We start from the raw sequence: 57,671 nt of genomic DNA on the forward strand, positions 1-57,671 counted from the left end.
GCGGTCATGCTGATCTCGACTTTCAGTGATCCCTCATTTTAAGAGGGCCCACTGTCCGAGATATCCGCGGCAGGTCAAGCGACGCATTGGAATGATGGAAGGTCCCGGGAGGCACACCACACGTCGGTTTACATGATCGCGCCGCCACGAGACTGTCTCGAGGCCCGCGGGGATTCTTGACCAGGTAGTCGAGCGCCTCCCGCTCCCCGCTCCCCGCTCCGATGCGCGAACTTACCGGACAGCGAAAGGCGATCCTGCAAAGCATCGTCCGCTGAGCGTCGCGAAATCCCAATACATGAGAACTGTTGGGAGATAAGAAGCGCAGACTCACCCGGGAGCGACGAAAACGCCCAGCGACCGCTGCAGCGAGCGATCACGAAAGATAAGTAGCGCCAAACGCCACACGGTAACTTCCACCGGCCCGGATCGGGGTATCGACCGTGCAACCCCGTCTCGGTGGTACGAGCGGAGCACAAAGCGTGGACTATGTCAGAGAGGCCTTGGCGCCTGCTTGAGCGACGGCCTGGTCTTGTTCGCCTGAGCCACCACTAACGCCGATGGCGCCGACCACTTCACCGTTGCGGGTGAGTGGGATTCCGCCGGCAAAGATCACGATCCGGCCGTTGTTGCTGGCTTGGATACCGTAGTACTGCTGGTTGGGCTGGGAGTTATCCCCCAGGTCCTTGGTCTGAATATTGAAGGCCCGGGCAGTGAAGGCTTTGTTTATGGAGATGTCGATTCCGCCCAGCCAGGCGCCGTCCATCCGTACGTGAGAGATGAGATTGCCGCCAGCGTCGACGACGGCGATGTTCATGGGCTGTCCGACCTCCGAGACCTTGGCCTCGGCTGCGCTGATGATGATGCGGGCGTCCGCAAGGGTCAGTGTCATGCTGGTTCTCCTCGATCAGGTGGGGCCGCGGATGTCGTCCACGGCCGGTGGTTGGACGGTAAGGCAGACGGGCTCCTTCGAGCTCGCGATCTTCGGCAATACAGTCATTCGCATTTCGTGGTGAATACCAGCCCGCTGAGATGAATTCATTGCCCTATCCCGGCGGAGCTTCCTAGGATGATAGTTGATTTGTAGGGTGAGCTGCAGAACCCGCGAACATTTTTCATATTTTTTTCTCACGGTAGCGGCTGCCTCGATTTCTGCCCTTGTGAACCCGATAGATGATGGAAAGTTTTTTAATCGACGGTCAACAACGAACGTTTTTATCGCACTGCCTATGCCACGAAATCACAAGCTCGGAGCTACGCCATCCGGCATATCGAAGGATATACAACAGTCGACGCAGGCATTCCGAACTCGGTTATCGCCGGCTTAATGACGTCCACCACGGTTATTGACAGCCAACATTGGCAGCGTAGAAAAACCCGCGCATTCCGTCATCCGAAGTACCCGAAGCAGGTTAAGACAGGGACACCGCTGCGTGGTGGTCAATGGCGAGCTCATCGACGCTGAACCCCTCCGATGTATCACGTCCATCAAAACCGGCACCGCGACCGCATCCTTGATGATGAACGGCGCAGCCCGTCGGCGACAGGATAACGGGGACTGCTCGTATCGAGCGGCACGTTGATGCGGGTGAGCGGCATGGTGTGGGAGTCTTGCGGTCGTGTCTGGTCGTCAAGGTTTGAGTGGCATACGGTTGCTTCTCAACTGGAGAGCGCACTCTTGGTACGCCTACTGCGCAAGGACCTCGATAACCACGTACGTAATTTCAATGAAGAAATGAGGAGGTGACGTCCAGTGACGACTACTGAAGAACGATCCGATCTTCTCCGCGGCACTCGTCGTTGCTTGTCGCGTGCCGTCCGCGCGCTCAGTCGCCTCAGCGATGGAGCGAGTCGTCAACATTCGTCCCACGGACGAAACGTCTTGTCTGTCCAAGCCGAGCCCGGCCGGGGCGGGGAATCTCCAGAACTTCGACTGGATCGTCCCGATCCGCTTCCAGTTGTCCATCGCGGTGGGCGCTGACCACCCACCGCGACCGCCGCCAATCGGCTGCGGCGTAGTAAAAAAAACATCAGATCGTCTCAAAGACTTGACGGGCACAGAGGCTCGCCTGAAGGAGTGGCCATGTCTGGAAGCCCTGACGCCTACGTCGACCGTACGTATAACCAGACCGTGAATGCACGTCAGCCACCCAAGCTGCGAAATCATCCCGCAGAAGTCAGGAGTCCACATGACTGGTGGCCCCAGAGGCTCGACCTAAGGTGCTTGGCTCGACCGAGCCGCACCGCCAATCCGCTGGGCGAAGACTTTGATTACGCCAAAGAATTCCTCTCCCTGAACCTGGAGGATCTGGCACGCGATGTGGACGAGGTGCTCACGACTTCGCAGGGCTGGTGGCCCGCCGACTTCGGACACTACGGACCGCTTGTGCTGCGGATGGCGTGGCACAGTGCTGGCACCTACCGCGTCGGTGACGGTCGGGGAGGTGCCGGTGCGGGTATGCAACGCTTCTCCCCGTTGAACGGTTGGCCTGATAACCGCAATCTGGACAAGGCGCGCCGACTGCTGTGGCCGGTGAAACAGAAGTACGGCTGCAAAATCTCCTGGGCCGATCTGATGATCTTCGCAGGTAACCGTGCCCTGGAATCGATGGGCTTCACGACGTTCGGGTTCGGCGGTGGCCGGGAGGATGTCTGGGAGGCCGACGAGACCTACTGGGGGCCAGAAGACAAGTGGTTCGCCGACGAGCGTCACAGTGGGATCCGGGATCTCGACCAGCCCCTGGCGGCCAGCGATATGGGACTGATCTACGTCGATCCGCAGGGTCCAAACACGGTGCCCAATCCGGTAGCCGCCGCACGCGACATTCGTCAGACGTTCGGTCGCATGGGGTTAGACGATCAGGAGACCGTCGCGCTGATTGCGGGAGGGCATACGTTCGGCAAGACCCACGGAGCGGCCGACCCCGGCACCTGCCTCGGGCCCGAACCCGAAGCCGCACCGCTCGAGCAACAAGGCCTGGGCTGGGCCTGCCACTTTGGAACGGGCAATGGTGCCGACACCGTCAGCAGTGGGCTCGAAGGGATCTGGACACCTACCCCGACCACATGGGACAACAGTTTCCTAGAGACACTGTTCGCCTACGAGTGGGTGGTGACGCTCAGCCCTGCCGGACTATGGCAATGGATCCCAAGCAACGGTGACGGTGCCGGCACAGTCCCGGACGCCCACGACCCGTCCAAGACCCATGTCCCGACGGTACTCACCACGGACCTCGCATTCCGGGAGGATGCAGAATACGAGGCGATCGCGCGGCGATTCCTCGAGAATCCAGACCAGATGGCGGATGCGTTCGCACGGGCCTGGTTCAAACTCACGCACATCGACATGGGCCCAACCCAGCGCTACCTGGGGCCACTCGTCCCGTCCGAACGACTGATCTGGCAGGACCCACTGCCCGACGTCGACCACGAACTCGTCGATGCCGACGACATCACTGCGTTCAAGCGCCAGCTGCTCGAGTCGGGCCTGACGGTGGGGCAACTAGTCTCCACCGCGTGGGCATCCGCTTCCACGTTTCGAAACAGCGACAAGCGCGGTGGCGCGAATGGTGCCCGCCTCCGTCTCGAACCGCAACGAAGCTGGGATGTCAACGAGCCTGAAGTGCTAGCTACGGTGCTCGGCACACTCGAGCAGATCCGCAAGCAGTTCAACGATTCCCCGCGTGGAGGCAAGAAGATCTCACTTGCCGACCTGATCGTGCTTGGCGGGTGCGCCGCGGTCGAACATGCTGCCGCCAAGGCCGGTCACGACATCGAGATCCCGTTCCAGCCGGGTCGTATGGATGCGACGCAGGAGTGGACCGACCCTGAACGGTTCGCCGCGCTCGAACCGACAGCTGACGCATTTCGCAGCTACCTCAGCAAGGGCAACCGGCTGCCGTCGGAAGTTCTACTCATCGAGCGCGCGGGCCAACTGACCCTGAGTGCCCCCGAGATGACCGTGTTGCTCGGCGGCTTGCGCGTGATCGGCGCAAACCACGGCCGATCCTCCCTGGGCGTGCTGACCTCAACACCGGGCTCGCTGACCAACGACTTCTTCATCAACCTGCTCGACATGGACACCGTGTGGGCGCCAAAGCTAGGCGACCCCACGACGGAGACGACCTACGAAGGCCGCGACCGTCACACCGACGAGCTCAAGTGGGTCGCAAGTCGCACTGATCTCATTTTTTCGACCAACTCAGAGCTGCGTGCGCTGTCGGAGGTCTACGCGAGCCAGCACACTGAAAAGAAGTTCATCAGCGACTTCGCATCCGCATGGCACAAGGTCATGAATCTTGACCGCTTCGGTCGGTGATGATCCCCTCTGCCGGATGATGCCGGTCAGACACCTACTATGCCAACTAGCCCCAACAGGGGCTTCTGACTGGGCATCTAGATGAGAAAGTCCGCGTCGGGTCGGGAAAGTCGTATCTGGACCGGCCCACGGAATCAACGCGCGGCATGCTGCTGAGCTGATGAAGCGCCGCTACGGCGAACGTAAACCGCGTTCTGCACCCCGTATTCGCACGGGCTCCCCCAGCCAGACCGAGTATTCGTCCACGTCCAGGCGGCGTGTCGTGCGTAATCGAGTCAGTGCTGCGGCACTGGTGCTTGTGGTCGCGGGGTTGTCCGGCTGCTCCGGCGTCAGTGCTCCGCGCATACCCCCGACGGAGCTGGGATCGAAAAACCTCGGCTTGAACGCGGAGGTGGGTCCTGTCGAAGTCAGGAACCTGCTCCTGGTCACACACGGCGAAGCCGAGCCCGCGGATGTCACCGTCACTGCCGGAACGAACACCGAGGCGCTCGAATCACCCCGCGCCACGTCGCGGGCGCCACTCGGTTGCGCGGTCCATGGTCAGCGCCGTTCACGACGCACCAATCCACCGTTCCAGATTCTCGTCGTCCTCGCCAGCCATGGGCCCTCAAGCCCGATCTCACTTTGAATGAAAGGTTTTGTCCGAGAGCGAGTTGATTAATTCCGCGAGGACGCCACAGGCTAACTGAAGGAACCGCCCCGCACGGGATCGCCATTACGAACGCTCTTTTGACTGCCGTCGTCGGTATTCACCCTGGCTCGTTGGCGGACCCGTGGACCTGTCGGCACGGGAGTTTGCTCTGGCCCCGGGGCTGACTGCACTTTTCTTCGAGTGGCCCTGCGGAATCTAGATTATTTCCTGAGATTCAGATTCGTCGAAGTCAGTCTGCGTTCGGGTGATTGCCCCGTGGCGTCGAAGTTCTTATTGGGTGCCAACACGCCATAAATGTATGCTTGCAATTGTTGTGTGTTTGCAACTATTGCATGAGATGAGGGTGTAAGTGATTCCGGACGAAGATTTCGACGCTCGCGCGGCGGACGCCGCGTTGACAGCTTCTCGTGCGCTGATGGGTGTGGTGGCTCGATCTGTCGCAGGTGTCCTGGAGATCGTGACGTTGCCCCAGTTTCGTGTCCTCGTGCTGTTAGACACCTCGGGGCCCCTGCGCATGGGCGTCCTGGGCGAAGCCATCGGCGTCCTTCCCTCCACGTTGAGCCGGGCAATCGATCGCATTGTCGAAGCTGGTTGGGTGAGGCGCACGACGAGGCCAGCTAGTCGACGTGAGGTACTCATTGAACTCACGCCAGCAGGACAAAACCTTGTCACTCATGCCCTGGAGCAGCGCCGCGACAACATCGCCGAAATCCTGTCCGTCTTGTCGCCCGACCAAAAGTCCGCAATTGTTTCTGCATTTGAACTCTTTGCCGGGGCCGCCGGGGAAACCTCGTCGAAAGAATTGTTGATCCTTGGCATCTAGCGCGATAAAGGCTCTCCCAAGACTCCAACCCTCACAGGTTGGACCGTGACCCCGCGTTGCGCGTGCGAGCGCTTGAAGCGCACTCATCCCGTTTTGTCTACTAGTGGATCCAGAAGGTAGCGATAATTTTAGACATCCATGTCACTGTCCCGACGAAAACAAGAGGCACGGCCCTCGGCGCGTTCATGAGGCTTGTCGGGATGAGTGTCGTCGCCGGTGTCCTCGTGACGGCGGGGATGACGCCGGTGGCCGCGTTGGCCGGTGTGAATGCGACGCACACCATCACGGTCCTTGACAGCCTGCCGGGCTATCTGGGAATCGAGCAGCTCTCGCAAAAGAGCAACATTTATGCCGCCCAGGACGATGGCACCCCCGTACTGCTTGCGTCGTTCTACGACCAGAATCGGGTCGAGGTTGAATCGGATGCCATCAGTCAATTTGTGAAGGACGCCGCGGTCTCGGGTGAGGATCCTCGTTTCTTTGAGCACAACGGTATCGATATTCAGGGTACGCTACGCGCTGTTGTGAGCAACACATTTAGCGACTCGCTGCAGGGAGGATCCTCGATCACTCAGCAGTATGTGAAGAACGTTCTCGTGCAAAAATGCGAAGTCATCGCCGAGCAGGAGCAGAGCGACCTGTGCTACACGGCGGCCACGGAGATCACCGCCGAGCGCAAACTTCGCGAAATGCGCTTCGCGATCGCCGTGGAGAAGAAGTACGACAAGGCGAACATTCTTCGCCAGTACCTGAACATCACGGGCTTCGGCGGGACGGTCTACGGTATTGAGGCAGCGGCCAATCATTACTTCGACACGACAGCGGCAGCAGTGACGTTACCGCAGGCCGCAAGCCTCGTGGCGATCGTGAACAACCCACGAAAGTTTCAGCTTGATATACCGAACAGTTTCACCAATGGCGCCGCCAACGACTATGCCGCCAATAAGATGCGCCGCGATTATATTCTCGGGGAAATGCTTGCCGAGGAGAAGATCTCTGCCGCCCAGTACGAGACCGCGGTCGCCACGGTGATCGCCCCGGTCATCACGGCGCCCAGTACCGGCTGCGCTACAGCCGGCGCCAACGCTTACTTCTGCGACTACGTCGTACACGCACTCCAGACCGACCCCACTTTTGGTGAAGACGAAGAAACGCGGCTGCTCAATTTTCGCCGTGGTGGGTACGACGTGTACACCACGCTGGACCTGGACCTGCAGGGTGCGGCCGTGACAACCATGAACGAAAACGTTCCCAAGATCTCCAACGCGGGAGACGTGGGCGCCGTCATTTCCAGCGTTCAGGTCGGCACCGGCAGGGTGCTCACCATGACCCAGAACAAGGACTACAGCCAGGATCCGGCCGTGCTGAATTCCGGGACCAACTACGCTGCCATCAACTACAACACCGACCGTGCCGCCGGTGGCTCGAGCGGTTTTCGGCCCGGTTCCACCTACAAAGTATTCACGCTGGCTGAATGGCTAAGCGAGGGGCATTCCCTCAACGAACGCGTTGATTCTGGGCGAACGTCGCACTGGGGCGCTTTCCAAGACAGTTGCCGGGGTACACAGCGTTACCCCGGGTGGAACCCCCGCAATGACTCATTGAGTCAAAATAGATCCAATTACAGCGCTCTCGAATCGACCATCAATTCCTACAACACCGGGTACCTGGGCATGGCAAAAGAGCTAGACCTGTGCGGTATCCGCAAGACCGCGGAGGCCTTCGACGTGCACCGTGCCGACGGCGACCCGCTTCGCCAGGGCGCCAGTTCCGTGCTCGGCACCAACGAAATCGCGCCCCTGACCATGGCCGTTGCCTTCGCCGGTATCGCCAACGACGGGGTGACCTGCACACCTGTCGTCATCGATCGAATCGTGGCCGCCGATGGCAGCGAACTGCCCGTTCCGGAATCCGAGTGCAGCGCCTCGGTTGAGCCCGCCGTAGCGGGTGCCATGGCCTACGCCATGCAGCGCGTGATGAGCGAGGGCACCGCCAGCTCGTCGTATTACCGGACCAGTCCCCGCGTCCCCATGATCGGCAAAACCGGAACCACGGGTGGCGCAGCGGATACCTGGATGAGTGGCGCCAGCACCGAGGTGGCAACCGTGGCCGGTGTCGTGAGCGTCACGAGCTCCCTCGACCAACGCTCCATGTACTTCGACAGCGGATACGCCGCTGCGGCCCGCCATCGACTGTGGCCCGACGTCATGTCCGTCGCCAATGCGAAGTATGGCGGAGACGACTTCGCTGACGTATCCCCCAGTGCTCTCCGCACGCGTCGCACCTCGAACTAAGTCCGCGAGGCTCGGCAGCAGCTCCATCGTCTGGTATCCCCTGGCAGATGAGGCACTTGGGTTTCGAGACACTACATTTCGCTTTTATCGAGTCGCCGCCTCAGCGCAGAGGGTGGTCGGCTCGTTAACCTCAGCGTGCGACACTCTGCCTGTGGCCAGAAAAGTAAGTGACGAACGAACTATTAGCCAGACCGAGCGGGAAGTGGGCAAAGCAATACCCTCGGACGGCGGCACTGCTGACCATCGCGTACGCGGGAGCGTCTTAGAGGTCTTTTGGGTATTTCTGAGAATGGGACTGACGTCCTTCGGCGGCCCAGCGGCACATCTCGGATATTTTCGTGGGGAATTAGTTCAACGCCGCAGGTGGCTGAGCGACAGCGATTACGCAGACCTAGTCGCGCTCGGCCAATTCCTACCAGGCCCCGCGTCGAGCCAGGTCGGATTCGGCTTGGGACTCTTCCGAGCGGGGCCGTTTGGCGCTATCGCCGCATTCCTCGCTTTCACTCTGCCCTCCGCCGTCTTGATGGTGGCTTTCGCGTACGGCGCGAGCGCATTCCATGGCGTAGTCGGTTCCGGAATTATCCACGGGCTCACGATCGTCGCCGTCGCGATTGTCGCTCAGGCTGTCTGGGGAATGGCACGAACTCTCACACCCGATCCCGCCCGCGCATTTATCGCAGTGATTGCCGCTCTGGGCGTACTTCTGCTTGCGGGCTCGATGGGGCAGATCATCGCTCTGATGGTGGGCGCGTGTGCTGGCCTGATTTTTTGCCGTGCCGGCGCCGGCGCCGTGACAGAAATGATCCGATTCCCGGTCTCCCGCCTCACCGGATGGATCTGCCTCTCACTCTTCGTGATCCTGCTCGTCGTATTGCCACCCTGGGCTGCCGCGACGGAATGGGGGGCTATCGATATGTTTGACGCGTTCTACCGGGCCGGAGCGTTGGTGTTTGGCGGTGGTCATGTCGTGCTGCCGCTGTTGCAAGCCGGAGTCATGGATCCCGGGTGGGTTTCGCCGGATCAATTCCTCACTGGATACAGTGCGGCGCAGGCATTGCCCGGCCCTGTGTTCACATTCGCGGCGTATCTGGGAACCCTCTCAACCGCGGGTTCTGGCGGTATCGCGGGTGCTGCTCTCGCTCTTACCGGTGTGTTCCTCCCCGGGCTGCTTCTCCTGATCGGGGTACTCCCGTTCTGGAATGCGTTTCGATTGCGAGCGTGGGCCCAAGCGCTCATGCGCGGCGCGAACGCGGCTGTTGTCGGCGTCCTCGCCGCGGCGCTGTACGACCCCGTCTTCACCACCGCCATTACTGGTCCTGCCCCGTTCGTCCTGGCTCTTGTATGTTTCGTGCTCCTCATCGCCTGGCGCACACCGGCCTGGGCTGTCGTAGCCGTCGGCGCTGCCGGTGGGATAGCGCTTACTTTCCTGCCCGGAGGCATACTCTAAGGCGGCGACGATCCCTGCTGCAATAGGGTCGTTTTGCCCGGTGCCGATATCAGGACTGCCGTCGCCTCGGACACCCCCGCCGAACGCTTCAATGAGCTGCCGATCACTGAATAGATCACTAAGCCTTGCAACGACCCCTAGAAACCATCGCGGTCTGGCCTGCCTCGTGCATATGTTCGCACAGGTATGGGCGCCGTGGGGCTCTATCTTTGAGAACCTGAGCCAACCCCTAACGTCATCCGGGCGATGTTGGCGTATCGAACGGCCAGCTCTTCGGGCGAAAGCTCACCGTCACGGCGGTACCACTGCGCAATACCAGTACACATAGTCACGATGGCTCGACTGGTGTCTTTGGGGTGCTCAGCGTCAAAGATCCTCTCGCGCATACCCTGATTGATAACGTCGTCCACCATCTGCTGCTGCTTATCGCGGGATGCGATGTGCGCCGTTCGCGACTCGCCTTCCAGACTTCGGATCTCACTAGCAGCAATGAAGGCGAGCTCACTGCGATGAGCGTGAAAGAGCGCCAGACATTCGATCAGAAGTCGAAACTGTTCCTCCACTGAGGAACCTGCCTCCGCTACGGCGTCTTCGCTCCTGACCAGTAAGTCCTGCATCGCGAACTGCACGATCGCCACCAGCAGCGCCTGCTTGGAGGCGTAGTGGTGATAGAGGCCCGGTACGGAGAGCTTGGCCCGAGCGGCCACAGTGCGAATCGTCGTGCCGTGATAGCCGTGCTCCACAAAGCTATCCAAAGCCGCTTGTAGCAGGGGTGGCAGAGTATTGTCGGAGTATTTGCGCCATACGGCTTCATCCCCGACTCTCTTCGCAGTCTCAACTTTCACGAATACTCCTTCACCTGTTGACGCCTGATTGCCATTGTCTGTCTTGACAGATGATGACGTCTACTCCAGACTAACTCCTACCGAGCGATCGCTCGGTAGGAGTTAGTAAAGTCAATTCCGGCGACGATGCCGGAGAAGGGCGGCTGTCGTGACTCGTTCATCTGTGACCAATCGTTGTGAAATCGGCTCTTTCGTCCAGGGTCGTCCTGGGATCAACGCCGTAGAAGATTCTCAGACCGCACGAGACGTGCTCAGCCGGGAAGTACGTGCAGGGATGCGGTACGAGTCCACCGTAGAGGCGTGGAAGGCCCGGGTCGCCGGCAACCCTGAGCGCGTCGCCCTTCGCTACTTCGATGGCTGGATGACGGCCGCCCAGGTCGACCGCGCCTCCGACGCTCTCGCCGTAGCGCTCGTGGCCCGCGGCACAATTCGCGGTGCCCGGGTCGGCATCTACCTCCAGAACACCCCGCACTACGCGCTCGCCCTGCTGGCCCTCTGGAAATTGGGAGCGACAGCACTGTTGCTGAACCCCATGTACAAACGTCGCGAGCTGCGTCGCCTCGTTGACGACTCGGGTGCCATCGGTGTTATTTGTGCCGATACGGCTGAGTTGGAAACTCGTCAAACGCTGGCTGGAAGCACGGTTTGCTGGCTCATCACTACCTCTGCACGTGACTTCCAGACGCGAAACGATCCGCGCAGTTGTGACATGACAGCACGCCCGGCGGCTTCAACTGACGGGGATGTCGCCGCTCTGATTCGCGAATTCGACGGCTTGCGACCCGCTGACATTGCGCTGACCCGCGACGACGTAGCGCTCTTGACCTATACTTCGGGCACGACCGGCCCGCCAAAGGGCGCCATGAACACCCACGAAAACGTCCTGGCCGTCGCCACGACGTTTGGCCGCTTTGCACGGCTGGCCCCCGGTGACATCGTCATGGCCGTGGCCCCACTATTTCATATCACTGGCGCCGTGATTAACGCTGCGATCTCGCTGTTCACCGACACAACCCTGGTTTTCACGGGCCGCTTCGACCCCGATATCGTATTGGAGGCCTTTGCCGAGCATCGGGTCAGCTTTACCATCGGCTCGATTACCGTGTTCAACGCGATTTTGGCGCTTCCGCATGCCAGTGCCAGCCATTTTGCCGCCGTCAAGACTCTGTACTCCGGTGGGGCCCCAATCCCGCCGGCTACCGTGGAGCGCTTCCAAAAGCGCTTCGGCGTCTACATCCACAATGCCTATGGATTAACCGAAAGCACGTCCGGTGTGATTGCCGTTCCGCCCTATGCCACAGCGCCCGTCGACGCCTCCAGCGGCACCCTGTCCATCGGCATTCCGTTACCGCACGTTGTAGCCAGAGTCATCGATCCGAACGGTCGTCCCGTTCCACCGGGTACTCAGGGCGAGCTGGAATTATCTGGCCCCCAGATCATCCCGGGTTACTGGAATAATCCGGATGCCACCGCCCACGCAATGCCCGAAGGTAGGTTCCGCACCGGCGACGTGGCCATCATCGACGCACAAGGCTGGATTTATCTGGTGGACCGGCTGAAAGACCAGATCAACGTCTCCGGGTACAAGGTCTGGCCGCGCGAAGTCGAGGACACGCTGTATGAACATGCCGCAGTCCATGAGGCCGCCGTGATCGGCCAGTCGGATGAGTACCGCGGCGAAACAGTCGTCGCTTTCGTCTCCCTGAAATCAGGTGTATCGGTCACTCCAGCCGAACTCATCGCATTCACCAAAGAGCGCCTCGCAGCTTACAAATACCCCCGCATCGTGCACATCGTCGACGACCTACCTAAGACACAGACCGGAAAAATTCGCCGCCAGGAGCTCCGTGATGCAAACACGGAAGCCCAGGGCGTACTGCACCCGAAAGAGAAATTATGAGCGAGCAATCCGTGCAAGTGCACCGCCTTGAGGGCAAGACGGCCATCGTCACGGGTGCCAGTCGCGGGATCGGGCTGGCCATCGCCTTGCGGCTGGTGGCCGAGGGCGCCCAGGTCTGCATCACCGCCCGTAACGCCGAGGCGTTACACGATGCGGCCGCCCAGTTTCCGAAAGGATCCGTAATCCCGCTCGCCGGCAAAGCCCACGATCCGGACCACCGCCTCGAAGTTCTCAATGCTGTCGCCGAAACATTCGGCCAGCTGGACGTCCTGGTCAACAATGCGGGCATCAACCCCGTCTACGGTTCGGTGATGGATCTCGACCTTGCCGCCGCGCGCAAGATCACCGAGGTGAACGTCTTCGGTACCCTGGCCTGGATTCAGGATACTTACCGCCACGTTGCCTTGGATTTCGCCGGCCGCGGCGGCACCGTGATCAATGTGTCTTCGGTCACCGGGCAGACACCGGCACCCGGCATCGGTTTCTATGGCGTGACCAAGGCCGCCATTGCACATCTGACCCGCACCCTCGCCGTTGAAATGGGACCGAAGATACGGGTGAACGCGGTTGCACCGGCGGTTGTCAAGACGCAATTCGCCCAAGCCCTCTACGAAGGCAAGGAGGCGGAAGTCGCCGCGAGATATCCCCTGGGCCGCCTCGGCAATCCAGAGGATATCGCCGCCACCGTTGCCTTTCTCGCGTCCTCAGATTCGGCCTGGATCACCGGCCAGGTCATCAACCTCGACGGCGGCCTGCTTGCAGCCGGCGGCACCGCTTAACACGCCACTCATCGGCCCCCGGCCGCGGAAGGAAATAGAACAATGAGCACCGAGTCATTGCCCGCCGACATCGAAGATTTGCGCATCCGCACCCGCGAATTCATCCACAGCACGGTTATTCCCGCCGAGCCACGGCCGGGCGAGCGCCTGGCCCAGTCCACCCGCGACCGACTACAGGCGGCAGCGAAGGCCGCCAATGTCTTCGCCCCGCACGTACCTAAGGAATTCGGCGGCCAGGGCGTCCCCATCCAGCACTGGTCCGCGATCTTTCAAGAGGCCGGATATTCCCCGATCGGCGCGTCCGCGCTCAACTGCATGGCGCCGGACGAGGGCAATATGCACATGCTGAACCTGATCGCCACGGAGGCGCAGAAACAGCGCTACCTTGTGCCCCTGGCCGCTGGCACGTCGCGGTCCTGCTTCGGAATGACCGAACCACACCCTGGCGCCGGTTCAGATCCGGCCGCCCTGCTCACCGAGGCCACAAAGGTCGACGGCGGATGGTCCATCAATGGTCACAAACGATTCACCAGCGGCGCCGACGGCGCAGCCTTCTGCATCGTGATGGCGCACACCGAAGCCGTCAAAGACGCCCCGACCGGTGCCACCATGTTCCTGGTCGATTTCGACAACCCAGGCATCCGGCTCGGTGAAAACATCCACACCATGGACCGTGCCATAGCTGGCGGCCATCCCCATATTTATCTCGAAGACTGCTTTGTAGCGGATGACGCGGTACTGGGGGCCGTCGGGCTCGGCTTCACATACGCCCAAGTGCGCCTCGGCCCAGCCCGTCTCACCCACTGCATGCGCTGGCTCGGACTGGCCCGGCGCTCGCTGGACATTGCCCTGGACCGAATCGAGCGCCGCGAAATGTTCGGCTCCCCGATGAAGAACCTGGGCCTTGCCCAGGAACTGATCGCCCAGTCCGTGATCGACATCGAAACCTCCGACGCCATCATCGATAAGACCGCCGCGCTGCTCGAAACGAACCCACGGGCCGGATCCGCGATGTCCTCCATCGCAAAGGTGCACTGCTCGGAGGCGATCTTCCGGGTGGTCGACCGCGCCATCCAGCTCTGCGGTGGCGACGGGGTTTCGGACGGGCTTCCCCTGGCTGCCTACCTGAACGAGGTGCGACCGTTTCGGATTTACGACGGCGCCAACGAGACCCACAAATGGGCCATTTCCCGGCGCGCATCGGCGGCGCGAAAGCGAGCCGTCGACGAGGGAGAGCCGTACCTGGCCGACGTGCACGGCTCCGATCAGCACAGCTCCGATCAGCACGGCGCTGCCGCGGGTAGTACCGACCTGCACGCCGCTGATCTCGACACCGAGCTGGCAGGAATCCGTTGATGCGCACCATTCCCGACGGCGTCGAAGTCGTCGCCAACTACACCGACGCAGTGCGGCTGGGCTTGCCGCCGCTTCTCATTCTCGACGCGGTCGAAGAGTTCATGGATGCCAAAGGGCTCGGTATCGGGCCGCTGTCCTGGTGTCGGATCGGTGACGGGCAGTCCAATGTCACCTACCGGGTCCAGCGCGGCACCGAGGTGTTTGTGTTGCGCCGCGGCCCCCGTCCACCCCTGCCGCGATCCACCCACGACATGGTTCGTGAGGCTCGGATCCAACAGCTGGTCAGAAAACAGGGGGTCCCGGTTCCCGAAATTCTCGCAATTTGTGACGACGAGTCGCTTCTCGGCGTTCCCTTCTACATCATGTCTTTCCTCGGCGGCACCGTTATCACCGATCGAGTCCCCGGCTATCTCAGCACCATGGCGCAGCGCGAGGCGACCAGCGCCGCCGTTGTCGACACCCTGGTTCAGCTACATCAAGTGGATGTTTCCGCTGGAGAACTGGCCGCGTTCGGACGCCCGGAAGGCTACCTGAAGCGACAGGTCCAGCGTTTTTCCGCCCTGTGGGAAGTGAACACCACCCGGAATCTGCCCGAGGTCGCCAGCATTGGCGGCTGGCTGGAACGCAATATTCCCACCAGCCAGGCCGCCACGGTGATCCACGGTGACTTCCGGGCCGGCAACCTGATGTTCGAACCGTCGTCCCCGGCACGCGTGATGGCCGTCCTGGACTGGGAAATGGCCACGGTGGGTGACCCGTTGGCGGATCTTGGTTATCTCACGGCAACCTATTCGGAACCTGGAAGTTTTTCTACGCCGCTCGAATTGACCACGGTGACCCGCGAACCCGGATACCTCACCCGCGAACAGCTCATTTCGCGGTACCGCGAGCGCATGCAGGTGGACTTGGACGCGCTGCCCTGGTATCAGACGCTGGCGCTGTGGAAGGCGTCCATCTTCTGCGAGGCCATTTACACCCGCTGGCTCAAGGGTGAACGACCGGGCGACACCGGCTTCGGCCCCTCGCTGGAAGAAGGCATCCCGAGGCTACTGGACGGTGCCCGGCAATTTGCCGGCGTCGGGTCGACCGTCGCATCCTGAACCCTTTCACGCCATTGCCCGGCACGTCAGAGAAACGAGATTGCAGTGTCACAGCAGAAGATAGTCATCGTTGACGGAGCCAGAACGCCCGTCGGGAAATACAACGGGGCCCTGGCAGCCGTGCCAGCACACCAGCTGGGCGCCATTGCTGCAGCCGCGGCAATGGCACGCAGCGGCATTGCCGCGGACGACATCGACGAGGTCATCATGGGCTGCGTCGGCCAAGCCGGTGCGGATGCCTACAACGCCCGCCGCGTCGCTCTGGCAGCCGGCGTGCCCGAGCGGACCCCCGCCTTCACCGTGAACAGGCTCTGCGGTAGCGGACTGCAGGCCATCTGGTCGGCTGCGCAGCAGCTGCGCTGGGGTGGAGCCGACGTCATCCTGGCCGGTGGCGATGAATCGATGTCCCGGATGCCCTTCCTGGATTACAACGCCCGCGGCAATGCCCGGCTGGGCGACCGCACCCAGGTGGACGGCACACTGGCCATGCTCATCGACCCGTTCAGCGAAAAACATATGGGTGTCACGGCCGAAAATGTGGCCAAAAAATACGGGGTGTCTCGGCGGGAGCAGGATGAGTTTGCCTGCGAAAGCCAACGCCGAGCGGGCACCGCGGAAGCGCAGGCGGTATTTCTTGCGGAAATCACACCGGTTCTGGTTCCCGGGAAGAAGCCGGTGGCGGTGACCGTCGATGAGTCGCCGCGCCCGGACACTACCCTCGAGACGCTGCAGGGGCTCCGCCCGGCGTTTCAGACGGGGGGAAGCGTAACCGCCGGCAACTCATCGGGAATCAACGATGGCGCAGCGGCCGTTATTTTGATGAAGGACAGCACCGCCCGCGACCGAGGACTCGGTGGCCTGGCCACTCTGGAATATATCGCGACGGCCGGGATCGATCCGGCGCTGATGGGTTATGCCCCGGCCCTAGCGCTGCGAAAACTCTTTGACGAGACCGGACTCAGTCCGGCAGACATTGAGATCGTCGAGCTGAACGAAGCCTTCGCGGCCCAGTCCGTCGCCGTCATCCGCGACCTGAAACTTGATCCAGAAAAGACGAACCCCTACGGCGGGGCCATCGCTATGGGTCACCCGATCGGAGCGACCGGCGCCATTTTGACCCTCCGCGCCGCCCGGCATTTGCAGCGCACTGGCACGGAATATGGCATCGTCACGCTCTGCATCGGCGGCGGCCAGGCACTCGCCGCTCTGATCAGGAGGTACGAGGCATGACGCCCCGAACCGGAATATCAAGAATCAAAACGGTGGGTGTTGTCGGCTCGGGCGCAATGGGCCGCGGAATCGCCGAAAGCTGCCTCCGTGCGCGCCGGACGGTGCCTCTTCATGACACTTCAGCCGAAAGACCGGAGCCAGGTCCTACCCGCACGACATAATTTCCGACTTACGACCCATCGACATCCCGCTTGGGTGGGATGACGTGAATATCTTGAGGCAAAGGAGCCTTTTCTGATGACCCAGATCGACGAGACCGACAACGACACAGCCCGAGAAGCCAGCGGCGTCACCGAACGGTCGAAACGGCGGGACCTGATCGCCAGCACTCTCGGCAACGTTCTCGAATGGTATGAGTGGAGCGCCTACGCGGTCTTTGCATCGTTCATCGCCGCTGCTATGTTCAACCCCGAAGATCCCATCTCCGGACTCCTCTCCACCCTGGGAGTATTCGCCGTCGGCTTCCTGATGCGACCGCTTGGCGGCATCGTCTTCGGCCTGGTCGCCGACCGGCGCGGGCGCAAATTCGTCCTGGTCACGACAATGCTCATGATGGCTGGCGGAAGCCTGGCCATGGCTGTGATGCCGACATATCAGAATGCCGGCGCCTGGGCGTCACTCCTGCTGCTCATGGTCAGGGTCATCCAAGGGTTTGCGCACGGCGGAGAAACCGCGACCGCTTATACCTACGTGGCCGAGATTGCGCCGCGACGCCATCGCGGGCTCTGGGGCAGCGCCGTCTTCATCGCTATCTTCGGCGGGTCGGTATTGGCCTACGGTGTCGCCGGCGGGGTGACCAGCATCATGCCCGACGACAGTGTCGCCGCTTGGGGATGGCGTATCCCGTTCATCCTCGGCGCTTTCCTGGCCCTTGCGGCTCTTTATATGCGACGCAACATGGGTGAGAGCGAGGTCTTCGATGAACACACGACCGGCGCCGAAAAGCCGGCCCCGCTGCCGAAAGCTCAGGTTGCCCGAACAATCGTGCTGATGATCGCCATGACTTCCGGGGTGACAGCGGCCCATTACACCTGGACCTCGTACGCCTCCACCTACGCAATCACCCAGAAAGGCATGGACTCGGGTACCGCCTTCTGGATGACCCTGACGGCCCAGTTGATCGCCCTGGCAACCCTGCCGCTCTGGGGGTGGATTTCCGACAGAGTCGGTCGGCGCCCGATGATGCTGATCTTCGCCGTACTCATGATCGCGCTTTCCCTCCCCCTGACTGCCATGATCACTGCGGCGGGATGGACGCTCCTGCTCGCCTCGGCGATCGCTTTAGTCATCGTCGCCATCCCCGGAGCTTTGCTCTCGGCCATTCTCTCCGAGAATTTTCCGACCAGAATTCGTACCCGGGCCATCGGTTTCGCCTATTCCATTTCAGTGGCCGTGTTCGGCGGCACCGCTCCCTACTTGAACGCCCTCCTCAACTCGCTGGATGTTGGCTGGCTCTCCAGCGTGTACATCATTGTTCTCTGCGCGTGCACAGGGATCGCCTGTTTCATCATGAAGGAAACGAAGGGCATCGACTTGAAAGACGCCTGATTCTGTGGTCGGCGGTGGTGCGGCGTTACCTAACTAGTCGATGGCTTGAATCGTCCACGAAGCGCCTGCCGAGTCTCCTGGCTGAAGGACGTTCAGGTTCACCCCGGAGTTGAAAGCATCCGGCGGGCAGGTCATTGGTTCGACGGCGAGTCCGATTCTGTCAATCGAGGGTTCGGGTTGGTCGGCCGTGTGCACTTGCACCCAGGGGCATTCGCCAGCCCAGGCCAGTGCCACTCCACTACCCCCGCTTGTCGTCACTCGAACCGTCGCGTTGCCTTCGTCGTCCCGGTCCAACCTCGTGAAGGCATGGTCGATGAAGGTGTCATTGATCGTCCGTGGCGCGCGAAAGTCAAATTCGGTGAGATCACTTTCGTCGACGTCACGAAGGCGCAGGGGAATGAGACGTTCAGGAGTCACGGTCAGTATTTTCCTGGCTGGGAGTTCGAGCGTCCAGTCGTTGACACGGCCGTCGCCCGCGACAAGGTAGGGGTGCGGAGCGATACCAAACGGGGCAGCATTTGAGCCGGCATTCATTGCCGTCACAGTCGTTCGAAGGCCCCCAGCGTCAAGGGCAAAAGCCACCTCCAGTGTCACCCGGTGCGGGTATCCAGGTTGCGCCTCGATAGTTGCTTCGACAACCAGCCGACGGGTCGTCTGCCTCACCACAGTAAAGTCCAGCCAGGACGCGAGTCCATGGAGTGCATGTCCCCTTGACGGCTCGGTAATACTCAGCTGTTGCTCGACGCCACCGAATGTGTACCTTCCATCAACGACTCGGTTCGGCCACGGTGCCAAGATGGCGCCGCGAAAGAACGGTCGCACCTGCTCGGCATCGAACGGCACGATGAGGTTTCGCCCGTGATACTGGAGCGATCGAATGCTCGCGCCGATGCTCGCGATCGAGGCGGTGTAGCCGTTAGCCTCGAGAACGAATTGTGTTCCCGACAGCGGCCTGCGCGAGACAGAATTTCCCATGGGGCACCATTCAGTTGGAGTCGGATTGCTTAGTCGGGGATCACGACCCGAGGAATGTCGGCGTCCCAATCAGCCTCAGCAACATGCAATGCGCGGTATGTGTAGTCCTTGTCCCACGCATGGAAAACGATGTAGTCCTTACCACCCACGTCCATGACCAGGTCTTGGCCACCAGGCCCGCGATAGACACCCCCCGAGGTGTCGGTCGAGAGGATGGGGCCAATCTCCTTGGTCCACGGGCCGTCGATTGAGGCAGCCGTTGCCGCACCGACGGCGTAATGGTCACCTCCGTAGGAGTTCGCGGAGTAGAGCATCACAAGTCCTGAATCTCGAGCCACAATGGTCGGAGCCTCGATAAGGTTGCCTTCCCAGTCTTCGGTTTGCTTCAGGATCCTGATGGGATCGCTCGTGAGGCTGCGTCCATTCGGAGAGAGCGTAGCCGCTTGAATCCACGTGTCGAGTTCGCAACAGTTCCCGTCATTTTTCCAAACGAGGTACAGGACGTCGTCGATGACGACCGTGCTTGCATCGATTGCACCACCTTGGTCTTCTGGACACACGATCATGGCGTCGCCCTGAACGGTGAATGGTCCGGCTGGATCGGTGGCCGTGGCAACACCGATGCACTGCAGCGTTGGCGCAAAATTCGTCGCTGTAAAGTACATCACGAAGGAGTCGTCGGTGAGTCGCGTTACTTCGGGTGCCCAGGTCTTCCCCGGAATGATCCAGCTCGGGAGCTCCGGCAACGCGTCGGGAAGGACCTTCCAATCGAGAAGATCGGCGGACGAGGCCACCTGCACGTTGCGGTTGTTGTCGTTGGTGGCATAGGCGAAGTACGTGCCGTCCACTTTCACCACGTCGGGATCCGCAAAATTCACGTTGAGTACGGGGGCGCCAACTGTGGCAAGCGTTGGGGGCGTTGATTGCTCTTCGGCTGCCGTGCAACCGGTCATTGCGCAGGCGGTCATAATTGCTGCAGACACCCAGGCTAAAGATGCGCGGTGAGCCGACTTCATGGGGTGCTATCCCTTGACGCCGGAGCGAGAAACGCCCTCGATGATGAAGCGCTGGAGGAAGATGAACAGCGCGAGCACTGGCACGCTCGCGACGACCGCGCCGGCCATGAGTAGGTCATAGCGCACAGCATTTGCGGATTGAAGCGTGGACAGGCCAGCAGGCAAGGTTTGTACCTCCGGGCTGAACAAGACGTAGACGGGCCAGAGGAAGTCATTCCAGTTGCCGAGAAAGGCGAGCAGCGCGAGTGTTGCGAGAGCGGGTTTGGCGAGCGGCAGAATTACTTGAGTGAAGATCACGAATCGGTTCGCCCCATCGAGCCGGGCCGCCTCCTCTAACTCGATCGGCAGGCCCACAAAGAACTGTCGCATGAAGAACACTCCAAAAGCGGATGCCGCCGTTGGAACGATGATCGCGACGAGCGAGTTGAGCCACCCCAGTTCACTCACGATGAGGTAATTGGGAATCACCAGGATCACCGGCGGCACCAGCAGAGTCGCGACGATGATGACGAAGACGAAGTTCTTGCCGCGAAACTGCATTCGTGCCAGCGGATACGCCGCGAGTGACGCCGTGATGACGACCAGCGTGGCGTTGAGGGCGGCTGCGACCATGCTGTTTGCGAACCATTGCAGCACGGGTGTAGCGGTGCCGGGAGCGAGAATAGACGCAAAAGCCTGTAGAGAAATCGGATTGGGAATCCACGACGGTGGAATAGCAGTCGCGTCGGCCCGGGTCTTGAGGCTGGTCACGATCATGAAGATGATCGGGCTGATGAACGCGATCGCGATCGCGCCGAGAACGACGACTCGAGTGATACTGCCACTCCCCCGGCGTGTTCGTGCTCCCGCACGCACCGTCGTCGTTGTCGTTGTCGTGAAATTACTCACGAGCGCACCTCCTTCTCGAGCTTCTTAGGCTGTTTCTCGCGAAAGATATAGAAGACAAAGGCGCTGATGGCCATGAGGAAGATGGTTAGTACGTAACTCATCGCTGCTGCGCTACCCATCTGAAAGTTGCGTAGACCTGTGTCGGCGATCTGATAAATAGCCGTGCGCGTTTCACGTCCGGGGCCACCCTGGGTCATGAGATATGACTGACCGAACATATTGGCGGATGCGAGGAGGGTGATGATCGTGATAAACGACAGGATAGGCCTGAGCCCGGGAATCGTCACGTGCAGAAACTGCATCCATGGTCCGGCCCCATCAACCCGCGCGGCTTCATAGAGCTCAGTCGGGATGTCCTGAAGACCGGCAAGGTAGATGACGGCGTTGAATCCGAGAGTCCACCACACAGTCACTCCCACGAGCGCGACCCAGGCCGCGGGCGTCGTAGTTGTCCACGCGGTATCGTCCGGGAGTCCGAGGAGTCCCAGATAGTGGTTCACGAGTCCAATGTTGTTGTCGAGCAGGTATCGCCAGAGTACCGAGATGACGGCGACGCCGAGCACGTAGGGGGCGAAGTAGATGGCTCGGAGAAAGTCTCGCCCGGGAAACTTTTTGCTCATGAGAAGGGCAACGGCGAGTGGGACGATCAGGAGCAACGGCACGCTGAGTGCCGTGAAGATTCCGGTGGCCCGCATTGATCCCCAGAACGGTCCAGAAACCGTCGATCCGGGCGAGAACAAGGCGACGTAGTTATCGAAGCCGACAAAGGGCTTGTTTGGCAGCGTGTAGTCCCAGGAATGGAGACTGATCCACACCCCTAGAACTGCCGGGAGGATGACGAAGCCGCCAAACAGCAGCAGGTACGGGGCGAGAAAGAGCCAGGGCGTTGTGATCCACTGTTGCCGAGTGCCCGTTCGTATTCCACGGTTCTGCGACCTCGGTTCGGAAGCCGAGGGGCGGCGCGCCCTCCCCGTAGGGAGGACGCGCTCACCGACCTTCGTCGACATTGGTCAGCCCCCGAACGAGGCTTTGTTGTCGTCCATGAGTTTCGTCGCCGTACCGGCAGCTTTTTTGAGAGCCTCACTTGGCGTCGTTGCTCCTTGAACCCCGTCGGCGACCGCAATTTCGAGGGTCTCGGCCTGCACTCCACCGATCCCGGGAATGGGCGGCAGGAAACGCATCGAGTTGATCGTCTCCGCGATGGCCGCCTGCGGGAGGCCGTCGAGAGCGCCCGCATCGCGTACCGATTGACGAGCGGGGATCATGCCCGAGCCTGCCCACTCGGCCGATTGCTCGCTCATCCAGGCGATGAATACCTTCGACGCGTTGACTTTGTTCTGGTCGGCGTTGCTTTGGCGCGGAAGGAAGAAGTTGTGGGAGTTGGCCCAAACAGCGTCTGTTTCGCCGATTGTGGGAATCGGGGCGACCGCGTACGGAAGACCGGACTCGGCGAGATCGTTGATCTGCCAGATGCCGTCCCAGCTAATCGAGGTCTCACCGTTCTTGAAAGCGACGTATTGAGAGTCGATGGCGACGTCACTCGGGCTGTAACCGTCGTCCACGATAGAGCGCTGCCATTCAAGTGCCTCTACTCCGGCCTCTGAATCAAACGTGGCTCCGTCGTCGCCATACGGTTCACCGCCGTTCTGCCAGAGCAAGGAGAGATTCATGAGGTGGCTTGGCCACCTCGTCGGCATCCAGAAGGGAGTTTCATAGCCAGCTGCCTGAAGTTTGTCGAGGGCATCTTGCAAGGAAGCCGCATCGGTTGGGGCCTCCGTGATCCCCGCGGCGGCGAAATGTTCGGTGTTGTAGTACATGGCTAGGGAATGCACGTCGAGCGGAATGCCGTATCGGGCGTCCTTATAGACGCCAGCATCCCAGACGTCCTCGGTAAAGTCATCCGACGTCAGACCCAATTCTTCGGTGAGATCGTCGATGGGTACGATGACGTTTCGTGCGGCATTGGTCGCGAGCTGGTCCAGGTGCATCACGCCGACGTCCGGGCCCTCTCCAGCAGTCACCGCAGCGGGAAGACGCTGGTAGAAGTCAGTCCATTGCATCGTGTTTGAGACAACCTTGATGTTGTCGTGCTCCGCGTTGAAGTCGGAGACCATCGTCTCCATGAACGGGCCATCACCGCCGGTGAATCCGTTCCAGTAGGACAGCTCAACTTCAGGTCCGGCGTATTCACCGGTGAAGGGCTCACTTGCCGCCTGGTCGGTTCCGCCCGCGGAGCATCCGGCGAGAACCAGCACAAGTGCGGCACCGAGAGCGGTGACCCCCAGTACTCGCCGCCCGGAGAAGTCTTTCTGCTTCATGATCGTTCGTCCTCCTCATTGAAAACATCGCTCAGCGACCCATGCGCAAAGCCGGCCTCATTCTCTCCGCACGTAACGGTGCGTCAAACAAGTGCCTACAGCCAATGTACAGCGCTAGAAAGATATTTGTTTACATATGGCAAATCCGACCCACGTGCCGTTTCCAGCACCAGCTGCAGTCGCCCTAGGATGGTCCGGACCGGACTGGACGGGACAAACATGGCAAGAATTCGACTCATCGACGTTGCGGAACTTGCAGGCGTGTCCATGAAGACCGTCTCGAACGTCGTTCACAGCTATCCCCACGTGGCTCCAGCCCTTCGCGAGAAGGTGCAAGCCGCCATCGACCAGCTGGGGTATCGCCCCAACCTGACGGCACGGCGCTTGGCTACCGGGAAAACCGGAATGATCGCCCTGGCCATCCCGGAAATCGACCACCCGTACTTTTCGGAGCTATCACGCCACATGGCAGAGGAAGCAACCCGGCGGGGATACCGCGTCATCATCGAGCAGACGTTGAGCGATCCTGATTTAGAGCGAGCGGTACTCATCGATCGCGAAGCGGGACTGGTCGACGGCGTGATCTTTCACCCCGTCCGCATGGAAACGCTTGACATTGCCAAGCTCGATGCTGGCACTTCCCTGGTTTTACTCGGCGAGGCCGCCATACCCGTTATGACCGACCACGTGATGATCGACAACGTCTCGGCCGCCCTCGATGCTACTCGGCATCTTGTGGCAAGCGGATGCCGTCGCATTGCCTTCCTCGGAGTCATCGCGGCCGACATCACTGGTTCGACAAATCAGCGTCTTCTCGGCTACCAACAGGGCCTGCTGGAGGCAGGGGTTCGATTGGATCCCGAGCTCGTCTTCACTGCGCTGGAATTCACGGCGGAGGCCGGCCTTCGTTCAGTCACTGAGGCGATCGAGCGCGGGGTGCGTTTCGACGGCGTGGTCTGTCGCGACGACCGGTTCGCGATCGGCGCGCTGAAGGCCCTCCATGATTCCGGGCGCTCGGTACCCGGTGATGTAGCCGTGGTCGGCTGGGACAACACCTTCCTGGGTGCATACACCTCCCCGACGCTCACCTCGGTGGCGCCAAAGAAGACCGAACTTGTCGCGGCTGCCTTCGATCTCCTCGAGGAACGAATTGCTGGATATCGAGGCGTTGGCCGGCACCTGATCGTGGGGCATTCGCTCGCAGTGCGCGAGAGCGCTCCACACACTCCCTAGCGTCTCCAATCTCGCCAAATTTTACAGCGCTGTAATTTGACGGCATGATTGCGGTATGTCACGTTCTCTCCGGTTTTCTGCCAGTGCCCAGGGTGGCGTGTACCCCCGCCCCCAACTTGTTCGCCAGACTTGGCACGACTTGGCCGGTGAGTGGGCATTCGAACACGACGACCGGGACATTGGCAGGAACGAGCGCTGGTTCGCAAATGCTTCGCACCTGAGCCAGGTCATCACAGTTCCATTCCCCCCCGAGTCGGAGTTGTCCGGAATCAGCGACCCTGGCTTCCACCCCGTTGTCTGGTACTCGCGCGTCATCAGCGCAGAAGACGTGGCCGCGAGCGGTCGTTCTTTAGAGCGTGACCGGGTGATACTTCATTTTGGGGCGGTCGACTACCGCGCATCTGTATGGATCGACGGCCAGTTCCTTGGGTCACACGAGGGCGGCCAGACGCCGTTCTCCTTTGACGTGACCGAAGCGCTGACGCTCCAAAAGGACTGCGTGCTCGTGGTTCGTGCTGAGGATGACCCTCACGACGTCGCTCAGCCGCGCGGCAAACAGGATTGGCTTGAAGAGCCGCACGTGATTTGGTACCACCGTACGACGGGCATTTGGCAGCCGGTCTGGCTCGAGTCTGTTCCAGACCAGCGCATCGAAGCACTGAATTGGACCCCGAATGCGCAGGCTGGGAACGTTGAGATCGAGGTGGGCCTGAGCCGACGACCGGCGAGCGGTGTAAGCGTGCAGGTGGAACTGTCCATCGCGGGTGAAATCCTTGCGAGGCAGTCCTTCTTGACTCTGGAGCCGCGCTCTCTGGCAACCATTCAGATTGCGCGACAGTCAAACGGTCAGGCCTTCGAGACTCTGTTGTGGTCGCCGGAAAACCCGCGACTTATTGACGCGCATGTGTCAATCATTGCTGACGACGGGAGCATTCTCGACGATTCTTACTCGTATTTTGGGTTACGCAGCGCCAGCGTCGCCGGCGGTAGGTTCCTACTCAATGACCGACCCTATTTCGTACGATCGGTGCTCGAGCAGGGATACTGGCCACAGTCCCACCTCGCTGCCCCTTCAGCCGAAGCCCTGCGCGCCGAAGTGGAGCTCATCAAGGCCCTCGGGTTCAACGCCGCAAGAATTCACGAAAAGGTCGAGGACCCCCGATTTCTTTATTGGGCGGATCGGCTCGGACTTCTCATTTGGGGTGAAATGGGGAGCACCTACGAGTTCTCTTCGGAGGCAGTGTCGCGAGTCACCCGCGAATGGACCGACGTGGTGCGCCGTGACCGATCACATCCGTCGATAGTCACTTGGGTTCCCCTCAATGAGAGTTGGGGCGTTCAACAGATCGCACATGACGACGCCCAGATGAGCTTCGCCCAGTCGCTCTACCACCTGACCCGATCGCTCGATCCGAGCCGCCCCGTCATTTCCAACGACGGCTGGGAGCACGCGATTTCTGACATCCTTACGATCCATGACTACGCGGGTACGGCCGAACAGCTCGATACCAACTACCGGGACATCGACGCCATCCGTGCCCTCGTTGCGGGTATGGGCCCAGCTGGCCGCCGCCTCCAGCTCATCCCCCGGGAGATCGAGGGTCAGTCGATTATGGTCACTGAATTCGGCGGGGTCAGCTTCGCGCCGGACGCTGCCAATGACTCCTGGGGCTACACGACAGCAACGAGCCATGAGGACTTCGAAAGTCGAGTGTCAGGTCTCGTGGGCAGCCTTCGGGACAACCCAATACTCTCCGGCTTCTGTTACACCCAGCTAACGGACACCATGCAGGAGACGAACGGGCTGACAGACGCGAATCGGAAGCCCAAACTGCCGATCGCCGTCATCCGCAGCATTGTGTCCGGGGAAGGCGCGCGCCCCCTCGAGTGACGGCTGAAGGATCGAGACCCATCAGATTGTCACCGACCCATCAGGTTGTCACCGAAAGTTTGGGAAAATCGCGGAATTCCCTGAATCTAGGGGGAACTGATCGGATCGTCTGTTCTGATACTAGCCGGTTGTCTCGGGTCGTCCACAGTCGAATTCGGTGAGTAAACGGTAGGCGCCGGCCGGAGATGAGTATCGGTCTGCTTGCGCTCCTCACGAAACTCAAGCTGACCATTGTCACCGATCGAATTCGCGCTGCAGGGCAAGACTGCCGGGACATCGAAAAAGGGGAACGCCAAGGACAACCAACCATCTGCAGTTTCTTGCGGAGAACGCGCCCCGCGCCGAAGACGGGCCAGGTCGCCCAGGCACAGATAATGTGCTGCACCCATGGTCGCGTAGGAGGTCCCGCGTTGCGTTTCCTGTGCTTGGGCGTCAGCTGGCGCCTGCTACTTTCCCTTCCGCTGTTCCGCGGTGTAAACCATAAGCAGAGGCTCTCCCACCGCTCTCAGAACCGACCCCGTCTGATAGTCAACCTGAGGCACCTTAGGGACAAGATTGCACGTTGTTGTGTAACCCGCCTTCGCCTCTCGATTCATCTTGTACAGGAAAGCGAACTGCAGATACAGCGCCCAGATAAACGACAGGACCGCAACAGCGAACATAGGGAGCATCCAGGGCTGGATCGTTTCCTCCGTAGCTCCCGCAAGAAAATAGCTTGCCGCGGAAATGCCCGTGGACCCAAGGAGAATATTCCCCAGAGCCGAAGGGGACGGGCCATTTCGAGCGCGGTCGGTCCGGGGAGCATATCTGACTTATTCACCGTATTTGCCATCCTCGTTGTGCCCACTTGCCTGTACCAACGACGGTACCCGTAGTGTCGGCCATAAAGCCAAAGTTTCCCGCACCAGCCGCAGCCGCAGATCCAGAGAGCCTAAGGAGTGAACCCCCTGCGCCGCCAGCCAGACCTACGAGAGCCATGGTGCAGCCGATATCGATCCCTTTCCTGCAGGCGATGGCGGCACTGGCTCCCGACACGACGACAGCTGCAACCGCCAGCACGGGCAACGCTACGGGTCCCGTCAACACGATCGCGGTAATGAACAGCGCAGCGCCCAAGACACCAAGACCAATTGCGACGGCGTCCCATCCGTCGTTGCCCGCTGCGGGTGCCTTCGCAGGTGCTTTGTTTGCCCCGCGCTCCGATATGGCACGTGAGTTCGGCTCCCCCGTCTGCTTGTTGATGTCCGGTTGGCTACTGATTTTCCTAGCTCCACACATCACGGCCATGCACATCATGCGCTGACCGCTCAAGTCCAGATTGTTAATGGGGTCGGCCGGGTCGTCGTAGGAGTTGGTGACGCCTCCCTCAACCGGGTCAACGGAGAGGAACCGACCCAGGGCGGCGACATATTGCCGCTGCGTCAAATCTGCACCCGGGCACCTGGTACGGATGATTACGACCGTATCTACAGCTTTATATCGGCGAGCGTTATAGTGACCCGGTGATCATTGACCTTGCTGGTATCTCCGCCGAAGCCGTTGTCGATCAACACCTGTCGCACCTCGTGAGTGATCGAATCAGGGTAAGTCCCGACATCCGCGGCGGCCAAACGGCGGCGGATGCTGCGCTCGCCGCGTTTGACGTGACCGGGTATGCCGCGACGCGCAACCGAGTACTTCCGGAATCGGGTCGCGGAGCCTCCCGGTTATCGCCCTACATACGCCACGGGTTGCTTCCTCTGCGGGAAGTCTGGAATGCGGCCGCCGCAGGTCCGGCACCGGATGTCTCCAAATTCCGTGACGAATTGCTCTGGCAGGAGTATGCCCGACATTTATATGCTCGTGTTGGCATGCATCTGCATCGCAATTTACGGTTCGATGTTGCCTGGTCGGGGGAATTTGCGCCGGCGGCCTGGCCGCGCGAAATGGCCTGCGTCGACTGGGCGCTCTCGAGTTTGGAGACGGACGGCTGGCTGGTGAACCAGTCTCGTATGTGGCTCGCCTCGCAGTACACGGTGCGATCCGGGGCAGGCTGGGTGGCCGGTCAGGAGTATTTTCATCGCCATCTGCTCGACGGTTCTCGCGCAGCCAACCTGCTCGGGTGGCAATGGACGGTTGGCGCAGGCTCCAGCAAACCCTATGGGTTCGCGCGTTGGCAGGTCGAGAAACGCGCGCCCCAATTGTGTGCGGCGTGCCCCCTCAACCGCAACTGCCCGATTCAAAATTTTCCTCCAGACCGAGATCTGCACCCAGTTTTGAATCCGACTCCTCTGCTCGTGCGGGACGACGATCTTGCAACCACCCAGGGTCCCACCACTGTCGTCGAGCGCTCCACGCCGAAATCGGTCTTGTTCACGGTCGAATCTCTGGGCGATGCGGATCCTGCTCTTCTTGCGCATCCACAGCTGCCGGCCGTCTTTATCTTTGACGAACCAGCCCTTGCGAAACTTCAGCTTTCGAGCAAAAGGTTGGTTTTTTTCGTCGAGACACTGCAGGACCTGGCCGCGCGGCACGAGGTGATCGTACATCTCGGAGACCCGAGACGAATCGCTCCAGAACTCAGCGCCGCGATCACCTGGGCTCCGGTTCCGAGCTTCGAGAAATACGCCGGGACCGCGGTGGAGCTTCATCCATGGCCCTGGCTTGCCCAACCTCACGCCGGCTCTGTCCAGAGTTTTTCGGCCTGGCGCAAGAACCTTACGCGGCCGAAATAGCCTGAAAGTGCGTCACTGACCGGTGTGCTCAATAACATTCCATGTAGAAATCGACCGTGCGCGCCAACAGATGCGCCGACGCCCGAATCGCCAAGGCTGGTTCCTGGCGCACCTGCCCAGCGGCAGGTCTAGATTTGCCGCTGGCCAACGCTGAGTTTCCAATGGTTAGGGTTGTGCTGCTCTACATCCATCGCAGTCCGGCCGAGTATGACGGGGCAGCGGCCGCACACTCCATGTCCTCTAACGTGGCGACAGCTTGCGAAGGGCGCTGGCCTTGTGCGCGGCTTCGGCATCCGTCTTTTCTGATTTCACGATAAAGGCCGGCTCATCTTTCGAGGCGTGAAACGTTTGGCCCGCAAAGTCGAAGTCGCTCGTCTTCTTCTCGACTACCTCCCCCTGAGTTCGTCCCTGAGATGTCGCCCAACTCACCCGGTCGCCTGTGCTGAAGTCTGTCACTGCTTTGCGGGCCTGGATCAGCCAGGGAACGCTGCGTCGTAGACCGCGCGGAGCTCGTTGCTGTCGGCCCCGGTTACGCCGCAGCCGGTGATCGTTCCATCGACTGCGCCGACGAGGTAGCTCTGGCCGACCTCGAAGGGCACGCCCGAGAAGTCGGAGGCCACCGCATCGACCTGTGCTACCTCCACGCGGTCGGCGACGTCGCCGGTGAAGCGTTCCGTGACCTCCAACAAAATGGTGTCGCCCTGGATCTGCAGCACCGTCGCGGCGAACGCCTGCTGCTGCGCCGCGATGGTCGCCGGCTCGAGCACGAGGCAGCTGCCGCTCGCGAGGCCTCCGCCGATGGGAGTCTGCAGCGTCTCGACGGTGGGTTCCGGGCCGCCGAGCACGAGGGGCGCGACGATTGCAGCGGCGATGGCGAGGCCGGCGGCGACACCGACCACCGGCCTCCACCGCCGAAAGTCGCGTCGCGGCGCCTCGGGGGTGACGGTCCTGTTACTGGAGGACTGGTCGGTCATGATCTGCTCCATTCTGTGGTCGAGCCACGTCGGCGAGGCAGGGGGCAGCGCGCGGGCCGGATCAGCGGCGCGCAGCTGATCGCGCAGAGCACGGTCATCGTCGTGCATCTTCGCTCCCTTCGTCGTAAGTTATATGTCCGGTCGGATTGCCGGATTTCAGTAGCTCCTGTTTGAGTCGCGCCTTTGCACGGTGGAGTCGGATCGCCGCTGCGTTTGCGCTGATGCCGAGCACAACGGCAAGCTGCGGGCTCGTCAATTCGTCCCACGCCCACAGCCGGAGGATTTCGGCGTCGTTTCGACGCAGGCCAGCGAGGGCCGCGGTCAAGCGGGCCGCCTCGGCTGTGCCATCGACAGTGGACGCGGCGGAACTCTCCTCCGCAGCGGCCGGTGGCGGATCGATAGCGATGATGCGGCCGATGAGACGGGCGCGGCGACGCTCGGCACGTCGGGCGTTGCTGAGGCACTGCCGCGCGACGACGATCGCCCAAGGCAGGGCGTCGTCGGGCACCTCGTCGAGGCGGCGCCAGCACACCAGCAGGGTGTCGCCGATCACGTCGTCGGCCGTCGCGGCGTCGGTACGGCGGTGCAGGTAGCGGCGCACCGGGTCGATGACGAGCACGACGAGGTTGCGCATCCGCTTCTCGCGGTTAGTGTCGGTGTCGGTCACAACTCTCATACTGAGGTATGTCCGGCAGGGCGCGGGGATTTCATGCGACATAGTCTCGCACCGTTTTACCCTGTCAGCTTCCCGCGCGGGTCAGCCCGTCGGGTGGCTTCGCGGACGCCCGCCACCTCCGCGGCTGGGTGGCCGCATCGGGAACGCGGCTGGGGCGCGACCGGTAGCTCGGGGACTTCAAGCACCACCGGCGTTGCCGCGACAGAGGCACATCGGCAAACCGTGCAGGTGATCAAAGATTGTCGTATCCGGGGGCGCTGCGCTATCCCGCTCTTGGGCCAGGAATTCACAGCACGGTCGCCCGATTCCAGCTGTGCGCGATAACGGTAAATCTCCTTCCTCCGACTACTTGCTGATCGCAGGAATCTCAGCCCGAAAGACGGATTCTCTGCGAACACTTTCATCTCGTGGAATCGGTGGCTCATCTAGCATGGCCACATGGGCGAGATACAAGCTGGGCAAAGCGGGGGTTCCAGATCAAACCTCTCGCGTCGGGTGCGCGTATGCATGGTCGTTCTCGGCGCCGTGGCAGCCGTCATCGGACTCGTGCTCCTTCTACTGCCGAGCGGGCAAGCGAGCTTCGGCTGGTTCGCCTATGCGCCGCTCAGCAATTCGCCATTCATCCCGCCAGGTGTACTGGTCTCGCCACACAGTCAGATCGGGATCGTGCTGTTCGTTATCGGATTGGCAATGCTCGCATTCGGTGCCGGCTGGATGCTCGGGCACCGCCAGGCCGCACGTCATCAACGATTTCCCGATCCGGGCAGCCCGGGCATCTGAGAACTTTCCCCTGCTTCGCCCGCGAGCTCAGTGGCGCAGCAACTGAACAAACTGGGCGATTGCGGGCTTCTACACCTAGTCGAGCACGCGGGAGCGCTGATCGCGTCCCGCTTCGCCGTACGGCCACGCCGAGGGCTCCGGGTCGCTTGCTGTGTTGAGCGTTGCAAGGTCCACTGCGGTGAGCGCCACGTCGAGGCTGCCGAGGTTGTCGGCAAGCTGTTCGGTGGTGCGTGCGCCGAGAATGACCGAGCTGACCGCCGGTTGCGCGCTCAACCAGGCCAGTGCGATACGCGACATCGACTGACTGTGAACGTCAGCCAGACCTTGCAGCGCCTCGAGTACACGCCACGTCCTCGCCTGGGCGGAGCGCAGGTCGTAGGCCTCGACGCCGCGCTGGGGATCCTCGCCCAAGCGAGTCGCGCCCGAGGGGCGCTGGTGCTGCGAGTACTTGCCAGCCAGCCAGCCGCCACCGAGGGGCGACCACGGGAGCACTCCTAGGCCGTTGGCTTCGCAGGCAGGCAAGATTTCCCACTCCACCTCGCGCGCCAGCAGATTGTATTGCGGCTGCATTGAGATGAGCGGGAACCGACCGCAAGCGGCCGACGCTGCCTGAGCAATCTGCCAGCCAAGGAAGTTTGAGAGGCCGGCATAGCTAATTTTTCCCGACTGAACCGCAAATTCAAGAAACCCGAGAGTCTCATCAAGCGGAGTGATGGGGTCCCACGAATGCACCTGATACAGGTCGATGTGGTCGACGCCTAGCCGCCGCAACGTGCCGTCGAGCGCGCGCCGCAGGTGCCGGCGCGACGTGCCAGAATCGCGCGGGTCCACGCCGACGGGAAACCGCCCCTTGCCCGCAATCACAAGCCGGTCCCGCGCGACAACACTTTGGCCGCGCAGCCATTCACCAACGATCTCCTCCGACTGTCCACCGCTGTACACATCAGCGGTCTCGAGCATGGTGCCGCCGGCCTCCGTGTACTGATCCAGCTGAGCATGCGCCTGCTCGGCGTCAGTTTCGGCACCGAAAGTCATCGTTCCCAACGCGAACGAGGAAACGGCGAGCCCGGAGCGTCCGAGGGTGGTGTACTTCATACTTGAGTGACCTTTCTAGAGCGACGAAAGCGGAGAGCGTGGTCGACAAACGCCGACGAATGCTTCCACGTCGGCATCGACCCGCAGGTCAATTGTCCATGATTCGGGTCAAGGAATTGGCGAGGCCGGATTCGCAGGTGTGCGCCTGGCCTTGCTAAACGGCGAGACAGTGTTACGGCGTCTTTGATCGCTGTCTTCACTTCGTCGTCACCGCATGGTTGTCTTCGATATCGGCTCAGCCTTCGAATGACATTGAGCACGACACCTGTCGCGACCTGAACATCGAGGTCGATAGGACACTCCCCCATCGCTCACAGACGAACGGGAGAGTCGAGCGTTTGCACCGCACTCTCCGCGCCTCCCGAATTGGAACCGCTGACCTGCATGGTGTTGAAAAACGCTGTCACTCAGCGGGACGTGACGCCAGGGTCGGTGTCACCGCCGGTAGTTGTGGCGTCGTACCGCACCGGTATGTGGTGGCGTTTCAGTCGGTTGCATGTGGCGATCCGTCACGGCGTGACAAAGCAAACTCCTGGCCCCTGCTACCAATGGGGACAGAGTGGTTCAGCGCGCGGCCGCCCAGGCGATACAGGTACCACGCCGTAACTCCGATGGCGAGTGACAGGACCGTCCCGAACCAGGGAGCGCTGCTCTCCCAAGCCGGGTAGACGACCCAGTGGGTGAGGTAGATGAACAGGGATGCGCTGGCCAGAAGTCGCACGGCCGGCACGAGGACCCGGTGTATTCGCAGCCGCTGTACCCAGATCAATAACAGTATTCCGCCCACTACAACCGCTTCGCGCGCTGGATCCCCGAAGAAACCGGCCGTGGCGACGATCGCCGCCACGGACACTGCCAGTCGCTTTCCCCGGCTGTCGGCCCGCGCGATGACCCACCCGAGCAGGAGAGACCACAGCACAGTGATCACGGCGTAGCGTTCAACACCTTCAGCTTCGATCCCCACGAGCGCGAACCGGAGCGTGACCGCTGCCACAAAGAGAGCAACGGAAAACATCCAAGGATGTCGGCGCTCAAGACGATCGATGGGGCGAATGAGGAACATGGCCGCCAGGCCGAGCATCGTCCAGACGGCGGCTTCGAGGAACCAGAATTGCCATTGCTCGTTCCAGCCCCCATCGCCGGGAACAATGTTGTTGACCAACAAAGTGGTGGTCCAGGTGTACTTGCCGGTGGACACCGCGACGGCACCGATCCACAGCGCGGCCGGAACCGCGATTTGGGCTGCGCTCGCAAACAGGCGGCGAACCCGCGTAGCCCCCGCCACGTTGGCAAGCTGGAACCTGGCCAGGTTGTACCCAGCGACGGCGAGCAGCAGATGCGCGCCGCCCTGCAGTGTGATCAGGTCAGCATGGGTGGCCACGATCAGCACGATAGCCACAGCACGAAGAACGGCGGGAGTCTCTACTCGGGGAAAACGGCCCCACCACCCCGTGCCTGCCGCCGCTCCTCCTGTGTGCGATTCGCCAACGGCAGTGCGATCAACACCTGGTGAAGATCCTTCGGCCAAGGAAGCAAGGGTCTGAGCCGATTGGATGGGCCAATTTCGCGGCAGTGCACCGAGCAAATCTTCCAGCCGCAGGGTCACCTCAACGTAGCTCAACGAATCCCCACCAAGCCCGGCGAACGAGTCGTTGATGGTGGCGTCGGGTCGCTCGAGCAACACGATGAACAGATCACGAATCACGTCGGCGGTTGCGCCGTGCCCGGCATTCACCCCTGCCAACGTCTTTTCGGTGTCGACCATTTCGGCGTACCGCACGAGCGCGGCAAAATCGGCCTTGCCACTGGCCGTATGTGGAAACTCGCTGATGGAGTAGACACGTATCGCGTGAGCGGGAATACCGAGTAGTGCAGCGGCGCGGGTTCGTGCGCGGTCAACGGAGCGGGCCGATCGGACGAATACGAGCACGTCTTCTCCGGTGCTCGCGGTACGAGCTTCGAATCCCTCCTGAGCCAGGAGGCGCTGAACGGAATCGAGGTCAACCCGGAGTCCGTACACCTTCACGAATCGGTTGAGGCGGCCGACGACCTCGAACATGCCGTCGTCGGCCTGCCGGGCAAGATCGCCGGTGCGAAGCTCGTGGACGGTGCGCCCGAGGGCGAAGTCTGCGGGTGTTTCTGCGTAACCGAGCATGACGTTGGGGCCTTGGTAGACCAGCTCGCCGACATCCGTTCCCGGCGCAGCATCGATGCGTAGGCGACCGCCAGGGATGGCGCGGCCGATTGTGCCAGCGGCCTGGGAGGCGAACTCCGCGGGGACGTACGCCATGCGCGCGGTTGCCTCTGTCTGCCCGTACATAACGAAGAATTCGAATCCACGACGTTCCCCGAGGCGTGCAAAGCGGCGCACCGTGTCGGGGGCGAGGCGGCCACCGGCTTGGGTGAGGTAGCGGATGCTCGCGGGCAACCGATCAGTGAACTCGCCCGCCTCGAGCAGCTCAAAGGTATACGGGACGCCAGCGAAAGAGGTGATCCGGTGCGTCGCGGCCTCGTCCCAGAACGCCGCGTCGGCCACCGACCGTTCGGTGAGGACAACGCTCGCTCCCGCAACGAGATGACTGTTCACCACGGAGAGCCCGTAACAGTAATGCAATGGGAGCGTGGTCACTGCCCGGTCAGCGGGTGTAAGACGCAGATACGACGCTATGGCGTGTGCGTTGCTCAACACGTTTTGTCGCGATAAACGCACGAGCTTGGGAGTCCCGGTCGACCCGGACGTGCTCACCAGCAGAGCGAGGTCATCAGCGAAGCTGTGCGCGGAGCCGGGCCGTATCTCCCGCAGAGCCGCGTCACCCCCGCTGCCGGCAAAAAGGACATCAGGATTGAACCGGTCAGCGAGCGACGCGCGAAGAGTCCGCGATGCTTCGTCGTCACCAGGCGGGACTAGAAGTACGGGGTGTCCGCCTTCCAACGCTGCTAGGTACGTAACGATCGACTCGACGGCGTTGGTCGCCTCCAGCATCACCAATCGCCGGACACTGCCCAGCTCGTGTCGACGTGCAGCGGCCAGCTGGGCCACCTGGGCATAGCTGACAGTTTCACTGCCAGTGACGAAGGCGACGTCCTCGTCTGCTCCACTGAGGAGCCTGAGTTGTGGAGCGGGTATGGTCTGGAGCACGGAACACTTTCGAACGATACGTAGGAGCTTGTTAGGTAAGGATAACCTACATACGTCTACAACCCTATGTCTTCACAATCCGATCGTCGAGGTCAAGTCGGACGGCTGCCCTGAGTCACCTTCGCGTCGCAGAATCGCGTTCTCTGTGTGATAGGCGGAAATGACCCGCAACCTCGTTGTCCCTGGACCGCCCCTGCCTATCCCAGTCGCGAAACGACCATCTTGATCAGCGGCCAGACACGTTCCACGGACTTGTGATTCACCCTCTCCGCGGAGGAATGCAGGGCCTGAAGCTCGGTGCCGATCGAGATAATATCGTCGACGGGCACCCTCCTGCTGAACATGCCGAGCTCAAGAGAGCACTGAGACACCTCAACGTTGGGCTCCTTGCCGAGCACGTCACGATAGGCCGCAGATGCCGTTGCCAGGAGTTGGGATTGCGGACGATACGGGAACTCCGGGGCGTCGAGGCCGTAGAGATCACAGACGACACCACCACCGGCGAGCGCCACGAGCGCCTGTACTCGCTCGATCAACTCGTGTTTCCTCGTGGTCAGGGCCGACGTGACCGTCGACATCACACGTGCACCGTCAGCAGTCGGACGCAACGTTCCGACATTGTTCGACGTCTCCACGCGACCGGGGACATGCAGATTCCAGCTGACCACCCCCTGAGGGATAAGGCGCAAAACGGTCATGAGCCGGAGCCCGGCGGCATGCGAAAATGCAACTTTAGGACGTACTGCATCCTTCAGCTCGACGCGAATGGCGGGGTCAGAAATCTGGTACTCACTCTTGAGATTTACGTCTAGCTCGGCGATGAGAGCCTCGATCGCATCCGTGTCCGCGTCCTTAAAGAGGATGACGGCGGAGGCATCGGCCGGGATCGCACTATTTTGAGCACCGCCAAACGGATCGGCAATGCGCACCTCATGCTCACCGGACAGCCTGTGGACCGCGCGGGCCAGCACCTGCAGGGCGTTCGCCCGCTCCAACTGAATGTCGAATTCGCAGTGACCACCATTGAGCCCGCGCACCTCCAGCGAGCGCGCGCGGGTCAAGGTATCCGGTATTGGTTCGAACTCCCCCGGGACATCAATTGTGAACGTCACGTCCCCGCTGCACCCCGCGAGGATCTCTTTGTCGGTTATCCAGTTGAAGTCAATCATGCGGCGCCCAGCGAGTTGGGTGACGTTGAACTGTCCGGCCCCCACCTTTCCCTTCTCTTCCATGGCTGTGAGGACTGCCTCCAGCGGCGGATGAGGAATGTCCTTCGATTCCAGCAGTGCGAGGATGTAGGACACTCCGATTCCGTTGTCCGCCCCCAGAGACGTTCCCGTCGCCGAGATGTACTCGCCGTCGACGACGAGGCTCAACGGTTGGTTCAGGAAGTCGAATTCGACACCTTCGGCCTTTTCGCAGACCATATCCAGGTGGCCGTGCAGAATGAGCGGCGCTGCCTTCTCCAGGCCTCCCTGCCCTGGCTTTTTGACGAGTACGCAGTGCAGGTCATCCTGTGTCGCCTCGAGTCCGAGCGAGCGCGCGAAATCTACGACCCAGTTGGCGACCTGTTCCTCGTTCCCTGACCCTCTGGGGATGCTCGTGAGCACTTCGAAGAATCGGAATACCTCGCGGGGTGCGAGGTCCCTGAGCACGCCAGAGTTGGTCGCTTCGATGACGTCCACTGCAGACATATGTGATCCCTCTCGTTTCTTACTTGACAATGCTTGATTTGTTGCGCGACATGGTGAGGGCAACTACCCCGATGATGACCGCGCCATAGACCAAGCTCTGTGCCTGGGCGTCGATGCCGACTGCGGTCGTCGCGATAGGAACCAGGGCAACGGTCAACGCTCCGAAAATTACTGTGAGCGGATTGACGACACCCCCGGAGATTGACGTTCCTCCGATCAGAGCTGCGGCGATGGCGGGAAGCAGCAGGTCGCTGCCCAGCCCTGTGGGTGACGCAGACCCCGCCTGCGCGATGATCGCGATGCCGGCGAGTCCGGCGGCGAACCCCGAGAGAGCGAAGGCCAGCACCTTGAGGGACCGGGTTCGAACCGCAGAGAAGATCGCGGCTGATTCGTTCTTGCCGATGGCTGTCATTCCGCGGCCGACGCGGGTATAGCGCAAAAGTACCCAGAGAGAGACCGCAAGAAGCACGCCCATCCAGAATGTCATCGGCACATTCGCGATTCCGCTTTCGTAAAGCGCGTGAATGCCCTCCCCGTTACTGGCGACGTAGACCGTCGTCCGGCCGCTGGCTACGAGCGCGACTGCTTGAAAGATTCCCAGCGTGCCAAGTGTCAGGGCGAAGGACGGTACTTGCGCGTAGGCGACGATCAAACCGTTCACGGCTCCGAAGGCGGTGGTGGCCAGGAGCACGATTACCGGCGATAATCCCGCTACGGGCCCGAGAGTGAGCGCGAGCAGGATTGCTCCCAGCAGGCCAATCGCGGCATTCGACAGGTCGATCGACCCGACGTTGAGCACCATTGCCTGCCCGAGTGCCAGCAAAAGGATAGGGGCCGACGACGACGCTATTATCGCCAGTCCTCCACTCCCGATGAATGCTGGCGTGAGAATGGCAACAACGATGAGTATCGCGAGGAAGATGACGATTGGGCCAACCGCATGCCAGCCTCCGATGCGTTTCACGGACGGCAACTTTCCGCGGGCAGGAACGGCGACCTTCGTTCTCTCGCTGTCAATCTTGGTCATCACAGCATCCTTTCGAGCAGGTCCAGGGTCGCGGGATTGTCGTGCCCGAGGTCGAAGACGCCTGAGATCCGGCCGTCTCGCATCACCACGATGTCGTCGGCGATGTCTAGCGCTTCATCGATCGTGTCGGGAATGAGGATGATCGCGGTTCCTTCATCGCATACCGACCGAATCTGCGCATTCACGGTTTCGGCCGCGCCCGGGTCGAGGCCTCGAAGCGGATGGTCCAGCACGAGAGCCTTCAGATGCGAGGAATTCAACCACTTGGCGAGGACGACCTTCTGCTGGTTGCCGCCAGAGAAGTCCTGCAGCATGTGCTCCGGCTCGCGAGGCCGAATGTCGAGCTTCTCAAACCACGCACGTGCCAGAGACAGCCTGCGTCGGGGAAGCTCGAACGGCCCGAGGGCTGCGGAGCCGGGATGCGTGAGCGTGATATTTTGATCCGCCGGCATTTCCCCCACCATTCCTTCTGTCTTCCGCTCCGCGGGGACGTAGCCCACACCAAGAGCAACGGCCTTCTTGATGGACAACTGGCGCCCAGAATAGCCCGCGATCGAGACCGATCCGGAATCGAAGCCTTCGGCGCCGAATATCGCTCGCGCCACGGACTCGCGGCCGGAGCCGCTGGTACCCAGGATGGCCAGGATCCGGCCGGGGTAGGCATCGATCGACACATCCGCGTAGGAGCCCGCCCGGGTGAGGTCGTGGATCGAGATGACTGGACTATTCGCCGGATCGATACTGCGCCGGCTTCGAACGGCAGCGTGAGTTTCCCGGCCGACCATGAGACGGAATAGTTCCTCTTCGGTTACGTCATCGACGGCGCGGTCGGCGATCAATTCACCGTCACGCATGACGACGACGCGATCGCAAATCCGCATAACCTCGTCGAGTCGGTGCGAGACGAAGATTACCGAGCCGATGTCGCGAAGCTTGGAGATTTCCCTCTCCAGGATCGCGGTCTCCGTCCTCTCCAAAATCGCGGTCGGTTCGTCGAGGATCACGAGAGGCGTCGTGTGACTGGCGGCACTCACCCGGATCGCCCGTGCGATTTCGACCATCTGGCGATCGACGAAGGACAGGTCGCTGACCCGCGTCTTCGGATTCAAGTGCGATCCGATCAGGTCGAGAGCCTGTGCCGCGTCCGCGTAGAGGCGTCGCCAGTTGTAGAGCCCAAGCCGGTTGACACCGCCTCGGCCGATTGGGGTGTTGACCTCAATATTTTCGGCAATAGTGAGGTTCGTGAATAGTGATTGCTCTTGGTGAACGACCCCGATCCCCGCGCGCAGGGCATCGGCTGGCCCGCGGAACTGGACTTCCCGTCCGTTGACCGCGATTGTCCCTTCATCGTGCCGATAGTTGCCCGACAAGATCTTCAGCAGCGTAGACTTGCCCGCGCCGTTCTCGCCGATAAGTCCAATAACCTCACCGGGTTGGATGCTCAGGGACACTCCTCGAACGGCACGATTAGATCCAAAGCTTTTGGAGACATTGTTCAGGTGAAGCACAGCAGGAGTTGTGGTCACGTCGCTCACTTTGCCACCCGCAATCTGTCACGCTGCGACCATGCGGCAAACACAATGGCTGCGACCAGAATTGCGCCGGTGACGGCCGATTGATAGCTCGACTCGACGCCGGAGAGGATGAGTCCGTTGTTGAGGATCGTCAGCAGGAATACGCCCAATACGGTGCGCAGGATTCCCCCTTTTCCGCCGCCGAGGTGAGTTCCTCCGATGACAACTGCAGGGATGACGATGAAGAGCACTCCGGAGCCGACTGTGGGCGACCCGATGTCGAGTTGAACAGTGGCGAGGATGCCGCCGAGTCCACTCAGCACAGCGGCGATGGCGAAGACGGCGACCTTCACAGGGAAAGCGGGAAGGCCCGCCGAGCGAACGATCGTCTCGCTGTTTCCTATGGCAAGGGTCACGCGTCCGATCCGGGTGTTGCGGAGAACGAGTATGCCCAGACCGATGACGAGCAGCGCCACCCAGAAGGAGTTAGGAAGGCCAAGACTAATTCGCGAGGTCCAGCCCTTGAGTCCTTCATCCTCGAGACGAGGGAGAAGGTCGGTTCCGTACAGCATGGTGGCGATTCCTAGCCCGACGTACCACATCCCCAGAGTGACGATAAATGAGGGAACCTTCAGTGCGGTGAATATGAGACCGCTGGCGACTCCGAGCAGGAGGGCCACGCCGAGGGCGATAACCCAAGCCCACGGCCCCAGGTCTGCTCCCCCGCGCGAGTTGTTACTCAGGAGTATCCAGGTCATCCCGGTTGCCCCCATGACCCCCTCCACGGACAAGTCGATGGAGCCGAGGAGAATGACTAAAGTCGCGCCCACGGCGACAATCAAGGGGATGGCGGACTGGGTGAGTACGTTCTGAATGTTGGACGCGGTCAGAAAACGTTCATTGAGCAGGGAAAACACACCGATAAGAACGGCGAGGGCCACGAGTAAACTCAGTGGCTCGGCGAGACCACGGAACCGAGCGCGGCGCTCGATGCCGGACTCGCGGATCCTGATCGCGGTGGTGGTTATGCCACCCGCGCCCTGTTCCGACAAGACTTTGTGAACCATGAGAAATCTCCTCGTTGATACCGATCACATAATGGTGATGTGCCTGATCCGGCCCTCGTCGATCAGACGAGGGCCGGATCAGGTGGCCGTAATGCTACGGCTTGGGCAGGACCTCGGGTCCACCGCCGCCGATCAGAGTTGCCGGCTCGGTATCCCACGGGCCCTTCTCGACGAGCTGGTCGACGAAATCAGCTGCAGCGGTGGGGGTGTCGTACTTCAGGTAGTCGCCCAGGGTCTCGGGCGTTACACACTTGATGTCGAAGAAGCTCGTGCGCTTCTCCTTCGGCAGTTCGGACGGAACGATTTCTCCGGTCGCTGCCAGGTAGGCCGTATATAGACCGATGGCGGAGGCCATGTAGCCGCGGTGGAAAGTCTCACCGACGATGGCGTTATTTCCATAGCCCTCCTTCATTAGTTTCACCGTGTCGGGATACAGGCCGTCGGAGGCGAACTTCACTTTGTCCAGCAAGCCCGCGTCGTCAAAGGCCTGGATCGCACCGAGCTGCATGCCGTCATCGGCGCTCCAGACGCCATTGATCTGATCTCCGTACTTGGCGATCAGATCCTTTGCATTCTGGTTAGCGAGCTGTGGGTCCCAGTTCGAGGGCTGGTTCTCGAGAATTTTGATCCCGGGGTAGTTTTCACGCATTTCGGCTTCGAAGCCGGCGACGCGCGTCTGGCTGGTCGTGCTGTCCTGCACTCCGGGGAACATGATGACGTTGCCCTTGCCGCCGAGCGCGTCGCCGATCGCCTGAGCGTTGCAGCGACCCGAGTCCACGCCGGGGTGCTTCTGGAAGGCCACGAAGTTGTCGCCCGCGTCCCAGGGCTCGAAGTTGTCAGGCTTGTTCCACCAGATCGATACGTAGCCACCGGCACGCTTCACCGCGTCCACGATCGTCGGGGTGTCCGAGCTCGCTACGGTGTTGACGAACATCACGACCTTCTTGCCTTGCGCCAAAATCGCCTGGATTTTTGAGATTTCAGTCTGCGACGAGCCCTGCGAGTCGATGATCTCGAGCGGAATGTCGAGTTTTTTGGAAAGAGCCTTAGCCCCCTCGATATTGGCGATGAAGTAGGGGTTGGTGGTGTTGATGACGGATGCGACGAGGACCAGGTCCTCCTTGGCAATGGGGCCGGAGGAAGAAGATCCTCCGGCTCCACTCGCGGTCGACGTGCACCCGGCGAGTGCGAGCGCAGCGACAGCGGCGATGGCGGCGAATCGAACGAGCGCACCGCGATTGTGTTTCAGAGACATCTTTGACTCCTTGTTGGTGGGTGAGGCTTGGACTACGTCCTGTGCATTTTTATTCAGTGCATTTTTTTTGATTCATTGTGAGGATAGAGGCGATGCGTTGCGCACACAAGAAAATTTCGCGTGATTCTTCACCTGTGACCGATTCGTTAGATTCAGCCCCGACAAATCGTGCGTCAGTGCAAAGTGCGGAAGAAATCCCGAACGTCGGTCACATAGATTTCCGGTTCCTCCAAAGGAGCGAAGTGACCACCGCTCTTGTGAACCCGGTATTGCTGGAGGTTGAAGTACTTCTCCGTCCAGGTTTTCGGCGGCTTGTATATCTCGCCCGGGTAGATCGAGACGGCGGTCGGTACTCCCACGACCGGGAACCGGTTGTGACTCGGAGTCCACGGGTTGCCTCGGCACTCCCAGTAGTACCGGGCGGACGTTCCGCCCGTTCCGGTGAGAAAGTACACCGCGGCGGTCGTGATCAGGTCTTCTTTTGGCCAGACACTCTCAAATGCCTCGGTGCCGCTACCGCGTTCCGCGAGGCCCCAGAAGTACCGCTTTTCGGTGATCCAGGCCAGCTGGGCTGCAGGCGAGTCGGTGACGAGCGCCGCGAGCGTCTGTGGCTTCGTCAATTGGAGCTCACCGTAGCCGCTCTCGTTCTCGACGAACAACTTTCCCCGATCGAACCAGCCGGATTCGTCAACGGAGTACTCGCTCGCCGCCGGCAATCCCAAAGCAGGGTCGTACACGATGCCCTCGGGTTGGTCGGGATGCTTTGCGAGATAGTGCGACATCTGCGCGGGAAAGTGCGTATAGACGCCGATGACATCGGATTCATACTTGTGCCCGTGCTGTTGTGCGATCAGCGCACCCCAATCTCCTCCCGCGGTGGCGTAGCGGTCATACCCGAGGATCTGCTTCATGAGAACGTTCTCAAGATCGGCGGTCTTCCAGAAATTCCACCCCGTCTCTGTCAGAGGCGAGGAGAACCCATAGCCGGGCAGGGAGATGAGAACCACGTCAAACGAATCAGACTCCACGCCGCCGAATTTAACCGGATCCGTGAGAGGCTCGATGATTTTGCGGACGTCCCAGAAAGTCCACGGCCAGCCATGGTGGAGAAGCAGCGGCTTCGGATTGGTACCTTTGCCACGCACATGGATGAAGTGCAGGGGAACGCCCATCACGTCTACCTTGAAGTGTGGGAGTTCGTTCATCTGACGCTCCACAGCGCGCCAGTCATACTCATTGATCCAGTAGTCGATGAGGGTGCGATGGTACTCGGTATTGTAGCCATAGCGCCAGTCTTCGTTCCCAAAGTCCTGGGGGAATCGAGTCCGTTTCAGCCGCTCCATCATGTCGTCAAGATCCGCGTCGGGGATGCGGATCTCGTACGGACGAACATCAAACGAGTCCAACAAACTAGAACCTCCTTGTTCCGTGTCGCACACGCGGAGTATTTTTTATTCAGCGACTGCGTGTATATTCATTTTATATCTCATCCGGAGTCCATCTGTCAACGAATCGCGGCAGTCCGGAAGGAACAGGTGGACTGGCCCAAGTATCGTCGTCCGGTTCGGACGAAGCACTAGACCGTTTCGGATGCAGTCATCTCGAGAAAGAGAAGTGAACCATGGTCACTGCCCTCGACAAGTATGCGGATATGAAGCCCAACTGGGACTACCCCGTCATAATCGAGTCTCATATTAACGGCATTCGTACGAAAGAAATGAACCCGAACACCCCGATTTCCTACGATGAGATCGCGGAAGACGCAATTCGATGCTGGGAAGCCGGAGCCGGTGCGATCCACGCCCACAACACCAGTTTCGACCTCATGGGCGAAGACGCGTACAAGGACTATATGCGCACATGGGACAAGGTGTTGCACAAGCACCCTGACATCACCTGGTACCCCACGACCTGCAACAACCTCCGCCTCAAAGGCGACGAGAACGGCCTTCAGCACGTCCCCTTCCTCGTCGAGAAGGCAAACGTTCGCATTGCCTGTGTCGACACCGGACTGACCCTATTCGCCACAGAAACGGATGCCGAGGGCTACCTCGCTGGCCCCGAATTCGGGTTTAACTACGAACGCGTTGGCAGCCAAATCAGGATGCTGCGTGCGCACGGCACCCCCATGGTCTTCGGCGTCTACGAACCGGGCCACCTTCGCCACGCCATGCACTACGTCAACAAGGGACTCTCCACGCCGGGCTCCATGTGGGATTTCTATCTCATCGGGGACTACGGTCTGACTGCCACAGATCCCATCGGAACGAACGGCATGAAGCCAAGTCTCGAGAGCCTGTACTACTACCTCTGGATGATCGAGGAGGCGAAAGTCAAACACCCTTGGTATATCTCGATCTGGGGTCAGGGCTCACTCGACGACACCTCGATCCTCCGCAGGGCAATCGAGCTCGGCGGCCACATCAAGACCGGACTGGAATTGTTTTATGATCCGGCTCGCAATCCGACAAACCTGGAGCTGCTGCAGCAGGCCCAGGAAATCGCCAGGGAAGTCGGCCGGCCCATAGCAACGCCGGACGAGGCGAGGGCACTGTACAACATTCGATGATGCCCAACTGACGGGGGTATTTCGCGCAGCTTCCTGCGCTCGAATGCCAGACTACTTACGCACCCGGATCGTCAATATGGGATATCTGCGGATACGCCCATTTCGAATGTCGCTGCTGGAGCCCGGTCACAAGCTCGAGCACGATTTCGTCGAGTGTTCCCTGGACCCCCTCGCCGCGGACGCTCCCCAAACTCGCTGGGGACCAGTCAAGCTTCATTGCACCGTAGACCGCGTCGACGACTGGCCGCAGTCGCTCAGGGTTTTCCAACACGATGCAAGCGGTGAGCAGTCTGGCACGGCGCATGGCGCGCTGAGCGATTCCTACGACCTTCACCTGCCCTCGCGCGTTGACACTATGGTCCCCCGCACAGTATTCCCCGACGACGGGACCTACTCGAGCATCGAGGCCGAGGTCGCCCAGCACATCCCGAAAACAACCAGCTCCCGCTTCAAAGGCCGCTATGTGATCACCGTAGAATTTCAAGGGGGCCATGAGATCGATGATCAGGCACGTCTGGTCGTACGCCACTGCTCGTCCCCCCGCAAGGCGGATCACTGGGTCAAAGCCGAACCCACGAGCCGCCGCCGAGGCTGCGGCGAATTCAGGCATCAAGCTTTCACGTCGGCTGAATGCCACGGTGGGAATCGGGCGATAGGCCCTGATCCGAGCATGAGCATTGACGTCTGCTTGCACCTCGCGCAGCACGCGCAAGGATTCATCGATGTCGTCCTGCGCTGTGGTGCCGACCCGACCCAGTGATAATTTCGGTACGCGAGTGGGCAACTTCTGGTTCACCTCCGTCATTACGTGCAGGACTCGAACTCTAAATCTGGGCGGAGAAGATCGATAGATTGTTTGATCAGCTGGCGGTGCTCCTCTGCACCGTGAAGTGCGTTCTATCAAAACCAACCTGAAGGGACTGATGTGGGATCGCCATTCGTCGATTTCCTCGCCCCCGGGAACTGAATAAACCTAAACCCGGAGTCTAGAGTGAAATGGATATTCTTGCAACCGACGAATCTTGATACTATTTTGGTAACTGAGTGATGGGAGAAGCTGTGGCTACTGACCTAGAACCGCGCCGGTTCATGACAAAAGTGGCGCGGATGTACTACACCCACGGCATTCGACAGATCGAGATCGCTTCGACCTTGGGCATATCGCAGGCCCGCGTCTCTCGGCTGCTTCAAGCCGCCGAGAAAGCAAAAATTGTGCGAACGATTGTCGTCATCCCCGAGGGCCTGCACGCAGAGGTCGAAGAAGATCTCCAGAAGCGCTATGGCTTGTCCCAGGTTCACATCGTGGAGGCGCTGGATCCAAACGATGAGTCCGGCATCAATCGCGACCTCGGAGAGGCGGCCGCGCTCATCCTCTCGTCAATGCAATTGTCCGGGAAAACTATTGGCTTCACGTCATGGAGCCGGTCACTGCGTTCACTCGTGGCTACCCTCGAACCGTCGAAAAAAAAGACGTCCAGTGCCACGCGCATCGTCGAGATGCTCGGGGACGTCGGCCCGCCACAGTCGCAGCATGATTCCACCCGTTCCACGCAGCGCTTTGCCGACCTGATCGGAGGTGACCCCCTGTTCATCCGCGCTCCCGGGGTTCTGTCTTCTGCGGAAGTGCGTGATGCAATGATTAGCTATGACGCGCACACCCGCGAAGCGATCGCGGCGTTAGATGAGTTGGACATTGCCCTTGTCGGTATTGGCACCTGCAATATCGATGCACCGTTGGAACCGGGCGGCAACTTTTTCACAGTAGAACAATTCGAAATGGCAAAGTCGCTCGGCGCCGTCGGACAGATCAACCTCAGGTTCATCGACGCGGAGGGAATCCCGCTCGAGAGCGAGCTTGATTCCCTGGTGATCGGTGTGACCTTGGCCCAGCTTCCCTCCAACGGCGGACGATTTGCCGTCGCTGGTGGAAGGTCAAAATACGAGGCCGTGCGCGCGGCCCTGCGCGGCCACTGGATCGACACCCTGATCACAGATATGGAAACGGCAGACCGACTCCTGCAGGAGTAATCGCCGGTGGCGGCGGCCCGCAACGCGAGTCGCCGCCACCGAATGCACGTTGTTAGAGCGGCGCTTCCAGTTTCGTCTTCAACGCCTCGAGAAACTCGGCTGCAACCGCGCCATCCAGAGCACGGTGATCCGACGTTAGGGTCAATTCGGCGATGGGACGCCAACCCCCGCCATCCTCAGTCCAGACATTTCGGCGGATCGTGGCCCCAACCGCCAGGATCGCAGCTTGGGGCGCATTCACGATGGCATCAAAGCGGATTACCCCAAGCATGCCGAGATTCGAAATCGTAAACGTTCCTCCGGTGATGTCGTCGCGCCCCAGTCCGCCGGAACGTGCACGGCCGACGATGTCGCGCCTGCGCTGAGCGATCTCTTCAAGATCCAACTGATCGGCGTTGTGAATAATCGGTACTGTCAGACCCTTCTCTGTGGCGACCGCTATTCCGATGTGAGCTCGTGGAAAAGATACGACCGTTTCACCGTCGACGTGAACATTTACCGCCGGCACCACGGTCAGAGCATGCGCGGTTGCGCGAACAAGCACGTCAGTCACTGTCGCCCCCGGCACGACGAGCTTGGCACGTGATGCCTCCGTCATGTCGACCTCCACCGTGAGGTGGAACACCGGCGCTTCCCACGCCGTGACCATGCGCCGCGCTGCGGTTCGACGCATGCCTTTCAGCTCGGTACGCTCACCCTCGTCGAGTTCTAGTGGTTGCGTCATTACGCCCGCGCTTCGGTCAAAACGGCGGTCGTCGAGGCACCGGCACACCCGTATTCACGCATCTTTGCGATCGTCGCTTCGATCATCAGGCGCTTTCCCTCAAGCATGGCGTCTTCGAGCTGGCGGTCACCCTGCGCCCAAGTCTCTTCAATACCGCGGCGAAAGGCATGGCGGAGATCAGTGTCGGCGTTCAGCTTGTGCACGCCAGCCGCGATCGCAGCGCTGATATCCGACTCCGGCACTCCCGACGCTCCGTGCAGAACGAGGGGAACACCCGTCACATCTCGAATGCGCTGGATTCGTTCGATGTCGAGGGGCAGGGGGTCACCGGACGTGATGCCGTGCATCACGCCTGCCGAGATCGCCAGAAAGTCGACACCGGTTTCCGCGACGAATCTTTCGGCTTCGTCGACGTTGGTGTAGTGCGCCGACCAGTCGATACCGTTGGATGCATCGGGAATGCTGCCCAGTTCGGCTTCCACCGGAACGCCGAATGAATGTGCCACCTGAACGACGTAGCGGGTAGTTTTCAAGTTTTCTTCGAACGGCAAGTGGGAGCCGTCGAACATGATCGAGTCAAATCCGAGACGCAGAGCTTCGAAGACCTCATCGTAGGTACCGTGGTCGAGGTGGATAACCGCATCCGCTTCCGTAACGTCGAGTTCATGACGGGTCATGCGGTACGCGGCCTCGAGGCCCAGATGAGGAACGATCGCCCGCCCAACCTGCAGGAAAACTGGTGATTGAGCGAGAATCGACGCTTCAATCAGTGCTTGCGTGGTCTCAGGGTTGTGCATATTGAAACCACCTACTGCATAGCCGCCTGCTCGGGCGCGGGCAACATAGTTTTCGGCTGTCTTCGTGGTCATCATGATCCTCTCGATTGGTTTAGGTGTGGGACCAGCACGTCAGTGTGCGGCCAGTATCGGGACGGAATTTGAAACCGTCCCGTTAGTCGGGTGAGGTGGTGCCGGCGGCATCATGCGCGCGGATCGCACGGCGGCCTGCCAACCGCCGTAGAGCTGGTCGCGGCGATCGCTGCTCATACGGGGCTCGAATACTCGCTCCGCGCGCCACGTTTCGCGCACGAGATCTTGCGCGTTCCACAGACCAACCTCCGCTCCGGCAATATAGGCGACTCCGAGAGCGGTGCGTTCGAGGCCTTCCGGCCGAACGACCGGCATGCCGAGGATGTCTGCTTGGAACTGGCACAGAAAGTTGTTGCAGACTGCTTTTCCATCTACCTTCAGCGACGTCACGTTCATACCGCCGGCGCGCAGCGCATCAAGGTTGTCGCGCGTCTGGTACGCCATGGCTTCGAGTGCCGCGCGAACAATTTGGTCGATGCCCGTGTCAAGAGTCAACCCAAAAATTGATGCGCGGACGTCTTTGTCCCAGTAAGGGTCGCAGAGGCCGGCGAATGCGGGAACAAAGTAGACGCCCTGGGTATCTGTGACCCGTTCTGCGATGCGCTCCATCTCCGCTATGGATCCAACTGCGCGCATCTTGTCACGTAGCCAATGGAGCGTCTGCCCGCTGTGGAATACCACCCCTTCGACTTCGTAGCTGGTGAGCCCGGGAATGTTCATCGCCACGCTGGTAGTCATGCCGGCCAGGAGCAGCGGGCTGCTCCCGACGTTGGCGACGAGCACGCCAGCGGTTCCAAATGTGTTCTTGACTGAACCCTCGTCGAAGCATCCCTGCCCAAAGAGCCCGGCCTGTTGATCAGCGATGATCGCTTGAATGGGTATGTAATGACCCGCACCATCGGGCAGAATGCTGGAGTCAAGGTAGCCAAAGTGCGAATTGGAAGCACGTACCTCGGGGAGAAGCTCCTGAGGGATTCCGTATACGTCGCATAGTCGGTCGTCCCACGCGAGTTCATCGATGTTGAGCAATGCCGTTCGCGACGCTGATGTCGCATCGGTGACGTGCTCGCGCCCACCGGTGAGGTTCCAGACAAGCCAGGTATCGACTGTTCCGGCAGCGTAGGCGCCCGTGCCTGCAAGTGCTTTGAGTCCTGGGACATTCTCGATGAACCAGGCCAGTTTGGGGGCTGAGAAAAACGAGTCGTTCCGGAGCCCGGTGCGCGTGCGGATCTCGGCGTCGAGCCCCATGTCTGACCAGCGCTGCACGATCTCATCGGTCTGATGCGAAGACCACATGATCGCGTTGTGGACGGGGATGGAGGTAGAACGATTCCAGATCAGACAGGTTTCCCGGTGAGTTGTCACCCCGACCGTTGCGATATCGCGCGCCGTCAGCCCCGACCGGTCCATTACCTCGTCGATCGCTGCCCGCATCGCAGTCCACAGTTGGGCCGGGTCAAGCTCGACCCAGCCGTGGTTGGGAAAAAGGGGCGTGAGCGAATTTGATGCCTCCGCGACGATCCGCCCGTCCGTATCGACGAGGACCGCCCGCGCGCTGCTCGACCCTTCGTCGAGCGCGAGAACATAGCGGCCCGTCATAGGTCTGCCCCGCCCTGGAGGGCGACGTCGCCGACGGTCAACCCACTTTCGCGTTCTCCGGATGTCACGCGAACTGGAATTTGCGCTGTGGGTCGGCCGGGGACTGCTAGGTGGCCGAGCCACTCAACGTAGCCGTCGATCTCATTCTGGATACGGTCTTCATCCCAGCCGTTGATCGCCGCCATGATCGTCGCGATCCGCTCGGCGCCCTCGATGCCGTGATCCGGTTCAAACGCCAGCAGGAGACGTCTCGCCATGACGTCCGTGAGAGTTCGGGCAAATTCTTCAGTGATGGCGAAGACTACTTCAGCAGCCAGAGCCCCCGACTTCTCGTCGACGATCTCAGCAAGACTGGAATCGTTACTCACGAGAGCCACTATGTTCGATGCCCGCACTCCGTACAGAGCGAGGAGGCGCTTCGCCACTAACGGTGGCAGAGCGCCGTTCGCAATGAACGCCTTTGAGAACGTCTCATAGTTTGCGACTCGAGCACCTGGAAGTGGGCTCGTCAAAGTGATTGTTTTGACCTTCTTGGCGCCCAGACTGCGAAGCGCCAGGTCGACGGCGTCCTCTGAGAGCTGCCGGAAGGTCGTGAGCTTACCCCCGATGACGGAAAAGAGGCCCTCGACGCCGTCGTCAGCGTGGTCGTGGATGATATGACTGCGCGGAATCTTCCATTCGGGCACACCGGGAGCGTAGGGCAGTGGTCGCACTCCGCTGTATGTGTAAAGAACATCGTCGGTGCTCAGTTTTGCGCCCGGCACCAGAGTGTTGACCTCGTTGAGAAGGTAGTCGATTTCCGACTGTTCTGCGCGAGCAGAGTCCGGCTCCTCGTCGTAGAGGTTGTCCGTGCATCCGATGAGGTATCTGCCCATCCACGGTATGACGAGGACCAGGCGGCCATCGGCCTGCGATTCGTAGTACACGACGTCGCGAGGCGCCCCGGGGAAGGGAGCCACGACGATATGGCTGCCTTTGGAGCCGCCGATGAATCGAGGTGAACTGACTCCCCCAAAATCAGCCAGCAGGCGGTCGACCCACGGTCCAGCGGCGTTCATGACCACCCGTCCGCGCACAGAATGACGTTCTCCCGTGATCGAATCGGTGTACTCGACGCCGCTCACTCGAGAATCGGACTTCAACAGCCCATCGACGCGGGAGTGGGTGACGATGTCGGCCCCGTCACTTTGAGCTGCCACCGCTAGTTCAACACAGAGGCGCTCAGCATATTCAACCTGACCGTCGATGAAGACCGCGGAACCGGTGAGTCCGGCAGGTTCCATCCCGGTGAAGCGGGACAGCACCGCGCGCTTCGTCAGAATGCTGTGATTGGGTTGCTTCTTGTCCCACGAGAGTACGTCGTAGGCGATCATGCCGAGGCGGATCAACCACGACGGCCGCTTGTTGCGGGCGTAGAAAGGCATGAGAAGCGGCACAGGCTTCACGAGGTGCGGAGCGAGCTTGAAGAGACGCTCGCGCTCCTTCAGGGATTCGCGAACCAAGGCAAAGTCCTTATGCTCCAGGTATCGGAGACCACCGTGAATGAGTCGGCCCGACCACGCGGACACGCCGCTGCAAATGTCTTCCTGGTCGATGACGATGGTTCGCAAACCTCGCGCAGCAGCGTCGCGCGCAATGCCGAGTCCATTAATGCCAGCACCCACGACGACGAGATCGTAGGGTGCGCGGGTGTCGCCGGCGTTCACTAAAGATGCGCTCATAGCTCCTCCTCCTTCGTTGTTTTCGTTGAGGCCCGCGTTTAGTCGGTTTCAATCACAGCAAGAATGGTGCGGACCTCGACTGAGGCACCTTCCTCGACCAAGATCTCAACCAGGGTGCCCGTGGCAGGTGACTCGAGAGTTTCCTCAACCTTCTCCGCCTCGACCTCCGCCAGAGGTTCGTCTTCATCGACGTGGTCGCCCACCTTCTTGAGCCACTCGACGATTGCCCCTTCACTCATTCCCATTCCCCACTGGGGAAGCAACACATCTATACGCGCCATTGGGTTCCTCTTTCGTTATTAAACTGCGGCTGCGACCGGCTGAAGCGCCGGCAGGTCGACGACGCGCCGAATGGCGGCCGCAATGGTGGCCTTCGTCGGGTACATCTGCTTTTCGAGCGAGGGGCTAAAAGGAATTTGCATGTCCGGTGCCGTCACACGAATAATCGGGGCTTTGAGAGAATCAAAAATTTCTTCCGCGACGAGGGCACTGATCTCTGCCGCTGCACCACAGGTGCGGTGCGCCGGCTCGGCTACCACCAAACGCCCAGTCTTCGCCACCGACCGCAAAATGGCATCACGGTCGAGTGGAACGAGCGTTCTCGGATCAATGACCTCGACGGACACTCCTTCCCGTGCGAGTTCTTCTGCTGCAGCCACGGCCTCTGGCACTGAGCTCGAGATAGCTACGACGGTGACGTCCGTTCCTTCCCGCGCCGTGCGTGCGACCCCAAGCGGAATCCAAAACTCGTTCTCGTCAACGTCCTCCTTTGCACTCCACAGGAGGCAGGCCTCGAAGCTGAGGATTGGGTCGTCGGAATCGACCGCGGAGCGGAGCAGCCCTTTTGCGTCTGCGGGCGTGGCAGGGGCAATGATTTTCAGTCCGGGGACGTTCATGAACATCGGATACGGACGGTCCGAGTGGTGCGCGCCGGTGTTCAGTCCATAGAACATAGCGGAGCGGAATACTACGGGCATCGAGGCCTGGCCGCCAAACATGTACCGGTTTTTCGCCACCTGGTTCACGAACTGGTCCATGGCCATGTACAGGAAGCTCGAGTAGGAGAGGTCGACTATCGGGCGCAGCCCAGTCATCGCAGCGCCAGCGGCAGCGCCGACAATGCCCTCCTCGGAGATCGGAGTGTTGCGAATGCGATTCTTGCCATACCGCTGCAGAAAATCGCCTTTGTCGCTGCGGGATTTGCCGCCGCCGGTAGTGCCATAGACATTCGCTTCGACGTCTTCGCCGATGATGATGACGCGCTCGTCGGCGTCCATGGCCTCGCGCTGGGCTGCGCCAATAGCACCCAAATAGCTCATCACAGTCATGCTGCGGACTCCTTGTCGGTGTAGAGGTCGTCGAAGGCGACCGAAAGATCGGGGTAAGGACTCGCGTCCGAGAATGCAACAGCCGCGTCGACCTCGGCGAGCGCGGTTGCCTGGAGGCCATCGAGCTCATCGTCAGAGAATCCCTGAGATGCCAGATAGTGACGAAAGAGAACGATGGGATCTTTTTTCAACCACGCCTCGCGCTCACCTGCGTTTCGGTAGTCCGTGCCCAGCCTCAGCCCTTCGGAGTGTTCGTTGTACCGATAGGTCATGACCTCGACCAGTGTGGGACCGTCCCCGGCGCGCGCTCGTGCTACGGCTTCGGAGACCGCATCGTAGACAGCCAGAACATCTTGTCCTTCTTCAACTCTGATTCCGGGCATCCCGAATCCAGCGGCACGTTCGGAAATGATGCCCGATGTTACGGTGTGTGCCGGAGTGCTCAGCGCGTACTGGTTGTTTTCGCACAGAAAGATCATCGGGAGGTCCCACACGCCGGCCATGTTCATCGACTCGTAGAGGACACCCTGATTGGCGGCTCCATCGCCGAAGAAGGCGAGCGCTACTTTGCCGTTGTTCAGCACCTTCGACGACAGGGCTGCTCCATTGGCAATCGGGATGGACGACCCCACAATGCCGGACTCGCCAAGACTTCCCACCGCGAAGTCAGCGAGGTGCAGCGAGCCGCCCTTGCCTTTGCAGACGCCCGTCGCCTTGCCTACGAGTTCAGCCATGAGTGGGCCGAGCGGTGAACCTTTTCCGATGGGGTGCCCGTGGCTGCGGTGGTTTCCACTCATGTAATCACCGGCACCAAGAGCCATCGTGGCGCCGACAACCTGCGCTTCTTGCCCGATGCTGGTATGAACAGTGCCGGGAATGTGGCCTCGTTTCACCATCTTGGATGCGCGCTCATCGAACGCTCGGATTCTCAACATTCGCAGCTGCATTTCACGCAGGGTATCGCGTGCCAGTTCGGCCATTGGGAACCGCCTTTCTCTCGACGTCTTCGTCTGCGTTCACGAGTGCATATTCATTCGTGTTATGAAACACTATGCTACGCACTTCTGTGTCCCACTGCAAGCGATTTTGATGGGACATCAGACCAACCGAGTTGATCCCGTACGGCCGCCGGAATGACATGGTCCACTCGGTCAAGAATGTAGGTGGGCTGGTCCGCTGCAGCGGTGCGCGCCACCGAGTCGAGGTCGGCGTCTCCGGTGAGCACGAGCGCGGAGTCCATCCGGGCATCCACGGCCATTTTCACGTCCGTATAGAGCCGATCGCCCGTCATGAGGCATTGCTCAGGCCGTAGCCCCAGGGTTGCCATCACCGTTTCCAGCATGATCACGCTGGGCTTACCGGCGTTGGCGACGCAGGACACGCCGGTGCACGCCTCGATCGCCGCGACAATCGCCGCCGCGTCAGGTTCACCGCGGCCACCAGGAAACGGGCAATAGCGATCCAGGTTGGTCGCCACAAGGATCGCATCCCGCTTCCACAATGCGTCGAATGCGATCTGAAGCTTGGAATAGTCGAACCCTCGGTCGTAGCTCGCCAAGACGATGTCTATCTCATCGGGGTTCGACGACGTAGGGATTCCCGCATCCCGCAGCGCCGTGATCAGCGGTTGTTCAGCAATCGGGTAGACCGTCTTACCGGGGTGTTCACGCCTGAGCCAGGCGACCATGCTCACCACTGAGTTGACAACCTCCTCGGGCGCGACCTGAATGCCGAGTTTCGTGAGTTTGGATACGTACATTGCCCGGTCGAGCGTTGGGTTGTTCGAGAGAAACACCACCCGACGTTTCGTCTCGCGAAGGTGAGTAAGGAGCTGGAGCGCTCCGGGAAGAAGCTCCTCGCCCAGATAAATGGTGCCGTCCAGGTCGAACAGGTAGGCGTCGTAGACCCGTTCGGGCAGCGCCCGCGGTGCGTCGTCATCCGTCCGCGCCGCGGGCAAGCTCAGGCTGGTCGCCGTCGTTTCACTCACGCCATCACTTCGATCCGGTCGTGGAAGAAGGAACGGAACGCGGGGTAGATCGCTGCATATCGGCGGTAGAGCGCTTCGTAGTCGTCGGCTGCTTTCGGGTCGGGTTCATATCGGAACTCGGTGGCACTCATGGCCTCGGCGGCGTGGCGGATGCTGGGAAAAAGTCCCGCCCCAAAGGCCGCGAGCATGCCAGCGCCCAGACAGGTAGTTTCCCTCTGGCGCGACAATACAACGGGCCGGCGCAGAACATCCGCGATTATCTGACACCAAAGCGGGCATTGCGAGCCGCCTCCCATAGCAACGAACTCTTCCACGGTGTCCCCCGTTGCTTGCTCAACCTGGTCTTGACTTAGCCGCAGTTCGAAGGCAACGCCCTCCAGTACTGCGCGGTAAATGTGGGCGCGACGGTGCACGCCCTGGAGACCCACCATGATGCCGCGGGCCTCATGGTCCCAGTACGGCGTGAGCGCTCCGTTCCAGTAGGGAACGACATACAGGCCGTCACTGCCGCGAGGCACGACCGCCGCTTCGGACTCGAGGGTCACCTCAACCCCGCCGCGAAACTCCTCCGAGCAATGAGTGAACGTATCGATGAACCAGGAGACCATGTACGTGCCCGCCCCCACGAAGGTCTCGTACGCGAAGCTGCCCGGAATCGTACCCAGCATCGCTCGATACGCCCTGTCGGGCTGGTAATGAGAGGAATACGTTCCAGAGATCAGGCCGGTACCGATATTGAGGTACGCCCGCCCCGGCGCCGCGACCCCCGCGCCGAGGCCGGCGCACTGTCCGTCACCGGCTCCCGCAACGATGAGCGTGCCAGGGCGCAGACCGAGAAGTTCGGCGGCATCGACGGTGAGACCTCCGATGACGTCTCCAGGAAAGTGCAGGGTCGACAGTTGAGAGCGGTCGAGACCGAGGTGCGTCAGGACGGCCGGGTCGTAGTCGCCGGTTCGAATGTCGACGAGGCCGGTGGGGTCCATACTTGCCGTCGAGGTCGCCCAGAGGTCGGTCATACAGTGCACCAGATGGCCATGCACCTCCACGACGTGCGCCGTACGACGCAAATTCTCGGGTTCATGCTCGGCCATCCAGAGCAATTTATAGTACGAAACGGTTGTGTTCGGTGGTTTACCGGTGCGGTCGTGTACATCGGCCGAACCAAACCGGTCCACTTGCTCGCCGGCCCTGGAATCGAGCCACAGCATCGCGGGTCGCACGGCTTCGCCGTCGTCGTCGAGGCACACGAAACTCTCGCGCTGGTGGGTCACGGATAGGGAAACAACCCGCCTGACGTCGAGGCCCGCGACGGCGCTGCGCACCGCGCTTTGCATAGCTGTCCACCATTGGCGCGGATCTTGTTCGCCGCGCCCCGGCGCGGGGATACTCAAGTCAAGTTCGGCCCGCCCACTGGCAACCTCGGTGCCATCCGCGTTCCAGACACTCGCTTTCGCGCCGGTGGTTGAGCAGTCCACCGCAATGACCACGCGATCATCGCTCATGACGTCGGCTCACTCTCCGCCTGAAAGGCCTGCTCAATCACCGCGTCCACGTCGGCCGGCGTCCACGAGCCAAGGAGGAAGAGCAGGTCGATGACCGTGAAGCGGTCGCGCATGAAAAGGCAATTCGCGACAGCCCACCGCCAGATGTCCGGGGTGACCCATTCGACAAGGTCACCCGGCGTTGTGGGTGACCCCGCAGCAAGCAGACCGGCAGACAACGACGCGGGCGTGGGGACCGTGGCAGCAATCGCGACGCCATCCGAGACCGCGTTGGCGACGAGGCCCTTCATGCGCTCCGGGTCGGCGTTCCACGCTTTGATCTTGCGGGCGTAATCGGACCAGCATTCTTCACCGCGACCGCCGGTCTCGTCGCATACATCGAACGCTTGCTTCACCTGCTGTTCGAGGTCGCTCGCAGCGGGGAAACGTACTGTGAACTCACCCTCGGCCACTCGGCGGCGCAAGAGGTCCCACGCTGCGGACGCAACCTGAGTTGCAACGCCAACCTGCGCTCCGTGGAGGCCGGTCGGCAAATTGTGGGCGGCGGCATACATGTCGAGCATGTGCGAAACGACGTGCTCAACGCCGGAGAGGCAGGCCGTAGTACCCGCAATCCCTGTGCCCATTCCACGAATGGCGAGCATCCGGGTGAGGTCAAGCACGGCTCCCGGTGCACCCTCGGCGAGGCCGTCTGCCCAGGTGGCGGGGTCGCCAGCGAACTCGAGCAGAAAATCCCTCGGGGTCAGCCGAAAACTGTTGTCGAAGCCCAGGCGGTTGGCGAGTTCCCAGTCGGCGGGAG

48 protein-coding genes (1 of these 48 running past the window's edge) are annotated in these 57,671 nt (G+C 60.9%); 18 read left to right on the plus strand and 30 right to left on the minus strand.

Annotated features, from left to right (window positions below; all coding sequences use genetic code 11):
• Positions 1–484: 484 nt before the first annotated feature.
• A complete protein-coding gene (locus tag CXY74_RS01825; protein WP_104198854.1) occupies positions 485–889 on the minus strand; it encodes a heme-binding protein in 405 nt (134 codons plus the stop codon).
• A 1,191-nt stretch (positions 890–2,080) separates the two neighbouring features.
• Here CXY74_RS01825 and katG point away from each other — a divergent pair.
• The 5 genes from katG to chrA all read left to right on the plus strand — a co-directional run bounded on the left by katG (position 2,081) and on the right by chrA (position 9,531).
• Entirely contained in the window at positions 2,081–4,315 is a 2,235-nt protein-coding gene (katG, locus tag CXY74_RS01835) for a catalase/peroxidase HPI (RefSeq protein ID WP_104198856.1), read from the plus strand.
• A 262-nt stretch (positions 4,316–4,577) separates the two neighbouring features.
• On the plus strand, positions 4,578–4,943 hold the full coding sequence (locus CXY74_RS01840) for a hypothetical protein (protein WP_146070022.1): 366 nt from the start codon (positions 4,578–4,580) through the stop codon (positions 4,941–4,943).
• A gap of 373 nt (positions 4,944–5,316) precedes the next feature.
• Positions 5,317–5,790, plus strand: coding sequence for a MarR family winged helix-turn-helix transcriptional regulator (locus CXY74_RS01845; RefSeq protein WP_104198858.1), 474 nt, complete (start codon positions 5,317–5,319; stop codon positions 5,788–5,790).
• Between the two features lie 200 nt (positions 5,791–5,990).
• Positions 5,991–8,084 (plus strand): transglycosylase domain-containing protein, encoded by a 2,094-nt coding sequence (locus CXY74_RS01850; RefSeq protein WP_158252274.1) that lies wholly within the window; start codon positions 5,991–5,993, stop codon positions 8,082–8,084.
• Positions 8,085–8,298: 214 nt separating this feature from the next.
• Positions 8,299–9,531, plus strand: a complete 1,233-nt coding sequence (chrA, locus tag CXY74_RS01855) for a chromate efflux transporter (RefSeq protein WP_255409508.1) — start codon at positions 8,299–8,301, stop codon at positions 9,529–9,531.
• A gap of 203 nt (positions 9,532–9,734) precedes the next feature.
• On the opposite strand, the gene CXY74_RS01860 is transcribed toward chrA, so the two are convergent.
• Positions 9,735–10,376, minus strand: coding sequence for a TetR/AcrR family transcriptional regulator (locus tag CXY74_RS01860; protein ID WP_104198861.1), 642 nt, complete (start codon positions 10,374–10,376; stop codon positions 9,735–9,737).
• 274 nt (positions 10,377–10,650) lie between these two features.
• Between CXY74_RS01860 and CXY74_RS01865 the strand changes: the two genes are divergently transcribed.
• The 7 genes from CXY74_RS01865 to CXY74_RS01890 all read left to right on the plus strand — a co-directional run bounded on the left by CXY74_RS01865 (position 10,651) and on the right by CXY74_RS01890 (position 18,289).
• On the plus strand, positions 10,651–12,276 hold the full coding sequence (locus CXY74_RS01865; protein WP_104198862.1) for a class I adenylate-forming enzyme family protein: 1,626 nt from the start codon (positions 10,651–10,653) through the stop codon (positions 12,274–12,276).
• The gene (locus CXY74_RS01870; RefSeq protein WP_104198863.1) at positions 12,273–13,055 is read left to right on the plus strand and encodes an SDR family oxidoreductase; all 783 of its coding nucleotides are present in this window, start codon (positions 12,273–12,275) and stop codon (positions 13,053–13,055) included. The genes CXY74_RS01865 and CXY74_RS01870 overlap by 4 nt, the downstream gene beginning before the upstream one ends.
• A gap of 42 nt (positions 13,056–13,097) precedes the next feature.
• Positions 13,098–14,411 (plus strand): acyl-CoA dehydrogenase family protein, encoded by a 1,314-nt coding sequence (locus tag CXY74_RS01875; protein ID WP_104198864.1) that lies wholly within the window; start codon positions 13,098–13,100, stop codon positions 14,409–14,411.
• Entirely contained in the window at positions 14,411–15,511 is a 1,101-nt protein-coding gene (locus CXY74_RS01880; protein WP_199183114.1) for a phosphotransferase family protein, read from the plus strand. The genes CXY74_RS01875 and CXY74_RS01880 overlap by 1 nt, the downstream gene beginning before the upstream one ends.
• A gap of 45 nt (positions 15,512–15,556) precedes the next feature.
• Positions 15,557–16,741: a thiolase family protein gene (locus CXY74_RS01885; RefSeq protein ID WP_104198866.1), complete on the plus strand. Its 1,185-nt coding sequence runs from the start codon at positions 15,557–15,559 to the stop codon at positions 16,739–16,741.
• Positions 16,738–16,902, plus strand: a complete 165-nt coding sequence (locus CXY74_RS18345) for a 3-hydroxyacyl-CoA dehydrogenase NAD-binding domain-containing protein (RefSeq protein ID WP_146070023.1) — start codon at positions 16,738–16,740, stop codon at positions 16,900–16,902. Before CXY74_RS01885 ends, CXY74_RS18345 begins: the two co-directional genes overlap by 4 nt.
• Before the next feature lie 76 nt (positions 16,903–16,978).
• The gene (locus tag CXY74_RS01890; RefSeq protein WP_104198867.1) at positions 16,979–18,289 is read left to right on the plus strand and encodes an MFS transporter; all 1,311 of its coding nucleotides are present in this window, start codon (positions 16,979–16,981) and stop codon (positions 18,287–18,289) included.
• A gap of 33 nt (positions 18,290–18,322) precedes the next feature.
• Here CXY74_RS01890 and CXY74_RS01895 read toward each other — a convergent pair whose 3' ends face one another.
• From CXY74_RS01895 to CXY74_RS01915, 5 genes are read right to left on the minus strand one after another with little or no spacing between them, the layout of a single operon-like run.
• The gene (locus CXY74_RS01895) at positions 18,323–19,264 is read right to left on the minus strand and encodes an aldose 1-epimerase family protein (protein WP_104198868.1); all 942 of its coding nucleotides are present in this window, start codon (positions 19,262–19,264) and stop codon (positions 18,323–18,325) included.
• 29 nt (positions 19,265–19,293) lie between these two features.
• A complete protein-coding gene (locus CXY74_RS01900) occupies positions 19,294–20,232 on the minus strand; it encodes a glycoside hydrolase family 43 protein (RefSeq protein ID WP_104198909.1) in 939 nt (312 codons plus the stop codon).
• A 54-nt stretch (positions 20,233–20,286) separates the two neighbouring features.
• Positions 20,287–21,168 carry a carbohydrate ABC transporter permease gene (locus tag CXY74_RS01905; protein WP_233193147.1) on the minus strand — a complete coding sequence of 294 codons (882 nt, stop codon included), beginning with the start codon at positions 21,166–21,168 and terminating at the stop codon, positions 20,287–20,289.
• Positions 21,165–22,175 (minus strand): carbohydrate ABC transporter permease, encoded by a 1,011-nt coding sequence (locus CXY74_RS01910; RefSeq protein WP_104198869.1) that lies wholly within the window; start codon positions 22,173–22,175, stop codon positions 21,165–21,167. Before CXY74_RS01910 ends, CXY74_RS01905 begins: the two co-directional genes overlap by 4 nt.
• Positions 22,176–22,178: 3 nt before the next feature.
• Entirely contained in the window at positions 22,179–23,486 is a 1,308-nt protein-coding gene (locus CXY74_RS01915; protein WP_104198870.1) for an ABC transporter substrate-binding protein, read from the minus strand.
• Positions 23,487–23,705: 219 nt separating this feature from the next.
• Here CXY74_RS01915 and CXY74_RS01920 point away from each other — a divergent pair, with 219 nt between their 5' ends.
• Together CXY74_RS01920 and CXY74_RS01925 are read left to right on the plus strand one after the other, a co-directional pair.
• A complete protein-coding gene (locus CXY74_RS01920; RefSeq protein ID WP_104198871.1) occupies positions 23,706–24,719 on the plus strand; it encodes a LacI family DNA-binding transcriptional regulator in 1,014 nt (337 codons plus the stop codon).
• Between the two features lie 55 nt (positions 24,720–24,774).
• A complete protein-coding gene (locus CXY74_RS01925) occupies positions 24,775–26,610 on the plus strand; it encodes a glycoside hydrolase family 2 protein (protein WP_104198872.1) in 1,836 nt (611 codons plus the stop codon).
• Between the two features lie 816 nt (positions 26,611–27,426).
• Here the strand turns inward: CXY74_RS01925 and CXY74_RS01935 are convergent.
• A complete protein-coding gene (locus CXY74_RS01935; protein ID WP_104198874.1) occupies positions 27,427–28,035 on the minus strand; it encodes a hypothetical protein in 609 nt (202 codons plus the stop codon).
• A gap of 218 nt (positions 28,036–28,253) precedes the next feature.
• On the opposite strand from CXY74_RS01935, the gene CXY74_RS01940 reads away from it, so the two are divergent.
• Positions 28,254–29,324, plus strand: coding sequence for an FAD-binding domain-containing protein (locus CXY74_RS01940; RefSeq protein ID WP_255409507.1), 1,071 nt, complete (start codon positions 28,254–28,256; stop codon positions 29,322–29,324).
• 240 nt (positions 29,325–29,564) lie between these two features.
• Here the strand turns inward: CXY74_RS01940 and CXY74_RS01945 are convergent, their stop codons facing one another.
• From CXY74_RS01945 to CXY74_RS01955, 3 genes are read right to left on the minus strand one after another with little or no spacing between them, the layout of a single operon-like run.
• Positions 29,565–29,753 (minus strand): DUF2945 domain-containing protein, encoded by a 189-nt coding sequence (locus tag CXY74_RS01945; RefSeq protein ID WP_233193151.1) that lies wholly within the window; start codon positions 29,751–29,753, stop codon positions 29,565–29,567.
• 44 nt (positions 29,754–29,797) lie between these two features.
• On the minus strand, positions 29,798–30,406 hold the full coding sequence (locus CXY74_RS01950; RefSeq protein WP_104198875.1) for a hypothetical protein: 609 nt from the start codon (positions 30,404–30,406) through the stop codon (positions 29,798–29,800).
• Positions 30,393–30,965 (minus strand): RNA polymerase sigma factor, encoded by a 573-nt coding sequence (locus CXY74_RS01955; RefSeq protein WP_199183116.1) that lies wholly within the window; start codon positions 30,963–30,965, stop codon positions 30,393–30,395. The genes CXY74_RS01950 and CXY74_RS01955 overlap by 14 nt, the downstream gene beginning before the upstream one ends.
• 447 nt (positions 30,966–31,412) lie before the next feature.
• On the opposite strand from CXY74_RS01955, the gene CXY74_RS01960 reads away from it, so the two are divergent.
• Positions 31,413–31,754 carry a hypothetical protein gene (locus CXY74_RS01960; RefSeq protein ID WP_146070024.1) on the plus strand — a complete coding sequence of 114 codons (342 nt, stop codon included), beginning with the start codon at positions 31,413–31,415 and terminating at the stop codon, positions 31,752–31,754.
• Between the two features lie 75 nt (positions 31,755–31,829).
• Here CXY74_RS01960 and CXY74_RS01965 read toward each other — a convergent pair whose 3' ends face one another.
• The 8 genes from CXY74_RS01965 to CXY74_RS02000 all read right to left on the minus strand — a co-directional run bounded on the left by CXY74_RS01965 (position 31,830) and on the right by CXY74_RS02000 (position 43,954).
• Positions 31,830–32,849, minus strand: a complete 1,020-nt coding sequence (locus CXY74_RS01965; protein WP_104198878.1) for an aldo/keto reductase — start codon at positions 32,847–32,849, stop codon at positions 31,830–31,832.
• A 484-nt stretch (positions 32,850–33,333) separates the two neighbouring features.
• On the minus strand, positions 33,334–35,988 hold the full coding sequence (locus CXY74_RS01970) for an AMP-binding protein (RefSeq protein WP_104198879.1): 2,655 nt from the start codon (positions 35,986–35,988) through the stop codon (positions 33,334–33,336).
• Positions 35,989–36,185: 197 nt separating this feature from the next.
• The gene (gene pepD, locus CXY74_RS01975) at positions 36,186–37,682 is read right to left on the minus strand and encodes a beta-Ala-His dipeptidase (RefSeq protein ID WP_104198880.1); all 1,497 of its coding nucleotides are present in this window, start codon (positions 37,680–37,682) and stop codon (positions 36,186–36,188) included.
• A 19-nt stretch (positions 37,683–37,701) separates the two neighbouring features.
• On the minus strand, positions 37,702–38,709 hold the full coding sequence (locus CXY74_RS01980) for an ABC transporter permease (protein ID WP_104198881.1): 1,008 nt from the start codon (positions 38,707–38,709) through the stop codon (positions 37,702–37,704).
• Positions 38,709–40,235 carry a sugar ABC transporter ATP-binding protein gene (locus tag CXY74_RS01985; RefSeq protein ID WP_146070025.1) on the minus strand — a complete coding sequence of 509 codons (1,527 nt, stop codon included), beginning with the start codon at positions 40,233–40,235 and terminating at the stop codon, positions 38,709–38,711. Before CXY74_RS01985 ends, CXY74_RS01980 begins: the two co-directional genes overlap by 1 nt.
• Before the next feature lie 5 nt (positions 40,236–40,240).
• A complete protein-coding gene (locus CXY74_RS01990) occupies positions 40,241–41,290 on the minus strand; it encodes an ABC transporter permease (protein WP_104198883.1) in 1,050 nt (349 codons plus the stop codon).
• Positions 41,291–41,384: 94 nt separating this feature from the next.
• A complete protein-coding gene (locus tag CXY74_RS01995; RefSeq protein ID WP_104198884.1) occupies positions 41,385–42,545 on the minus strand; it encodes a sugar ABC transporter substrate-binding protein in 1,161 nt (386 codons plus the stop codon).
• A gap of 173 nt (positions 42,546–42,718) precedes the next feature.
• The gene (locus tag CXY74_RS02000) at positions 42,719–43,954 is read right to left on the minus strand and encodes an epoxide hydrolase family protein (RefSeq protein WP_146070026.1); all 1,236 of its coding nucleotides are present in this window, start codon (positions 43,952–43,954) and stop codon (positions 42,719–42,721) included.
• A 212-nt stretch (positions 43,955–44,166) separates the two neighbouring features.
• Here CXY74_RS02000 and CXY74_RS02005 point away from each other — a divergent pair, with 212 nt between their 5' ends.
• The gene (locus CXY74_RS02005; RefSeq protein ID WP_104198886.1) at positions 44,167–45,114 is read left to right on the plus strand and encodes a 3-keto-5-aminohexanoate cleavage protein; all 948 of its coding nucleotides are present in this window, start codon (positions 44,167–44,169) and stop codon (positions 45,112–45,114) included.
• A 55-nt stretch (positions 45,115–45,169) separates the two neighbouring features.
• On the opposite strand, the gene CXY74_RS02010 is transcribed toward CXY74_RS02005, so the two are convergent.
• Positions 45,170–45,919: a lipoate--protein ligase family protein gene (locus CXY74_RS02010; RefSeq protein WP_104198887.1), complete on the minus strand. Its 750-nt coding sequence runs from the start codon at positions 45,917–45,919 to the stop codon at positions 45,170–45,172.
• A gap of 254 nt (positions 45,920–46,173) precedes the next feature.
• Between CXY74_RS02010 and CXY74_RS02015 the strand changes: the two genes are divergently transcribed.
• Positions 46,174–47,142 (plus strand): sugar-binding transcriptional regulator, encoded by a 969-nt coding sequence (locus tag CXY74_RS02015; protein ID WP_158252275.1) that lies wholly within the window; start codon positions 46,174–46,176, stop codon positions 47,140–47,142.
• A gap of 52 nt (positions 47,143–47,194) precedes the next feature.
• On the opposite strand, the gene CXY74_RS02020 is transcribed toward CXY74_RS02015, so the two are convergent.
• The 10 genes from CXY74_RS02020 to CXY74_RS02065 all read right to left on the minus strand — a co-directional run.
• Positions 47,195–47,866: a 2-oxo acid dehydrogenase subunit E2 gene (locus tag CXY74_RS02020; protein ID WP_104198889.1), complete on the minus strand. Its 672-nt coding sequence runs from the start codon at positions 47,864–47,866 to the stop codon at positions 47,195–47,197.
• A complete protein-coding gene (locus CXY74_RS02025; RefSeq protein ID WP_104198912.1) occupies positions 47,866–48,735 on the minus strand; it encodes a class II fructose-bisphosphate aldolase in 870 nt (289 codons plus the stop codon). The genes CXY74_RS02020 and CXY74_RS02025 overlap by 1 nt, the downstream gene beginning before the upstream one ends.
• 39 nt (positions 48,736–48,774) lie before the next feature.
• A complete protein-coding gene (locus CXY74_RS02030) occupies positions 48,775–50,334 on the minus strand; it encodes a glycerol kinase GlpK (protein ID WP_104198890.1) in 1,560 nt (519 codons plus the stop codon).
• Positions 50,331–52,055: a glycerol-3-phosphate dehydrogenase gene (gene glpD / locus CXY74_RS02035; RefSeq protein WP_104198891.1), complete on the minus strand. Its 1,725-nt coding sequence runs from the start codon at positions 52,053–52,055 to the stop codon at positions 50,331–50,333. Before glpD ends, CXY74_RS02030 begins: the two co-directional genes overlap by 4 nt.
• A 38-nt stretch (positions 52,056–52,093) precedes the next feature.
• On the minus strand, positions 52,094–52,336 hold the full coding sequence (locus tag CXY74_RS02040; protein ID WP_092341282.1) for a biotin/lipoyl-containing protein: 243 nt from the start codon (positions 52,334–52,336) through the stop codon (positions 52,094–52,096).
• A gap of 18 nt (positions 52,337–52,354) precedes the next feature.
• On the minus strand, positions 52,355–53,383 hold the full coding sequence (locus CXY74_RS02045) for an alpha-ketoacid dehydrogenase subunit beta (RefSeq protein ID WP_104198892.1): 1,029 nt from the start codon (positions 53,381–53,383) through the stop codon (positions 52,355–52,357).
• The gene (locus tag CXY74_RS02050; protein ID WP_199183119.1) at positions 53,380–54,363 is read right to left on the minus strand and encodes a thiamine pyrophosphate-dependent dehydrogenase E1 component subunit alpha; all 984 of its coding nucleotides are present in this window, start codon (positions 54,361–54,363) and stop codon (positions 53,380–53,382) included. Before CXY74_RS02050 ends, CXY74_RS02045 begins: the two co-directional genes overlap by 4 nt.
• Positions 54,364–54,437: 74 nt before the next feature.
• Positions 54,438–55,370 carry an HAD-IIA family hydrolase gene (locus CXY74_RS02055; protein WP_233193156.1) on the minus strand — a complete coding sequence of 311 codons (933 nt, stop codon included), beginning with the start codon at positions 55,368–55,370 and terminating at the stop codon, positions 54,438–54,440.
• Complete coding sequence (locus tag CXY74_RS02060; RefSeq protein ID WP_104198893.1) at positions 55,367–56,872, minus strand: FGGY-family carbohydrate kinase; 1,506 nt, start codon at positions 56,870–56,872, stop codon at positions 55,367–55,369. The genes CXY74_RS02055 and CXY74_RS02060 overlap by 4 nt, the downstream gene beginning before the upstream one ends.
• Positions 56,869–57,671, minus strand: the 3' portion of a protein-coding gene (locus CXY74_RS02065) for an iron-containing alcohol dehydrogenase (RefSeq protein WP_104198894.1). The gene runs 640 nt beyond the window's last position; the window shows 803 of its 1,443 coding nt (coding positions 641–1,443); its start codon lies off the right edge, out of view — the gene reads right to left on this strand; it ends in the stop codon at positions 56,869–56,871. Before CXY74_RS02065 ends, CXY74_RS02060 begins: the two co-directional genes overlap by 4 nt.

The organism is Cryobacterium sp. Y29, from assembly GCF_002929825.1.
Classification (GTDB): Bacteria; Actinomycetota; Actinomycetes; order Actinomycetales; family Microbacteriaceae; genus Cryobacterium.

Bases quoted from the DNA above. Each gene is read 5' to 3' on its own strand.
- CXY74_RS01825 (WP_104198854.1), bottom strand. From the start codon at position 889: ATGACACTGACCCTTGCGGACGCCCGCATCATCATCAGCGCAGCCGAG.
- katG (WP_104198856.1), top strand. From the start codon at position 2,081: ATGTCTGGAAGCCCTGACGCCTACGTCGACCGTACGTATAACCAGACC.
- CXY74_RS01850 (WP_158252274.1), top strand. From the start codon at position 5,991: ATGAGTGTCGTCGCCGGTGTCCTCGTGACGGCGGGGATGACGCCGGTG.
- CXY74_RS01865 (WP_104198862.1), top strand. From the start codon at position 10,651: ATGCGGTACGAGTCCACCGTAGAGGCGTGGAAGGCCCGGGTCGCCGGC.
- CXY74_RS01870 (WP_104198863.1), top strand. From the start codon at position 12,273: ATGAGCGAGCAATCCGTGCAAGTGCACCGCCTTGAGGGCAAGACGGCC.
- CXY74_RS01875 (WP_104198864.1), top strand. From the start codon at position 13,098: ATGAGCACCGAGTCATTGCCCGCCGACATCGAAGATTTGCGCATCCGC.
- CXY74_RS01880 (WP_199183114.1), top strand. From the start codon at position 14,411: ATGCGCACCATTCCCGACGGCGTCGAAGTCGTCGCCAACTACACCGAC.
- CXY74_RS18345 (WP_146070023.1), top strand. From the start codon at position 16,738: ATGACGCCCCGAACCGGAATATCAAGAATCAAAACGGTGGGTGTTGTC.
- CXY74_RS01890 (WP_104198867.1), top strand. From the start codon at position 16,979: ATGACCCAGATCGACGAGACCGACAACGACACAGCCCGAGAAGCCAGC.
- CXY74_RS01895 (WP_104198868.1), bottom strand. From the start codon at position 19,264: ATGGGAAATTCTGTCTCGCGCAGGCCGCTGTCGGGAACACAATTCGTT.
- CXY74_RS01900 (WP_104198909.1), bottom strand. From the start codon at position 20,232: ATGACCGCCTGCGCAATGACCGGTTGCACGGCAGCCGAAGAGCAATCA.
- CXY74_RS01910 (WP_104198869.1), bottom strand. From the start codon at position 22,175: ATGTCGACGAAGGTCGGTGAGCGCGTCCTCCCTACGGGGAGGGCGCGC.
- CXY74_RS01915 (WP_104198870.1), bottom strand. From the start codon at position 23,486: ATGAAGCAGAAAGACTTCTCCGGGCGGCGAGTACTGGGGGTCACCGCT.
- CXY74_RS01920 (WP_104198871.1), top strand. From the start codon at position 23,706: ATGGCAAGAATTCGACTCATCGACGTTGCGGAACTTGCAGGCGTGTCC.
- CXY74_RS01925 (WP_104198872.1), top strand. From the start codon at position 24,775: ATGTCACGTTCTCTCCGGTTTTCTGCCAGTGCCCAGGGTGGCGTGTAC.
- CXY74_RS01950 (WP_104198875.1), bottom strand. From the start codon at position 30,406: ATGCACGACGATGACCGTGCTCTGCGCGATCAGCTGCGCGCCGCTGAT.
- CXY74_RS01960 (WP_146070024.1), top strand. From the start codon at position 31,413: ATGGGCGAGATACAAGCTGGGCAAAGCGGGGGTTCCAGATCAAACCTC.
- CXY74_RS01965 (WP_104198878.1), bottom strand. From the start codon at position 32,849: ATGAAGTACACCACCCTCGGACGCTCCGGGCTCGCCGTTTCCTCGTTC.
- pepD (WP_104198880.1), bottom strand. From the start codon at position 37,682: ATGTCTGCAGTGGACGTCATCGAAGCGACCAACTCTGGCGTGCTCAGG.
- CXY74_RS01980 (WP_104198881.1), bottom strand. From the start codon at position 38,709: ATGACCAAGATTGACAGCGAGAGAACGAAGGTCGCCGTTCCTGCCCGC.
- CXY74_RS01990 (WP_104198883.1), bottom strand. From the start codon at position 41,290: ATGGTTCACAAAGTCTTGTCGGAACAGGGCGCGGGTGGCATAACCACC.
- CXY74_RS01995 (WP_104198884.1), bottom strand. From the start codon at position 42,545: ATGTCTCTGAAACACAATCGCGGTGCGCTCGTTCGATTCGCCGCCATC.
- CXY74_RS02005 (WP_104198886.1), top strand. From the start codon at position 44,167: ATGGTCACTGCCCTCGACAAGTATGCGGATATGAAGCCCAACTGGGAC.
- CXY74_RS02010 (WP_104198887.1), bottom strand. From the start codon at position 45,919: ATGACGGAGGTGAACCAGAAGTTGCCCACTCGCGTACCGAAATTATCA.
- CXY74_RS02020 (WP_104198889.1), bottom strand. From the start codon at position 47,866: ATGACGCAACCACTAGAACTCGACGAGGGTGAGCGTACCGAGCTGAAA.
- CXY74_RS02025 (WP_104198912.1), bottom strand. From the start codon at position 48,735: ATGACCACGAAGACAGCCGAAAACTATGTTGCCCGCGCCCGAGCAGGC.
- CXY74_RS02030 (WP_104198890.1), bottom strand. From the start codon at position 50,334: ATGACGGGCCGCTATGTTCTCGCGCTCGACGAAGGGTCGAGCAGCGCG.
- glpD (WP_104198891.1), bottom strand. From the start codon at position 52,055: ATGAGCGCATCTTTAGTGAACGCCGGCGACACCCGCGCACCCTACGAT.
- CXY74_RS02040 (WP_092341282.1), bottom strand. From the start codon at position 52,336: ATGGCGCGTATAGATGTGTTGCTTCCCCAGTGGGGAATGGGAATGAGT.
- CXY74_RS02045 (WP_104198892.1), bottom strand. From the start codon at position 53,383: ATGACTGTGATGAGCTATTTGGGTGCTATTGGCGCAGCCCAGCGCGAG.
- CXY74_RS02050 (WP_199183119.1), bottom strand. From the start codon at position 54,363: ATGGCCGAACTGGCACGCGATACCCTGCGTGAAATGCAGCTGCGAATG.
- CXY74_RS02060 (WP_104198893.1), bottom strand. From the start codon at position 56,872: ATGAGCGATGATCGCGTGGTCATTGCGGTGGACTGCTCAACCACCGGC.